Here is a 41,050-nt window from a genome sequence, read left to right as displayed (position 1 = left end):
GTTTATTGTTTATTTATTAACACTTTTTCAAATTGTTGTTTCATGGTTCTTGCCCTCCAGCCCCGTTCGCGGGGGCACACCGCGGGGGCCCCCCCCCTTCTGCCGGGGAGAGGCGTCAGCCGCTCGCCTTCTGGGTGAGGTCGTAGAAGGTGGCCGAACCGACCGTGACCTTCTTGAAGTTGGCCTCGACCCACGAGGTGATCTGGGAGGACGTACCGCTGCTGCTGCCGCCCATGCCGCCGCCGGAGCCACTGGAGATGAAGTAGTGGACCTTGCCGTCCGCCACGTACTTCTTGAACTGGGCCAGTGTCGGGGACGGGTCGGTGCCGTTGAAGCCGCCGATCGCCATCACCGGGTCGCCGGTGGAGAGCTGGTAGCTCGCCGCGTTCTGGGCGCCGATGGCCGCCGCGACCCAGGTGTACTTCGACGCGTCGGTCTCCAGCAGCTTCTTGGCCTCGGCGGTGACGCTCGCGCCGTTCAGCAGGCCGCCGACGCCACCGCCGCCCATGCCGCCACCGTCGCCCGTACGGCCGCCGGGGACGCCCCGTTGCCCCTGTTGGCCCTGGGTGCCGCCGTTGCCGTTCTGCTGGTTCTGGCCCTGCTGCCCGGGCATGCCCCCGCCGGGGAAGCCGCCCGTGCCGCCGCCCTGCGTGGTGCCGTTGCCGTTCTGCTGCTGGCCCTGCCGGCCCTGCTGGCCGGGCGTCCCGCCGCCGAAGCCGCCCCGGCCCCCGCGGCCGCCCGGACCGCCGCCCATCATGGACGCGCCCGCCGGGCCCGCCGTCACGATCGAACCGGTGTGGCCCTCCTGGAGGGTGCTGAGCGTGTACGCCGTCGGGCCGGCCAGCGAGGCCACCAGGCCCAGGGAGGCCGCCGCGAGGGCGAGTTGCCGTTTGACGCGGCCCGCGAAGATCAGACCGAGCGCGGCGACCAGACCGCCGATCAGGATCAGGTACTTCAGCCAGGGCAGGTAGTCGGAGGTGCGGTTGAGCAGGACGTAGCTCCAGGCCGCCGCCGCCACGACCGAGACCGCGAGGGTGATCGACGCCCACAGCTCGGCGCGCTTCTCCCACAGGATGCCCGCGCCCATGCCGATCACGGCCGCCATGTAGGGGGCCAGGGCCACCGTGTAGTACTGGTGGAAGATGCCCGCCATGTAGCTGAAGACGACCATGGTCATCAGCAGCGAGCCGCCCCAGACCAGGAACGCCCCACGCGTGACGCTGGTCCTGGTGAGCTTGCGGGTCGCCACCAGACCGGCGGCCAGGAGGATCAGCGCCGCCGGCAGCAGCCAGGAGATCTGGCCGCCGATCTCGGAGTTGAACATCCGGTCCCAGCCGGTCGCGCCCCACATGCCGGTGCCGCCACCGCCGCCGCCGCCGACCGAGCCGGTCTCGTCGCCGCTCAGGCGGCCGAAGCCGTTGTAGCCGAAGGTCAGCTCAAGGAAGGAGTTGTTCTGGGAGCCGCCGATGTAGGGGCGCGAGGAGGCGGGCCACAGCTCGACGATCGCGACCCACCAGCCGCCGGAGACGACCAACGCACCGGTGGCAGCGGCCAGTTGACCGAGCCGCTTCCTGACGGAGACCGGCGCGCAGACGGCGTAGACGATCGCCAGCGGCGGCAGGATCAGGAAGGCCTGGAGAGTTTTGGCGAGGAACGCGAAGCCGATCGCGACACCGGCCCACAGCAGCCACTTGGTGCGGCCGTCCTCCAGGGCGCGGACCACGGAGTAGCAGGCGAGCGCCATCAGCAGCGCCAGCATGGCGTCGGGGTTGTTGAACCGGAACATCAGCGCCGCGACGGGGGTGAGCGCGAGCACGGCGCCCGCGATCAGACCGGCCGCGGGGCTGAACCGGCGGCGCACGGAGGCGTACACGACGGCGACCGTGCCGACGCCCATGAGGACCTCGGGCGCGAGGATCGCCCAGGAGCTCAGGCCGAACAGGCGCACCGCCAGCGCCATCGGCCACAGCGAGGCCGGGGGCTTGTCGACGGTGATGGCGTTGCCCGCGTCCAGCGAGCCGAAGAAGAACGCCTTCCAGGACTGGCTGCCGGCCTGGACCGCCGCCGAGTAGAAGGAGTTGGCGTAGCCGGAGGCGCTCAGGTTGTACAGGTAGAGCAGGAGGGTCGCGGCCAGCAGGCTGAGGAAGGCCGGGCGGGCCCAGCGCGGGTCCTCGGGGCGGCCGCGCCACAGTCTGCGGACGAAAGGCTGCTGGGGTTCACCGGAGTCGGGGGCGGGGGGAGCGACCGGCACCTCGGGGGCCGTCGCCGCCGGACCCCACCCGGAACCCTGCCGGGCCGGACGGTCGGTCTGCGTGGTCATCAGGAGTTCCTCGGGTCGGTGTCGGTCGGGCGCACCGGCTGCAACCGCACGGTGGCGTCCTGCCAGGAGCGCTGCTCCGCGGCCTCACCGGCGCGGAACTCGGTCGTGTCGTACGGGGACGGCGGGGTGTACGGCGTCGTGGCGTGGGGCGTCGTGGCGTACTGGTGTGCCGTCGGGCGCTGGGGCAGCGGCCCGTACGACTGCTGCGGCTCGGCCGGGGTGGGGGTGGTGACGACGGTGGACATGGGCTGGTCGTCCTCACGGTCCGGGAAGACCCAGGCCCGGAAGAGCAGGAAGCGCAGCACGGTCGCCGCGAGGTTGGCGGCGATCAGCACCGCCAGCTCGGTGGAGTGCGCGGGGTCGCTGCTGGCCGCGTTGAGCGCGGCGAGGGAGCCGCTGGTCAGCGCGAGGCCGATGCCGAAGACGACCAGGCCCTGCGCCTGGTGCCGGACGGCGCCGCCCCGCCCGCGCACCCCGAAGGTCAGGCGCCTGTTGGCGGCGGTGTTGGCGACCGCGGAGACCAGCAGGGCCAGCGCGTTGGCGGTCTGGGAGCCGCCGAACTGGCGGAAGCCGCTGTAGAGCAGCAGGTAGAAGAGGGTCGACAGACCGCCGACGACACAGAACCCGACGAGCTGGCGGGCCAGCCCCTTCGGCACGTCCTGGATCTCGCGGTCGCGCGGGTCGTCACCGAACGGCCGGGTGATCCGGTCCAGCGGCAGCGATCCGCTCGCCAGGGCCTTGCCCACCCGCCACACCCCCTTGAGGTCCTCGGTCGCCGTCCTCACGATGTGGACGGTGGAGTCGGGGTCGTCGACCCAGTCGACGGGCACTTCGTGGATACGGAGTCCCGCGCGCTCGGCGATGACCAGCATCTCGGTGTCGAAGAACCAGCCGGTGTCCTCGACGAGCGGCAGCAGGACCTGCGCCACGTCACGCCGGATGGCCTTGAAGCCGCACTGCGCGTCGGAGAAACGGGCCTGGAGGGAGCCGCGCAGGATGAGGTTGTAGGCGCGGCTGATGAACTCGCGCTTGGGACCGCGCACCACCCGGGAGCTGCGGGCGAGCCGGGAGCCGATCGCCAGGTCGGAGTGGCCCGAGATCAGCGGTGCCACCAGCGGCAGCAGGGCGTTGAGGTCGGTGGACAGGTCCACGTCCATGTAGGCGAGGATCGGTGCGTCGGAGGCGGACCAGACGGTCCGAAGGGCCCGGCCGCGCCCCTTCTCCTCCAGCCGGAAGGCCTTGACCTCCGGGATCTCCGCCTCCAGCCGCCGCGACACCAGGGGAGTGGTGTCCGTCGACGCGTTGTCCGCGATGGTGATGCGGAACGCGTACGGAAACGTGCGCTCGAGGTGCTCGTGCAGTCTCCGCACACACGGCTGGAGGTCCTTCTCCTCGTTGTAGACGGGGATCACTACGTCCAGGACAGGCGTACCGGCGTCGCCGGCCGGGAGGTGCTCCCGCGCCGGCAGGGTGCCGGGAGAAGAGTCGGTTCGCATGGGAACGACTCTGGTCAAGCCCCCTGTCGCACCCATATGGCGGCGCTGTGCTGTGCCTGTGAGTGCGATTGCCAGTTGGTTTCGGGCGCCGGACGGGGGGCCACGGGCCCGACCGCGGGCAGGTGCACGGTGAACACGGTCCGCCCCGGAACGCTGTCCACGGTCACCGCGCCGCCGTGTGCGGTCGCGACGGCCTGCACGATGGCCAGGCCGAGGCCGGTGGATCCGGTGGCGCGGGAGCGCGCCGAGTCGCCGCGCGCGAACCGTTCGAAGACGTGCGGGAGCAGGTCGGACGGGATGCCCTGTCCGTTGTCCTCGACGTCCACGCACATCCACGGCCCGCGGCGCTGCACGCGCGCGGTGACCGTCGTACCCGGCGGGGTGTGTTTGCGCGCGTTGCCGAGCAGGTTGATGAGCACCTGCTGGAGGCGGGCCGCGTCGCCGGAGACGAGGGCGGGTTCGTCGGGCAGGTCCAGGCGCCAGTTGTGGTCCATGCCGGCCGCGCGGGCGTCACTGATGGTGTCCACGACGAGCGGGACGAGGTCGGTCTGCTCGAACTGGAGCGGCCGCCCCGCGTCCAGGCGCGCGAGCAGCAGCAGGTCCTCCACGAGCAGCGTCATCCGGCCCGCCTCGGACTCGATACGGCCCAGGGCGTGGCGGGTGTCGGGGCCGACCTCCTCCCTGCCGCGTCTGGTGAGCTCGGCGTACCCGCGGATGGAGGCGAGCGGTGTTCTGAGTTCATGGCTGGCATCGGCGACGAACTGCCGCACCCGCATCTCGCTCTGCTGGCGTGCGTGCAGGGCGCCGTGGACGTGGTCCAGCATCCTGTTCAGCGCGGCGCCGACCTGTCCGACCTCGGTGTGCGGATCGCACTCCGCCTCGGGAACCCGCTCGCTCAGATTGACCTCGCCGGTGTGCAGCGGCAGTTCGGAGACCCGGGTGGCGGTGTTGGCGACCCTGCGCAGGGGGCGGGTGGCGAGCCCGACGAGGACGTAACCGGCGATGACGGCCGCGCCGAGACCGGCGGCGGTGACGCTGATCTCTACGAGGATCAGGGTGTCGATGGTGGCGTCGACGTCCTTGGTGGGGATGGCGACGTAGTAGGCGGAGGTGGCGTTGGTGGCGTACCGGACGAGGTAGTCACCGATGCCGGGGAGCTCGACCTTGTGCTGCTCGTTGTCCTTGGGGACCGCGCTCAGCACCTTGATCTGCGCGGTCGTGAGGTTCTCGGCGGTCAGGTCGAAGTTCTGGTCGGAGTCGGACTTCACCCCGCGCTTGGCGTCGGTGATGGTGCCCTTGACCACCTTGGCCGCGATCGTGCCGTCCGGCCCCGGGCCGATGACGAAGTCAGCGGGGGTGTTCTGCCGCTTCCTCTGCCCACCAGGCGCGTCGCTCTTGTTCGTGTTCTTGTCGTCGTTGGTGCCACCGTTGTCGAGCCGCTCGGGCGGCAGAGCACGCGGCGCCGCCCGTGACGCGGCCTCGCGCAGCTTGCCGTCCAACTGGTCGTACAGATGGGACCGCAGCGCGAGTGTGGTCACCGTGCCGATCACCGAGCAGACCACGGCGATCAGCACCACCGACGCGACGACGAGCCGCGTCCGCAGCGTGCGCGGCTTGCCAGCTCGCCCTGCCCGCTTCTGCGCCCGCGGCCGTCGTCGCCCGCTCATGAGGCGGCGGGCTTGATCAGGTAGCCGGCGCCGCGCCGGGTGTGGATCATCGGTTCACGTCCCGCGTCGATCTTCCGGCGCAGGTAGGAGATGTAGAGCTCGACGACGTTGGCCTGGCCGCCGAAGTCGTACGACCACACCCGGTCCAGGATCTGCGCCTTGCTGAGCACACGCCGGGGATTGCGCATCAGGAACCGCAGGAGCTCGAACTCGGTCGCGGTGAGGTGGATGTTCTGACCGGCCCGCGAGACCTCGTGGCTGTCCTCGTCGAGGGTGAGGTCACCGACGACCAGCACGGAGTCCGAGCGGCGATCGGCCGCACCCGAGCGGCGGATGAGGCCGCGCAGCCGGGCCACGACCTCTTCGAGGCTGAACGGCTTGGTGACGTAGTCGTCACCCCCGGCGGTGAGCCCGGCGATACGGTCCTCGACGGCGTCCTTCGCGGTCAGGAACAGCACCGGCACGTCCGGCAGTTCACGCCGCAGCCGCCCGAGGACGGCCAGTCCGTCCATGTCGGGAAGCATCATGTCGAGAACGACGGCGTCGGGCCGGAACTCCCGCGCGGTCTGCACGGCACCCTGGCCGTCTCCCGCACTCCGGATCTGCCATCCCTCATAGCGCAGGGCCATGGAGAGCAGTTCGGTGATCGACAGCTCGTCGTCCACCACAAGCACTCGGACGGGGCTCCCGTCCGGCCTCAGCAGTTCGGTGCGCCCCTGGGGCGAGGTCGTGGTCATGGTGGACACCATGTCGGGGCCCCCTGAGAACACCCTTTCGGCAGTCTGTGATTTTGCTGAGAAACACACAGGCGCCTCTCAGGGAACACCTGGGGAATGCCTTGTTCGACCCGTCGGGCGGGGTGTCCGACGGGTGGGGCGAGATGTCCGACGGGTCGGACAAGGCATCGAGCCGCATCCCGGACAGCTACCGTTCTTCCCCGCTACGGTTCTTCCCCGCTACCGTTCTTCCCCGCTACCGGACCGGCCCCTGCTCGTCCACACCGACCGTCGGCGCCCCGAGGAACACCTCGGCGCCGACCGGGCCGTAGGCGATGTTGAAGGTGTCCAGCCAGTACGACCAGTCCCGGATCCCCACGGCGCTGCTGAAGCGGTAGTTGAGCCGCCACCGCACCCACTGCCCGGGCTGGAGCCGCACGGCCGGGCGCCGCCGCGGCCGGGGCGGCACCCCGAACATCGGCCTCACCCTGGGCAGGACCCGCAACAGCCCGTCCACCTCACGGAGTTGGACGTCGACCCCTCTGAGATTGTCGCCCTGCTGGTTGTGCGGTGCGAAGTCGTCCCGCTCGTCCATCCGGACCGCGTGGACGAACGGCTCCCCGTCCCGCCCCACCGCGGACGGCGGCAGAACGAAGCCGACCGGAGCCGCGTTCCTTCTGGTCGCGGCCTCACCGCCACGGGACTGCTTCGTCCACGACGTGCGTATCCACTGCACGGTGACGTCCATCCCTGGCCCTCCCCTCGTCAGAACAACCCGTCCTGCACCCCCGACGTCTCCTTGAACTCTCTCATCGGCACGGTGATTTCCGCCCCGTCGGCAGGGACCAGCCCCCATCCCGTCATCAGCCGGGTGTCCAGTACGACGACTGCCCCGCTCGCGGTCTCCAGGTGCAGGTCGGGTCCGGCGGCCGCGAGGAGCCGCCCATCCACCGACCCGCCCGCGACGAGCTCGCTCACCTCACCCACGGCGGCGGGCAGCCCGGCGAGGCCGAAGACCTCGACGTGGTCGACCGGTTCGTACGGCGCGCGGTCCAGGGACTCCGGCCAGCCGCCCAGCGCCACCGCCCGCGCGTGCAGTTCGGCGAGCTCCGCGGCCCGCTCGGCGGCCGACCCCGGCAGGACGGACCGTACGGCCCGCTTGGCCCCGTACGGGATGCGGTCGGGTACCGAGAGCGCCGCCCGCAGCAGTTCCTCGGTGCGCCGCGCGGCCATGAGCGGGCCGGTGCCGAGCCAGCTGAAGCAGACGGCACCCTGCTCCAACAGGCGCGCGGAGCCCCGCTGGTGAGCCGTGATGCCGACCTTGACCATGCCGGGCCCGAACCACGCCAGATATACCCGGTACGGGCGGGGGTCGTCCGCGAGGGTGTCGGCGGCCACGGAGTGCGCCCGGTCCAGCCGCGCACACTCCTCGCACCGCGCCCCCGTGCTCCGCCCCGACACCGCGGCCCGCGCCGGACACGCGTGCCCCCGCGCTCCCACACATGTCCGCCCACCCCCCTCCGCGACCCCGAAGGCCACCCGCTTCCCCCAGGTCAGCGCACTGCGCCGCCCGCCGTCCCACCGCAGCACGGGCCCGTCGGCCGACCACGACAACCCCGAGCACTTCCATCCCTGTGCCATCTCTCACGAGGGTAGGGGGCACCACTGACATTGCTCCTGGTACGCGGTCCCGGTGGTCGTGACCCTCCGGCCGACAGGAGTCGCGCATGTGAACTCGAGGCCAGGTCAGCCCACCGGCTCCACGGACACCGCTTCCGCCGTCGCCGCGGCCCTCGTCCCGACCACCCCGGGCCTCGCCCCGACCACTGCGGCCCGCGGGCCGCCCCGCCCTGCCATCCGGCACCCGACGCACCCTGGATGCCCCTCGCGCGCGCTCGTGTCCCGCACCCGCATCCCCCACTGCTCACGCGGCCGGCGCCCCGGCGGCTTGCCCCAGCCGGCCAGGTGCAGGGCCCAGGTCACGAGGGCGCTCGCCACGGTGACCACGAGTCCGACGGCGATCAGCGCGCCGGACACCACGCACACTCCCAGCCCCAGGACGGACGTCCCCAGGGCGGCGATGCCGACTCCGGTCCACCCCGCGACCGTGTGCCCCTCGTCATACTGATGTGCGCTCACAGATCCCCCTCTGCCATTTGTCTCACCTCCTAAGAAATTTACCGCAGATACCTCTCACGTACTAAGGGAATAAGGAATCCGATGCACGCCGAGTCCCGCCCCTCCGCCACTCCGGCCCAGGCACTGGAAGCGATGGACTTCTTCATCGCCACCGCCCACCTCGGCCAGCAGGAGATGGCCCAGCGGCTGGGCCTGAACGTCACCGACCTGCTGAGCTTCGCCTGCGTCCTGAAGGCCGGCGAGGACCTCCTCACCGCGGGCGACCTCGCCGAGCACGCCCACGTCACCACCGGCGCGGTGACCGGCATCCTCAACCGCCTGGAGCGCGCCGGCTACGTCACCCGCGTCCCCGACCCAGCCGACCGCCGCCGGGTCCGGGTCGCCGCGCTCCCCGACGCCGTGGCCAAGGTCGTCGCCCTCTACCAGCCGTACTACGACCGCCTCGACGCCGTCTTCGCGCAGTACTCGGCCGACGAGATCGCCGTACTCCACGACTGGTTCAGCCGTTCGACGAACCTCGCGCTCTCCTATATCGAGGAACTGCGGGCCAAGGACGCGAAGGGCGAGTAGTGGGGCCTCCCCACCCCGGGGGTGGAGCCAGCCCTACCTTCGGTCCGGGAGACCACTCCATCGTTTCGGCGAGCCCGCGACGGCATCGTTGACCGCAGCTGATCCACCCGGGATCAAGCGGACCGACAAGCCAGTGCCGAGCCGGAGGACACCCCATGGAGCCGCAGACGGCCGACCGGACCGGGTCCCCCACGACGGCCCCCGGTCCGCTCGCTTCCTTCGTGCGCTTCGTCGTCTGCGGCGGCGGGATCGGCGTGCTCTCCAGCTTCGCCGTACCGCTGGTGGCGCTGACGGTGCCGTGGGCGATGGCGAACGCGGTGATCACCTTGGCCTCCACGCTCCTGTGCACCGAACTGCACGCCCTGTTCACCTTCGGCACCGGCCGCCGCCCCGGCTGGCGCCGGCACCTGCAGTCCTCCGGCTCGGCGGCCGCCGCATACGCGGTCACCTGCGCCGCGATGTTCCTCCTGCACGCCGTCCAGTCCTCCCCGAGCATGCTCACGGAACAGGCCGCCTACCTGAGCGCCTCCGCCCTGGCCGGCATCGGCCGCTTCCTGGTCCTGCGCCTGTTCGTCTTCGGGAACCCCCGCAAGGACAACCGCCCGCCCCGGACGCTCGCCCTGCCCCGCCCGACCCTGCCGCGGGCCACGGTGAGCACCGCCTGCTGAACAGGCTGTCGGCGGGGTCCACCGGCTCGCTGCCGGGGTCCAGTCGCGCAGGAACCAGGAACCTGAAGCCAAGGCGCGGCGCCCCGAACACTTCCGCTCCTCGGCGAGTTCACGGACCACCGCGCCCTCGTACGACTCCAGGAACCGACGCGTGAGTGGTTCACCGGCAACTCTGAGTAGGGCGGGTTCGCGGCCGAACGAACTCGGGGCGAGCCGTCATCGCGGCGGTGTGTCTGGTCGGTCGGCGATCTGAGTGCTGTGGTCGGAAGCGGGCTTGACCCTGACGCTGGGTCAACCCTCCATCCTTCCGGGAGGAGCTTCCGCGCAGTCGCCTGGAACAGCTCCGCGAAGGAGGCAGCTGACTATGACAGCCCAATCGATCGCCGGTCCGGCGATTCGCGTGCAAGGTCTCAGGAAGTCGTACGGGAAGCTCGAAGTGCTGCGCGGTGTGGACTTCGACGTGGTGCCGGGCAGCATCTTCGCCCTGCTCGGTTCCAACGGGGCGGGCAAGACCACGACCGTGAGGATCCTCGCCACGCTCCTGAAGGCCGACGCGGGGGCGGCGAGCGTCAATGGCTTCGACGTCGCCACGCAAGCGGCGAACGTGCGGGAGTCCACCAGTCTCACCGGACAGTTCGCGGCCGTCGACGAGATCCTCAGCGGTCGGGAGAACCTCGCCCTGGTCGCCAGGCTGCGCCACATCAAGGACCCTGGCGCAACTGTGGACGTCCTGCTGAGGCGTTTCTCGCTGCGCGAGGCGGGCGCGCGGAGAGTGTCCACGTATTCGGGTGGGATGCGCCGCCGGCTGGACATCGCGATGAGCCTTATCGGGAATTCGCCGGTAATTTTCCTGGACGAGCCGACGGCCGGTCTCGATCCCGAGGCGCGCATCGAGGTGTGGGAGGCGGTCAAGGAGCTCGCCGGCCACGGAACTACGGTGCTGCTCACCACGCAGTATCTGGACGAGGCCGAGCAGCTGGCCGACCGGATCGCGATCCTCCACCAGGGGCGGATCATCGTGAACGGCACCCTCACCGAGCTCAAGCAGCTCTTCCCACAACCCAAGGTCGAGTACGTCGAGAAGCAGCCGACTCTTGAGGAAATCTTTCTCGCAGTCATCGGCGGCAGCGACAAGAGCGACGTCACTGGCACGACATCTGGGGGGCAAGGATGACCACGTACTTCTTCAACGACACTGCCGCGCTCACGGGGCGGACCCTGCGCCATGTCACACGCAGCATGGACACCATCATCACGACCGCCGTCACGCCGGTCGCCATGATGCTGATGTTCGTGTACGTGTTCGGTGGCGCAATCGATACCGGGTCGGTTCCGTACGTGAACTACATGCTGCCCGGCATCCTGCTCATGACCATCGCCTCCGGCATCTCCTACACCGCGTACCGGCTGTTCACCGATGTGAAGAGCGGGATCTTCGAACGCTTCCAGTCCATGCCGATCGCTCGGTCGGGTGTGCTGTGGGCCCACGTCGTCACCTCTCTGGTCGCGAACCTGATCGCCCTCGTGCTGGTCGTCGGCGTCGCTGTGCTCATGGGCTTCCGCTCCGGGGCAGGAGTGTCGGCATGGCTCGCGGTTGCCGTCATCCTGCTCCTGTTCACCCTGGCGCTGACCTGGCTCGCCGTGATCCCCGGGCTCTCTGCGTCGTCGGTCGAGGGAGCGGGCGCGTTCGCGTACCCGCTCATCTTCCTGCCGTTCGTCAGTTCGGCGTTCGTGCCCACAAAGACGATGCCCGGCCCGGTGCGCTGGTTCGCCGAACATCAGCCGGTGACGTCGATCGTCAACACGATCCGCAACCTGTTCGCCGAGCAGCCGGTCGGCGACGAGATCTGGACCGCCCTCGCGTGGTGCGTCGGCATCCTCGTCGTGGCGTACATCTTCGCGATGGCCGCCTATCGCCGGAAGATCGCCTGAGGCAGTCTGAGACCCATGCTCACCATCAGCCAGCTTGCGGCGTACGCCGGGGTGACGGTGCGGGCGGTACGCCACTACCACCGGATCGGGCTGCTGCCCGAGCCCGAGCGCGACCGGTCCGGATACCGGACCTACGGTGCTGCCGCGGTCGTGCGACTGATCCGGATCCGCACCCTCGCAGACGCCGGCGTGCCGCTGGCCCGGGTGCAGGAACTCCTCGACGCCGGCCCGGAGGAGTTCGCGGGTGGCGTCCAGGAGATCGACAAGGCCCTGCGTGCCGAGATCCGGCGGCTGCAGGACACCCGCAGCCGCCTCGCCAGGCTCGCCGCCGGAGAGCACCTGGCGCTTCCGCACAGCGTCGTGGACTACCTCGGCCGGCTGCGCGGTCTCGGGGTTGAGGAGCGGTACATCGAGATGGAGCGGGACGCCTGGATCATGATTGCCGCCCAGGTGCCGCACTCGATCGACGCCGTGATCGCCAAGAAACACGAGGAGTTGGACGACCCCGACATGGTGAAGCTCTACAGCCTTCTCAGCGGGGCACTCGACTGGCCGGCCAACGATCCGCGGATCGTCGAGGTCGCCGACATCATGGAGCGCTTGATGATTCGCGCCGTGGAGGCCGGCGAGGTGGGTGCCGATGACGGCATCGACGATCAGTTTGTGGACCTGCTGGACTCCACCATGGTCGAGTCCTCACCGCACACCGCGCGGCTGTTGGCGATCCTGGAGGAGCGGGGGTGGAGGGGCTGGACCCGCATCGAGCGAGTGCCTGCCGAGAGACTCGGTACTGAGCTGCCGCCGTCGTGAAGGCAGGTCCGGGTCCTGGAGTGACCCTAGGAGGAGGGCCAGCGCGGTGGGGGTGGGCAGCGTGGATGTACTTCATGGCCGTGGTGACCTTGTTGGTGTCAGCCGCTGATGTCAGACATCAACGGCTGCTTGGCACAGGGGCGAGGAGGAAGCACAGCTACGGTCCGTGGACCGCGCCGCGACTCCTCAACGTGAACTGCAGGCTGTACAGCGCTCCGGCCACGTCCGGACTTCATGTATGCCTACCCCGGTACCTCCCTGACAAGGTCCCAGGAGATCGAAGGCTTCGTGGTCGGTCAACCGGAGCTGATCGGGAACGGCATCGTTGAGCAGCCTCCGCAGCGGGGGCCACGCGCGGGCGCCGCGGCGCAGGGCGAGAAGGGTCTCGGTCTCGGCGCGTGGGCCGAGCAGCCGCTCCACTTCGGTCGGCTCGCTCCAGAGTCGTGCGGCCTCGATGACGAGCGCCGGATCCGCCGCGGTATGCAGTTGCAGGACGGCCCGGAACTGCCGTCGGCGTCCTTCGGGTACGTCGACGCGCAGGGAGACACTGACCTCGGCGGTGAGCGCCGCCTGGGTTTCCTCGGCCCATTCACGCAAGATGGGCACGGCGCGGGCCTCGCGCCAGGCGTACGGCAGCGCTCCCATGGCGAGCGGCGCGGCCGGCGTACGACCAGATCATCGGCGACCGCGTCGCAGAACTGGCGTACCAGCGCAGCCGGTTCGGCGATCCGTACCGGAGCAGGGCCAGGCTCGGGCAGGCAGTGGGCGTGTGGCGGGAAGGCGGCGGCCAGGGCGTCCAGCGTCTGGCGCTGGGCGGCGGTAAAGGGACCCACCTGCCAGGTGTCGTAACCGGCGGGGGTGAGGGCCGGGTAGAGGCGGCCGTCCGCGAGCAGCCGCAGCGCGAAGCGAGTGGCGGCCTGCCAGGCGAAGCCAGAGGGATGCGTCGGCTCCGCATTGGCCAGGGCGGAGACAGCGACGGCGACAGGCAGCGCGTAACCCTCGACCCTGCGCCGCCTGACCGAGCGGCCGTGCGGCAGGACCAGCTCCACCGCCCCGGTCTCAAGGCCGGTGGGCGCCATACTGTCTCCGGCTGCTGCCCCGGTCGGTTTCCACAGCAGCAGTCGCCCAAGGCGGGCGGGCTCACCGGGCCGGAACACCGCCGCCCAGCGGGCGCCGAGCAGCTCCCTCACGAAGGCGGATATTTCCTGCCGGGCCAGCGGCAGCGCGCTCCTCGCGCCCGTACTCGGCTCTCGTACGACGACTCGTGCCACTCTCTTCCGCCCTGTCGCTTGCCGGGTCCTCCCCTGGGCCGTTCACTACGGAACCCCACCAGGCAAGGTCACACGCTGGCAACCACGGGCCTTGCCTTGACTGCCGGCGACGGCGCCACGACGGATATGCCGCTGCTGAACACACCAGTCCTCAACCGTACGGTGCGGCGCTAGGGTGCGGCCATGAGCACCTTGGACCCAGCCGCGCTGGAGGCGTTGGTCGAAGAGGCCACCGTCGACGCCTACGGCGAGGATGAGCAGCTCACCGGCTTCTTCACGATGATCGAGGAGAGCCTTGCCGTGCCGTTCACCACGACTGTTCTCGGCGTCGAGGTGAGCGTGGTCGGTGTCGATCTGGCCGAGGACGGGCGCGTGGTCGCCCGCTGCGCCCGAGGGGCGGTCCGACAGGACATCGGAATTCTGGACCTGCCGCTGCCGGAACCCGCCCCCGAGGGCTCGCAATGGATCGAGGCATACCGCTATTGGGCCCGCTGAACTGGTGAGCCCCTGCTCGAACGGACAGTCGCCCCGACTGCCGCTGACGGGACCGGCTGCGAGGAACAGACAGCGTGTAGCGCGCATACCACAGTATGCTTACGGCTATGGCTGACACCACGCGCATCACCGTGACACTCCCCACCGAGCAGGTGGCGGAGCTGAAGAAGATCACGGACAACGTCTCCGGCTACGTGGCCGAAGCCGTCGCCAGACAGATCCGGCACCAGCTCCTGGGGGCCGACCTGCGCAGCCACACAGACGAGCACGGGGCCTTCAGTGAGGAAGAGCTGGCCGAGGCGCGGGCGCGGATCTTCGGCACGACGCAGGCCGCCGGCGGCGCGAGCGCCGCGTGAGTGGGCACATTGAGACCGTCGTCCTGGACAGCGAGGGGCTGTCGGCCTGGGTGGCGCAGGACCGGAAGGTTCTGGCGATGTTCCAGGTGTTCCACGACATGGGAGCGGACCTTGTCGTCAGCGCCAACACCATCGTGGAGGTGAGTCACGCCAGGGTGAACCTGGCCCGACTGCAATGGGCGCTCTCCCGGGTCAAGGTGGAGCCGGTCACGGAGGCAGCGGCCAAGGCGGCGGCGCAACTGCTCAAGGGCGCCGGTCTGCACGGACACAAGTACGCGATCGACGCCACCGTCGCGGAAGCGGCCTTGCGCCAGCCTGGCCCGGTCGCCATCCTCACGTCGGATGTCGATGACATGGCCCGGCTGTGCGGCAGCAAGGTCCGGACGATCGGGCTATGACCGCGGCATCGTCCCGGGGCCACGGACAGACCGAGTGGATCCGCGGAAACCAGAGCCGCCGCAGGTCGGCCCGCGATGGGTGAATGAGGCGCCGACGGATGCGGGGGCATGACTGCATTCGGCGTCAAAGCTCCTCAGGGCCTGCGCCGGTGGCCCTGTAGGACATGAGCGTGCGCCTTTCCCGCTCGAGGATGTGTCCTAAATGTCGCCTATAAATGTAACCGAAACTGCAACCAGGGCGTGCCGAAGAGCCGGACCGCAATGAGCGGTCCGGCTCTTCGTTTCGCCTGGTCAGGCGCCTGCGGAGGATACGAGATTCGAACTCGTGAGGGGTTGCCCCCAACACGCTTTCCAACTGTGGTGGTGGGCTCATGAACCGTGTACGGGGACGTTCACCTGCGTTCATCGACGGCTGACCGTCGGCGTGGTGACGGCTCGGGGTCTCGGCTGAACAGTCCTGAACGGGGCTGAATGAGACGGAAACTGAGACGGATGGGCATGCACGGCTGAGGCGCCCCACCTGCCAGATTGCTGGTCTGACGGCTTCCTCCATACGAGGATGCTGCCATGCGTTGCGCAGACGAAGAGAAAGAGCCGCTCAAGCTGATCCGCCGCTACGTCACGCCCGACCGGCGGTACCTCAAACTCGGCGGCAACCTTCTCGGGATGAGCGGACGCGACCGAACCAAGTTCCTCCGGAAGCTGGGCCAGGCTGCCGGTGAGATCAGTCCTCGTGAACTGGATACGTTGTTTGACCGAGGGTGGCGCGAGCGCAAGACGGCAGCATGGCTCGTCGCCGTGGCCGGCAAATCCGAGTTCCGGGATCGTCTCGGCGAACTCCAGCCCGCGCGCCCAGTTCCTCATACGCTGCATGCGCCCCAGCCTGGAGCAGAGCCTCGCCGCTGCGCGTCCGGAATGCGCTTTGTCCACTTGATTCGATATGTACAGAAAGGTCGGTGGAGCGGCTTTGGGCTGGAGCTGCTTTGGGGCGAGTGATCTTGGCCCCGTAAGCTGATGACGAGTCGGGCAGTCTGTGGATCTGCCCGTTGAAGCACGACGTTGGGGCCAAGATCTTAGAGGCTCGCCCCAAAGTGGCTCCTAAAGCCGTGGAGCCGACCGCCCCAGCCATAGAGGGTGTCTCCCACTTCATGGCCGCAGCCGCCGAGCGCGCCGCCGGGCGCGGCCAGCCGGGGCGAAGACAGGAGGCAGGCCGCGCCGCAGAGGCGGCGCGCGCCCGCGCCGTGCGCGGGCCTTGAACCAGTAGAGAAAGTTGTAACTCAGTCGGTTGGATGAGGCTGTGTCCTGTCTCGGTAGATGGTTGACGCTGTGGCCTCAGCTGATGCTTGACACTGCTTGCCTCGGCTTGGCTGTGTGCTACCTGAGAGCTGTTGCAATACAGGAGGCGGTTGATGCAGGGAGTGTCTTGAGCGCTGAGGCCAGCTACGGAACACAGCCTGACGTGATCGCGACGCTCCTTGCGGCCGTTGGAGATGCGGTGGCGGTGCTGTCTTATGACGAGGACCGGACGTTTGCCGCGCTGAGCTTGAGCAACTTCGGTTCTGTGGGGTCATCTCGACTGGACTGGAGCGGTGCTGAGGTACTCCGGAGCTCTCCAACCTTCGCAGGTGGGGAGCTCCAGGAGCTGTTGCGCGAACTGGGTCGACTGGATGAGTTGGCAGTTGTGTTCTGGGGGAATCTCGCGGTGCCCTCGCTCGCCCTGGAGGCCGGCCTGGTGGCGGCGCATGCCGACGCGATATTGGAGTGCTGCTCTGCGTGCTGGGTCTACCTCGTCGACAGCGGCATCTTGATCGAGTTCCAGGATGGCGAAGGGTTCACCGCCGGGCGGGTGTCACGCTGACCTCTTGGCGAAGGCCGATCAACTACCAGTGAGGGGCGTGAAGTGGTACGCGCAGGTGGGGAGTTCGACGCCCCGGCGGTGGGCTAGGGGCAGGAAGATCACGAGGCGGATCGTCCAGGTGATGCGTGTGGTGGCATGGGTGACGGTCACCGTGCAGGGCTCTGCCCGCAAGAGGGCTCGTCCCGTCTCGATGCGGCCGTCATAGAGCCACTCCCACGCTTTGTCCGATGCGTCGGGGTCGAGTGCTGGAGAGATGGTGTGCAGGGCCACCGCTACCCATCTGCTGGCTTGGGGTGCCGAGTACGCGTCGAACGAGCCTCGCAGCGTCGGCCCTGTTCCCTCGGTGAGGTCTTCGGTCCAGCACTCGCACCAGTAGCCGCGCTGTGGCTTGTCCATCAGCATGGGTGGCCTCCCGGGCGAGAGTTCCGCGGTGACCGTGTGGCCGCTGTCGCTGTCGTGGACCACAACCCGGTGGGCGATCGCGCTGACCATGCCCAGGCCCCGGCCGTGCTCCGCCTCCTGGCCTTGGTGCTCGACCTTCGGGGCTGTGCCGGCGCCGCCGTCATCCGTGACTGACAAGGCGCTGCTGGTCGCACTCAAGGTCCACCCGAAAGTGGCCCAGCGCATCCTTCGGCATTCACAGATCGCCATGACGATGGAGGTCTACGCCGAAGCGAGCGAGGAGGAAGTGCGCGCCGCGATCGGCCAGCTGTCCGACGCCATGGGCGGTACCGGTGGACGCGGTTGCTGTACTTCGCTGCTGTACATCCATGAAACGCCAAAGGCCCCGGAGTGATCCGGGGCCTTTGACCTGTGTGCACTCGGCAGGATTCGAACCTGCAACCTTCTGATCCGTAGTCAGATGCTCTATCCGTTAAGCTACGAGTGCTTGTTCTGTTTTCTTGCCGTTCCTTGCCCTTCCGGGCCGCTCGCGGCGACAGGAAGAACATTACATGACTGCCGCTCCCATGTGAAATCCGTTTGCCCTACCCCTTGTGAGCTGCGGAAACGTACATCTGAGCGAGATCGGGAACGGCCGGGAACGACGAAGCCCCGGTCGCTCGGACCGGGGCTTCGGTGATCTTGCGCGGAGGCGGAGGGATTTGAACCCTCGATGGGATGTAAGTCCCAAACCGCATTAGCAGTGCGGCGCCATAGACCGGACTAGGCGACGCCTCCAGCACAGCCGCCCGCGCGAGCGCGAGTGGTGCGTGCAGATGATGACACAGTCGAAGGTCGTGCCACCAATCGGTTCCCACGGTACTAGGCGCGCGGGGCGCAGGGCAAAGTGCCTCCGCGCAACGTACGGCCGCGTCCACCGTTAGTCAGGGCATGTCATACGTCACCCGGCTCCCCCGGCTCCCCCGACTCACCCGACTCCCCCGGCTCGGCCGGCTCGCTCGGTTGAGCCCGCTCCCCCTCTTCCTCGCCACCCTCGCGCAGCCCGCCCCCGCATCGGCGTACACCGGGACCGGCGACCACCTCACCGTCACCATCAGAGACACGGGCACCGGTGCCGACAAAACCTTCCAGACCTTCGAGCTCCACTGTCACCCCTCCCGCGGCACCCACCCCGACCCCTCCGGCGCCTGCGCCGCGCTGGAGCGGAACACGCGGTGGGGGAAGGACACCTTCGCGCCCGTCCCCGAGGGCAGCGTCTGCACGATGCTCTACGGCGGTCCCGCCACCGCCCATGTCACGGGGACCTGGGCCGGGCGCCCCGTGGACGCCCGGTTCGACCGGAGCAACGGGTGCGAGACCGCGCGCTGGGACCGGTTCGTGCCGCTCCTCCCCAGCATGGACACGTAGCCACCGGGATGCGGTCACACGTTCTACTTCACTTCGTCGTGCGACCTCCCTCTCATCCGGCACCCCCGCCCAACCGCTGCGCTTAGACTCCCTCGCGTGACACGTCGCGGGCCCCTTGGCAAGATGGCCCGAACGGTCGGCAAGGTGCGGTAACAGGGAGGAAGCGTCTCGTGAGCAGCAGGCCATCCCGAGGCGCTGCTCGCCTCGCAGCCATACTCGACGCGCTTCCCGACGCGTTGGTGCTGGTCAACGCCAATGGGACCGTCGTCAACGCCAACACCATCGCCCTGGAGGCGTTCGAGGCGCCGGGCACGGCTCTGGTGGGGCGCGGGCTGCTCGATCTGCTGCCGCAGTTCGACTCCCGGCTCATCCCGGGCTCCATGCGGCGGCCCGACCACATGGACCCGCGCGGGCGGACCAAGCCGGCCCGGATGGTGGCGCGGCGGACCGACGGCACCGAGTTCCCCGTCGAGGTCACCAGCGCCAACCTGGAGAACGGCCAGCAGGCCTACGACGGTTACGGCTACAGCGGCGACGAACTGCTCATGCTCGTCGTACGGGATCTCACCGGGACCGTCGACACCGAGGCCGAGCTGGCGCGGTCGCAGCGGCAGACCGAGATGATTCTGCGGGCCGCGTCCGAGGGTGTCGTGGGCACCGACACCGACGGGCGGATCGTGCTCGTCAACCCGGCCGCCGCCCAGATACTGGGTTACCGGGCCAGCGACCTCGGTGGCCGCGAGCTCCACGACCTCATCCTCCACTCGCGCACCGACGGCACCCCCTTCCTGTTCGAGGAGTCCCCGCTCGCCGACACCCTGCGTTCCGGGCGCAAACACCGGGTGCGCGGGCAGGTGCTGTGGTCGAAGAAGGGCGAGAAGGTCCCGGTCGACCTGACGACCGCGCCCGTGCGCGACGGTGACCAGCTCGTCGGCGCCGTGCTCACCTTCACCGACCGGCGGCCCTACGACGCCCTCGCCGACGAGAAGTCCGCCGCCGAGAAGGCCCACGCCGAGGAACTGGAGCGGCTCGAGGAGGACCACGCCTCCGAGCTGACCGCGCTGCGCCAGAAGCACATCGCCGAGCTGGAGGAGCTCCAGGAGCGGCACGACGAGGAACTCGCCGCCGACGAGGAGCGGTACGCCGCGCTCGGTGAGCGTGAGAAGGACCGCTACGAAGCCCTCGCCGGGCGCCACGACCAGCTCCTCACCCTGCTCGGACGCTCCCTGCGCGGGCCCCTCGACGAACTGCGCCGCGAACTGTCCGCGCTCGCCGCCGACGACGCCGGACAACTGTGGCCCGAGGCCAACCAGGTCCTGCACCACCTCTCGGCCGGCTACTCCCGCATCACCAACCTCATCGACAACGTCCTCGGCTACCAGCGCCTCGACGCGGGCGCCGACGACATCGTCCGTACGAACGTCATGCTCGACGCGGTCGTCGCCGCCGGTGTGGACGGGGCGGTCGAGCTCATCGGGCCGGGGCGCGTCCAGTTCGCCGTGCACGCGCCGCCCATCGAGGCCGAGGTCGACGCCCGGCGACTCGCGACCGCGCTCGCTCACCTCATCGCCGACGTGGCCGGGGTCGACGCGACCGGGAACTCTCCCGTGTCCGCGGGCGGTTACATGGACAACACGGTCGTGGTGGCGGCCGCACAGCGCGGCGAGGTCGTACGGATCGAGGTGCGCGGGCCGTACGCCGGGGGAGACCCGGTGCACGAGCCGATCGTGCGCGGGATCGTGCGCGCCCACGGCGGTGTGCTCCAGACGCACGAAGTGCCGGGCATGAGCGGCAGCGCGTACGTCCTCGAGGTGCCCATCGGCGGTGGCGCGGGAGCCGTTGCGGTGCCCGGCCCGGCCGCGCTGGAGGCCGCCCCGGTGGCGACGGCCCCGGCGGAGGCCTCACCCGTGGAAGCCGCTCCCGTGGAGACCACGCCTGCCGAGGGCGGCGGGCGGCGGCGGGCCCGGCGCTCCTCCACCGACTCCTTCCTGGACGTCGACGTCCCGGCCGGGACCGACGAGTCCGCGGTGCCCACCGGGCGGCGCAGGCGTCGGGCGGCGGCCGAGCAGGAACAGGCCGTGTCCGTACCGGCGCAGGCCTCCGGCGACGACGGGGACGGGGACGGCTCCGGCGGTACGGGGCGGCGTCGTGGACGGCCCGCCGAAGGTGCCGAGGCCGCCGAAGCCGGTGTGGCCGAGGGCGCCGTGGTGATGGCCGGCGAGCACGGCGGCGGGGCCGCCGCCGTGAACACCGGTCTCGGCGGGACCGTACCGCCGCAGGGCATGCCCGTACCGGCCGGACATCGGGCCCGGCGCGAGGACGGCGAACAGCACGCGCTGCCGGCGGCCTTGCCCGCGGGCGGCTCCGCCGGATCGGGCCGGCCGCAGGGGGAGCTCCAGGTCGCCGGGCAGGGCCCGGTCGGCGACGGGACACCGCAGCAGGACGGGCGTCGGCGGCGTGCTCTCGCGGCCGCGTCGGAGCGTGCCGCGGCGCAGGAGGCGGCCCCCCGTTCGGTGTTCGCCCTCCCGCCCGCCGAGGCGGACAGGCCGGACGACGGCACGGAGGCGACGGGACCGGGAGAAGTACAGGTACAGGCCCAGGGGCAGATTCCGGGCCAGGCTCAGGGGCAGGTCCCCGGTCAGGTCGCGGGCCTGGGGCAGGTCCCCGGTCAGGTCGCGGGCCTGGGGCAGGTCCCCGGTCAGGTTCCGGTGGCCGGTCCGGGCCAGGTGCCCGTTCAGGGACAGCTTCCCGGGCAGATTCAGCCACCGGCCCCCGTTCCGCCGGCTGCTCCCGGCCCCGTCCCCGCCAACGGTCACGGTGACGACGGCCGGCACGACGCCGTGCCGCACGACCAGGCCGACGACCACACCCCGCCCCAGCCGCACCCCACCAACGCACCGACGGGCCGCCGTCGACGGGCCGTGGCCCAGCCCGCGGAGGCGGTCCCCGCACAGGGCGGGCAGGGAGTCCAGGCGGCCGTTCCGGGCCGGCCCGTGCCCGTGGGAGTTCCTACGGCCCCTGTCCCGCAGGTCCCCGGCGCGGTGCCGGCGGCCCAGTTCCCGGGTGTGCCCGTGCAGAACGCGACCGGACAGGCCGGCCTTATCCCGCAGACCGCACCTGCCCCGGCCTCGCCCCTCCACGCGGCCCCGGTCCAGCCCGTACCGGCCCCCGGCGGGCCCCTCCCCGCCGAGATGCCCCAGCCGCAGACCCAGCCCCAGGCACAGGCACAGGCACCGGCACCGGCACCGGCACCATGGCCCGCCAGCCACGACACCACCCCCGTACCGGCGAACGGCGCCGCCACGGCCGTACCCCCGAGCCAGCCCGCGCAACCCGCTGCGCAACCGGCGTCCCAGCCCGCGCAGGCCCCCGCCGCCGGTCAGACCACTCCGCCGCCCGGCACGCCCCTGCCGGCGGAGGCGGTACAGGCGCAGGCGCAGGCCCGGGGCGCGCAGCCGTTGCCCGCCGAAGCCGCGGCGCCCACCGCGCCCACCGCGCCCGTCGACCCGGACTCCACCCAGGGCCGGGCGTTCAGCGTGCGGACCCTGGGGCAGGGGGTTCCGTTCACCCGGCAGGCGGCCCAGGTGCAGCAGCCGGGGACGGCCACGCCTCCCCCGCACCAGCCCGGTGGTTCGGGGCGGCGGCGCAAGCTCGGCACCCGGCCCGACCCCGCTGCCGCGGCGGCGCCGGAGCAGGGGGCGCGTCCGCATCCGGCGGCCGAGCAGGCGGTGTCCGCGGCGACGCCGACCGGGCAGTCGCGGCTCGCGCACGCCACCGAGGCGGCCGGGCGGTCGTACGCCATAGGGGCGCCGGACGTGAACGCCGCCGAGGGGCCCGAGCCGTTGGACGGTCCCGGTGGGGCCGTCGAGATCCCGGACACCCCGCGGCCGCAGCCGATGGACGACGAGCTGCCCCCGGAGCCGCTGGACAATCCGCGGCGGCTGCTGGTGTGGCCCGCGCCGGACGTGACGACCCAGCAGGCGCTCAGCGACCGTGGGTACCGGCCCGTCATCGTGCAGTCGCGCGAGGAGGTCGACGCGCAGATCGCGGCGTTCCCCGCCGCGCTGTTCGTGGACCCGCTCACCGGACCGATCACGCGGACCGCGCTGCAGTCGCTGCGACAGGCGGCGGTGGCGTCCGAGGTGCCGATCATGGTGACCGCGGGGCTCGGGCAGGCCTCGCGGGAGGCGGCGTACGGCGCCGATCCGGCCGTTCTGCTGAAGGCGCTGGCGCCGCGGGACAGCGAGCAGCACCCCCCGCGCGTGCTGCTGATCGAGGAGCACGCGGAGATCGCGCTGGCGCTGACCGCGACGCTGGAACGGCGGGGGATGCAGGTCGCCCGCGCGGCGAGTGACGCGGACGCGGTGACGTTGGCCGGGCAGCTCAGGCCCAACCTCGTCGTGATGGACCTCATGCAGGTGCACCGACGGCGGGCCGGGATCGTGGACTGGCTGCGGGCCAACGGGCAGCTGAACCGTACGCCGCTCGTCGTCTACACGGCCGCCGTCGACCAGGCCGATCTGCCTCGGCTGGCCTCCGGTGAGACGGTCCTCTTCCTCGCCGAGCGGTCGACGAGTGCGGAGGTCCAGTCACGGATCGTGGACCTGCTGGCCCGGATCGGGACGAACTAGGGGGCGGTCGGCGCCCCTGGAAGCACCGCGTCCTGAAAGCGTCGCGGCCCCGGAAACGGCGCGTCCTGAAACGGCGCGTCCTGAAACGCCGTCCCTACCTGGCCACGAGCCTGCGCGCCGCCTCCCGCACCGACGCCCGCAGCCGCTCCCGGTCCGCGGGCTCCCCGCCCACCAGGATCCGTTTCATCTGCGGGACCACCGCGGCCCAGTTGGCCACGGCGATCAGGAGGAACAGCAGGTCACGGGGTGGGATGGCGTCGGTGACCACACCGCGGGCCTGACCGTCCGCGAGGGTGGCGACCTTGTGGCGGTAGTGCTCCTGGCGTTCGGCCTCGTCGGGCAGTTCGGTGTCGGCGCCGTACTCCAGGCCCTCCCAGAAGAGCAGGCGCAGCACCTCGGGGTGGGCCTCGTGGTAGTCCATGAGGCGGTCGATCCAGTTCTCGATGTCGTCCGGGTCGACCGGGACGGCGACCGCGAGATCGAGCATGACCTTGCCCAGGACCTTCGTGAACAGCTCCGCCTTGTTGCCGAAGTAGGCGTAGATCAACTGTTTGTTGGCCTTGGCCTCGGTCGCGATGCGGTCGATGCGGGCACCCGCGATGCCATGGCGGGCGAACTCGGCCACCGCCGCCTCGAAGATCCGCGCACGGGTGGCCTCGGGGTCCCTTGCTGCTGCCATGGGGCCAGAGTAGGGGCGGCCGGGCCAAGTAACCAACTATTTGGTTGACAGGGAATCGCCGGAGCTCCCAGACTGTTGGGGCATTCGAGCAACCAACCAGTTGGTTATAAGACCTCAAGAGACCTGACCCGAAGGATCCCGGTCATGCCGACAGCACCCGTCACCACAGGACGGTCCACGGAGTCCCCCGCCCGGCGCGCGGGCTCGCTCCTCCTCGTCCTCATCGCCGTCTGCACCGCCGTCACGGCCGCCAACATCTACCTCGCGGCCCCGCTGCTCCCCCTCATCGCCCGCGACTACGGCTCGACACCCTCCGCGGTGGCCTGGGTCGCCTCCGTCGCGCAGTTCGGCTACGCCTTCGGTCTGCTCGTCTTCGCCCCGCTCGGCGACAGCGTGAACCGGCGGCGCCTGGTCGCCGTCCTCTCGCTCGTGACCACCGCGGCCCTGACCGCCGCGGCGCTCGCCACCGGCACCACCGCCCTCGCGGGCGCCGTCCTGGTCGCCTCCGCGGCCACCGTCGTCCCCCAGCTGCTGGTCCCGCTGGTCGCCCAGCGCGCCCCCGCCGACCGCCGGGCCCGCCATGTCGCGGCCGTCATCGCGGGCCTGTTCACCGGGATCGTCGCGGCCCGGGTGCTCGGCGGACTGATCGGACAGGCCTACGGCTGGCGGGTGGTGTTCGTGGGCGCGGCCGCCCTGACGGCCGTCCTCGGGCTCGCGACGGCGTACGCCCTGCCGGCGGAGCAGGTGCGCCGCTCCGGCCCGCTCTTCTCGGGCCTCACCGCCCTGCCGTCCGTCGTGCGCCGCTCGCCCGACCTGTGGCGCGCGTGCGTGCGGCAGGCGGGGATGTACGGCGCCTGGAGCGCGCTGTGGACCTCACTGGCGCTCCTGCTGACCGGCTCGTCCTACGGTCTGTCGACCGCGACCGCCGGGCTGTTCGGCCTCTTCGGACTGGCCGCGAGCGTCGTGGCGCCGCTGGCCGGCGGGTTCGTGGACCGCTTCGGCGCCGCCAAGGTCGTACGGTCGGCGTATCTGCTCGCCGCCGTGTCCGTGCCGCTGTTCTGGCTCGGCGGGCATCAGCTGTGGGCGCTGTTCGTCGCGGCGATCGCCGTGCACGCGGCCCTGGTCGCCTCGCACGTCGCCAACCAGACCCTCGCCCTGACGACGACCTCGACCCCGGCCACCGCGAACACGGCCTATGTGGTGGCCGGTTTCGCCGGCGGCGCGACGGCCTCCGCCCTCGCCGCTTCGGCCTTCGGATGGTGGGGCTGGGGCGGCGTGTGCGCCGTGGCGGGCGTGTGGCTGGGGTTGGGATGGGCTGCCACGTCGGTACGGCGGTGACGACTGCCGTACGACGACCAGGGCTCCGGATCCCGGCCCCGGGCGCCCTGTTCGCCGTATCCCTCGTGCGTCTCAGAGCTGGGTGACGTCCAGCTCGCCCTCCGCGTAGCGCTTGCGGATCACCTTCTTGTCGAACTTGCCGACGCTCGTTTTCGGGACCGCCTCGATGATCGACCAGCGCTCCGGGAGCTGCCACTTGGCGATCTTGCAGACGTCGCTCGCCAGGAACGCGCGCAGGGACTCGAAGTCGGCCGTGGAGCCCTCCTTGAGGACGACCGTGGCCAGCGGGCGCTCGCCCCATTTGTCGTCGGGGACGGCGACGACGGCGGCCTCGGTGACGTCCGGGTGGGACATCAGGGCGTTCTCCAGCTCGACCGAGGAGATCCACTCGCCGCCGGACTTGATGACGTCCTTGGCGCGGTCGGTGAGGGTGAGGAAGCCGTCGGCGGAGATGGTGCCGACGTCGCCCGTCTTCAGCCAGCCGTCCTCGCTGAACTTGTCGGCGGGGCGCAGGGGTTCGGCGTCCGGGCCGTTGTAGTAGGCGCCGGCGATCCAGGGGCCGCGGACCTCCAGCTCGCCAGCGGACTCGCCGTCCCAGGGCAGGCGCTCGCCGCCGGGGCCGGTGAGGCGGGCCTCGACGCCGCTCGGGAAGCGGCCCTGGGTGAGGCGGTACGCGAACTCCTCGGGTGTGCCGACCGCGTGGGCCGGCGGGCGCGCGACGGTGCCGAGCGGGGAGGTCTCCGTCATGCCCCAGGCGTGGCAGACCCGCATGCCCAGCTTGTCGAAGGCCTTCATCAGGGAGGGCGGACAGGCCGAGCCGCCGATGGTGACCTGGGTCAGGGAGGAGACGTCACGCGGCCTGGCGGTGAGCTCGCCGAGCAGGCCCTGCCAGATGGTGGGGACCGCGGCCGCGTGGGTCGGCCGCTCGCGCTCGATCATCTCGGCGAGGGGCGCGGGCTGCAGGAAGCGGTCCGGCATCAGCATGTTGACGCCGGTCATGAAGGTGGCGTGCGGCAGGCCCCAGGCGTTGACGTGGAACTGGGGGACCACCACGAGCGAGGTGTCCTGGTCCGTCAGGCCCATCGACTGGGCCATGTTGACCTGCATGGAGTGCAGATAGATCGAACGGTGGCTGTAGAGCACGCCCTTGGGGTCGCCCGTGGTGCCGGAGGTGTAGCACATGGACGCGGCCTGGCGCTCGTCCAGCTCGGGCCAGTCGTAGGTGGTGGGCTTGCCGGCGATCAGGTCCTCGTACTCGTGCACGCGCGCGTGGGAGCCCTCGAGGAGCGTGCGGTCGCCGGGGCCGGAGACCACCACGTGCTCGACCGTCTTGAGGTGCGGGAGCAGCGGGGCGAGCAGGGGCAGCAGCGAGCCGTTGGCGATCACGACCCGGTCGGCCGCGTGGCCCACGATGAAGGAGAGCTGGTCGGCCGGGAGGCGGAGGTTGAGGGTGTGGAGGACCGCGCCCATGGAGGGGATCGCGAAGTAGGCCTCGACGTGCTCGGCGTTGTTCCACATCAGTGTGCCCAAAACATCCGACTCTCGTACTCCGAGTTCGTCACGGAGTGCGTTCGCCAGCTGGGCGGCGCGGTCGCCGATCTCGGCAAAGCTACGGCGCTGGGGTTCTTCCTCGCCGGTCCACGTAATGACCTGCGATGAACCGTGGATCTGGCGGCCGTGCTCCAGAATTCGCGAGATCAGCAGCGGTACATCTTGCATCGTGCCGTACACCGGTGGGCCTCCCCATTGAGATACGCGGTACTGCCTGCTCGCGATTCTCGGGGCATACCACGCGGTATGTCACTACCTCGGGGGAATCTGTTCCCAGGTGTCGGGACGTGTCCACAGCTCAGCAGTGAGCCACAGACCAGCCGTAACGGTGCCGAACGGTCCTCGGCAGATACGGGCTGGCTCCCACGGGTCCGGCTCCCACAGGGGGTGAACCTGTACCTCGATGCCCTCGGCGCCGGGTATGGGCTCGCCGTTCTCGTCCTTGCGGCGCACAAGGGCGACACGGCGTACCAACTGCTTGAGCATGGCGTTCCGCTCGGTGGTGTTGAGCGTCGGCCACTCCTGGGCTACGCCGACGACCAGCCGGTCAAAGTCTGACCGCTTGGGCGTCTCCTCGACGTCGACCAGCTTTTCAAGCTGCTTCTTGATCTTCTCTTGCCGGTCGAGGTACGTGTCGCGCGCCCGCTCGAACGCCCCCGCCGGGTACTTCTCGGGGTTGTCGTTGGCGTCCATGATCAAGCGGGTGAGAGATGCCTCGATCGTGCTGTACTCCCCTTGCAGCTTGCTCCGTGCCTGCCTGGCGAGTGCCCGCTCGTCGACCTGCGGCTCGTTGCTGTCCTTGGTCGGCGGCGCGGTGTCGATGCCGGGGGCGGCCTCACGCTTGAGCCACGTCTCGACCTCGCTTTCCACCTCCGTGCGTGGAATCCACAGGCTGTCGCACGATGTGCTACCGGCTTGCGCGCGCAGTGTGCAGCGGTAGGCGTATCCGGGCTTGTTGTACGGCTTGCCCCCTGTGGTCTTCCATCGTGCGGTGGTCATGCTGGTACCGCCTCGACATGTTCCATGGCGAACCAGGCCGGTGAGTTGGTACAGGGTGTTACGGGCGCGGGGTGGGGTGTTCTGTACTTCCTTTCGTCTGGCGCGGTACGCCTGCCAGAGGTCCCAATCGATCAGTTCCTCGTGCGCGCCCTGAACAAGGAAGTAGTTCGGGCACGTTCCGTTGGTCTTCCTCCCGTTGCACTTGCATTCGTCGTCGTGGATGCGCAGCAGGCCGGCGGCAAAGCCGCTGTCCATGTAGCGGGTGAGCGTGGGCGTGCTCCACAGGGTTTTGCGCGTGGTGCGATAGCCGTGCTTGTTGAGCCACCCGCACAGGGCGCTGAAACCCTGGGGCTTGGTCTTGTCGGCGTATCGCCGGTACAACTCGGCGGCGATGGGGCCGAGTTCGGGATGTGGCTCGTACTTCTCCTCTTGCAGGGTCTCGGTTCGGGGGTTCCATCGGCGGTGCCAGATGTACCCGAACCGCGGGCGGCCTGTGGCCGGTAGTCCCTTCGCGCGGCGGTGCTGGTGCGTCTCCGCCCATGCCTCGCCGATGCGGTCGGACTCGAACGCGGCGAACTCAAGGATCATGCCGCGCTGGAACCGGCCGATGGCCGTTGTTGCGTCAACGGGTTCAGTGGCGCTGACCAGTTGTCCGCCGATGGTCTCGACGCGCGCGAGGTTGATTGCGTTTCCGGCGCGGTCGCGGCCGAAGCGGGAGTATCGCCATACGGCGATGCCCTTCTCGCGCCCCTTCTCGACGATCTCGATCGCCCGCATGATCTTGCGTTTGAAGTTGCGGCCGGTCGTGTCGAGGTCTTCGATCCACTCGGTGATTTCCGACCCGTTTCGCTTGGCCCAATCAAGAATGGCCTTGCGCTGGAGTTCGGGGCTGATCTTCTCCTCTTTCCAGGTGGATACCCGGATGTAGCCGACATACGGCGTGAGCTGTTTCGTTCTAAAAGTGGCTGGTAACTGCGCTGTTGTCACTGCGCCTTCCGTTCGCTTGGTCGAACATGGCTCGGGCGAAGCGTGATCACGTTGCCCGCGTCCTGCTCGGCGCGGTCCTCCCTGTGGCCCGGTTCGGGCGGGGTGGGTGCGTCGAGCAGACCGCGGGCAACGTGATCGAGGGCGCGGACGTATCCAGCGCGGTCGGCGTCGGCGAGCTGGTCGGCCGTGGCTTGCTGGGAGTTGTGGACGGTGCGGACGATGAGCAGCGGGACGGCGGTAAGGGTGATGAACAGCCCGGCCTGCCATAAGGCATCGTTGTCACCGAGCAGGCCGAGGACGCCCGCGGACTGCCCCGCCAGAAGCAGCAGTAGAGCGAATGCGGGCGTGAATCGGTGGGTCACTTGCGGTGCCTCCGTGCGTCAATTCTCGGCGGCGCGTCCGTTGCGAGTCTTGGCGCGGCGCCTGATCAGGAACTCGGTTGTGTTGACGAAATGCGCGACGTCCTCGGGGTCCTCGATGCCCATTTCCTCCGCGGCCTGCTCTGGCGTGAGTGGACCATCGGGCCGCGGGGCGGGGTTTTGGACGTCGGCTAGTTCTCGGCGACTGAGGACGCCGGCGGCGATCAGCACCTCAGCGAGCGGCAGATCAAGGGCGTGGGCGAGGGCTTCCAGAACCTTGATGTCCTGCGCGCCCTGCTTGTTGAGAATGCGGCTGATCGTGCCAACACTCAGGCCCGAATCTGCGACGAACCGGCTTTGTCCGCCACCCCTGGGTCGCATGTCGTAGCCGCGCCGTTCGAGCTGATCGCGGAGCCATCGCGCGAACTCGGCAGGGGTCGCCTTGTCGCTCCCCGGCTGGTTGTTCTGTTCCATGGATGGAACATACCGCGCATGGACGGGTCCGGCTACGGGCCGTCTTGAACCTGTCCTGGTCGCACACTTTTGACACGATTCACCCCCTGAACTGCGGCGGCGCACTCGAACAGGTGACCGATTGTTGTCGGGCATATGCCGAGTGTCAATGCACTTTGAAGCGGCAGGACTTCACAGTTTCCCCACACGTTCCATCATGCTACGTTCCATCCATGGAAGGAGTGAACCAACCAAGAAAGGACGATGCCCGTGTATGACCGCGAGGCCCTGGTCACCGCCGCCCGCAAAGCGGGTGATCACAAACCGTCAGACACCGCACGCCGGTTGAAGGTTGCGCGGAACACCGCATGGCGCCTGTGGCACGGGCACACCGCCCCGAGCGCGAACGTAGCCGCCGCCGTCGAGGAGCACTACGGCGTTTCGGCCGGCCAGCTGGTCAAGCGGTCCGCCGCGTGACCGGCCCCGTGATCTCCCGCGAGCAGGCGTTCGCGAACGCCCGCCGTGTCCTCGACGCCGCCCGCGACCGCCGAGACAGCGACCGCGCCGCCGGTCGCCTCGACTCCGCAACGGAACTGATCTTGCGCCGCCTCGAACGCGACCAGCGCCAGCAGGCGCCCGCCGTCGAGCACGGCGCCGCCGCCTGAAAACACGGCGGGCCGCCCGGATTGCCCCCGGACGGCCCGCCCGACCGAACCCCGAGAGGTACCGATCGTGAACACCCCTGAGCGTACCGCCGCCACACCGAGCGCGGACGCCGAGAAGCACACCATCCGCACGGCCGTGATCGCCCGGCAGCTGGACCAGATCGCCCCCGGCACCGTGCGCGTGCGGACCGCCCCTGTACGGACCGAACACGACGGCGAGCAGCGCCTCACGACGTGGGTCGTCCTCGGCGACGCCCTCGGCGGGCCGGTCAAGGCCGACCGCGACGCGCACCGCGCCGCCCGCGGCCTGCTGCTGCGGATGTTCCCCGCCGCCGACTGGACCCGCCCGCAGGTCTACGACGCGATCACGGGCGCCCTCGCCGTCGACACGCCGGTCATGCCCGAGGAGCTGCGCCGATGATCCGCCCGACGCTCACCGCCGACGGCCTCGCCGTCCGTCTGCCGATCGCCGACCGTGCCGAGCAGCTGCTCGACGCACTCGCCGTCGCGTACACCGCCGACCCCGACACGGTCGGCCACCTGCTCACGCACCACGGGACGCACGTCGTCCGCCTCGATCACGCCGTCGTGAGCGAGGACATGCCCGAGCACGAGCGCGCCATACGCGCCGCCGAGGCCGACGGGAGCCGCGAGGCCCTGCTCGCCGAGGCGCCGCCCGCCGACAACCTCGACGACCTGCTCGGCCCCGACGACGCGCTCACCCTCGCCCGCCGTATCACCCGCCTCGCCGTATACGTCGACCCCCGCGCCGGTCGCATCACCCGCCGCCTCGCTGCACGCATCCGCAACACGGCTTCCCTCGGCAGGGGTGAGGCCGCGTGAGTCTCACTCTCGTCACGGTCGGGAAGCTGCTCGCCGAGCGGGCCGTCGAGATGGTGCCGGGACAGCTCGCCATCGATGAGGGCGACGCGCTGCGGGTGGGGTCGCTGTGCTCCGGATACGGCGGCCTCGACATGGCCGTCTGCGACGTCCTCGGCGCGTCCGTGGCGTGGCACTGCCAGTACGAGCCCGGCGACAAACACCAGTACGCCGCGCGCATCCTCGCCCATCACTGGCCCGACGTCCCAAACCACGGCGATATCACGGCCGTTGACTGGTCGGAGGTCGAGCCGGTCGACGTCCTCACCTCCGGTTTCCCCTGCACCGACGTGAGCCTCGCCGGCAAGCGCGCGGGCCTGATCGGCGACACCGTCGTACCCGCCGGCGTCCTGCTGTGCGGAAACTGCCGTTGGGGCGACCACGACCTCACGACGTGCGAGGCCGCCGCGCCGTCCGGCGCCGTCCCCTCGCGCCTGTCCGGTGTGGTGGCCGCCGCCGCGGTCGCCGAACTCAACGCCCGCGACCTCGGCGACCCTTCGGGCCCGCCGCCCGAGCGCGTGATCAAGGGGACCCGGTCCGGCCTGTGGTTCCACGTCGCCCACGCCATATCCGTACTCCGACCCCGATTGGTGGTGATCGAAAATGTCCGCGGTCTTCTCTCGGCCAAGGCCGTTCGCGGTGTGGGAGCCGACGGAACGCCTGTGGATGCGGACTGCGGAGACGCCGACACTCTTCGAGCTATCGGCGCCGTACTCGGCGACTTGGCCGACCTCGGGTTCGATGCGGAATGGCACGTGCAGCGCGCATCCGACGTCGGGGCCCCGCACCAGCGTGAGCGCGTTTTCATCATCGCGTGGCCTGCTGCCGACGCCGACCACGAGCGAGTGGAACGGTCCGGGGGCCCCGGACGGGAACCGCAACGACACCTTGCGGGCACGCATCGCGCGGCTTCCGACGCCCCTCGCGAGGGACAGCCGGGGGAAGGGACACCCGGACGGCCTACCGGCGGTCGTGCAGCTGTTGAAGACGCCGACGGCCTCACTGGGGATGAGCGGCGGGTCGCAGCATCCGGAGAAGAGGAAACGGGGCGGGCACGGTCCGACGCTCGCCGACGAGGTCGAGCACCTACTACCGACGCCGAGGGCGAGCGACACCGGGACGCCGGGCCGCCGGTCGAGCGAGGGGTTCCGACCGCCCCTGTCCGAGGTCGTGATTCCGATGTTCCCGACCCCGAGGGCGAGCGACGGAACCAAGGCGAGTCCGCACCAGAAGTACGGGGACGGGACGCCGACTCTGGCGAACGCGGCAGCGTCGATTGGGGCGAGTACGCCCCCGCCGTCGAACGGTGGGAAGCGGTCACGGGCCGACCGGCACCCCGGCCAACTGACGATCGAGGCCGCCTGACCCCGGCGTTCGTCGAGTGGATGATGGGTCTTCCCCTCGCCCACGTCACGGGCGTACCGGGCCTGTCCCGCCCCGCCCAGCTCAAGGCACTCGGTAACGGCGTCGTGCCGCAACAGGCCGCGTACGCGCTGCGGTTCCTGCTGCACCGCGCCGGAATCGCCGCACGGTTCGGACTGGCCGCATGAGCGCCAGCACGCCCGTACGGGGCGTTTCCGTCGACCTCGCCCTCGCGTTCCTCAAGCGCACCCGCGAGACCGAGGGCGGACACCGCGAGTGGACCGGCACCCCCGCCAAGGGCGGGGGCCGGTTCCAGCACAAGGGCACGTCGTACACCGCGTTTCAGGCCGCGTTCATCCTGTGGCACGGGCGGGCCCCGGCCGGCAACGTCTCGCCGTCGTGCGACGTGCCGACCTGCTGCTCGCCCGCCCATGTCGACGACCAGGAGACACGGAAGCGCGAGCGCGCCGCCCTCGCCGACGTCAAGGGCATGCGGCACCGGCCGCCGAAGTGCAAGCACGACCAGGCCGTACACGGCCGCCACCGTGCCGACGGCCGCCGGTACTGCGCCGAGTGCAACCGCCTTTCCAGCACGCCGAGTTGTGGGCACGGAAACCCGACATGCCACGACTCCGAGGTACGGCCGTACCCGTGCGGGCCACGGTGCGAGGAGCACCAGCCGGCCCGGACCCGTCCGTACGTCACCGCCGCCGCCTGAACTGCCCCGGGGCGAGGACGAGCCGCCGCCCCTCGCCCCGGGCGCCCATCCGAGGAGCACAACCCCTGTGACCTGGTTCAAAGTCGACGACACGTTTTACGGGCACCCCAAGACGCTCAAGGCCGGTAACGCCGCCGTCGGCCTGTGGGTCAAGGCGGGCGCGTACGCCGCCCAGCACCTCACCGAGGGCATGGTTCCTGGCGTCGTCGCCCAGCTGTACGGCACCGCGCCGCAGGCCCGGAAGCTGGTCGCCGCCGGCCTATGGCACGAGCACGGCCACACGTGCCCGCACCCGAAGTGCCAGCAGCCGGCCCCTGGCGACTACTACATGCACGACTTCCTGATCTACAACCCCACCCGCGCGCGCGTCGAGGACGAACGGGCGAGGTCTGCCGAGCGGCAGCGGCGGGCCCGCGAGCGCGCCACCGAGCAGCGGACCCAGGAGCGTAATCCGTCCGATCCGTCGGCGAATGACGAGCGAATCGACGACGATGCGTCGCCCGGAAATCGCGAACCATCCGCGAATCAGATCGAGTTCCCGGACGACATCGCAGGTCAGGGAAGTACGTCACAGCGTGACGGTACGGACCCGTCACGGTCCCCCCGACCCGACCCGTCCCGTCCTGCTGTACCTCCTTCGGAGGTACAGCCAGCTAGCTACGGCTCGGCCCCCGCCGTCCCGCCGAACCTTCGGCCGTTGCGTGACGCGCTCACCGCCGCCGGCGTCGTCGTCGAGTGGTCGCTCGCCGAAGCTGATTGGTTCCGGCTTGAGGCGATCGTGAAGCGGACCGCCGTCCCCGCCCTGGTCGACCACGCCCGCGAGCAGTGGCGCCGCGCCCGTTCCCGCCCCCGCTCGGTCCGGTACTTCCTGCCCGGCTGGACCGCGCTCCCGCCCGTGCCCGCCGGGGGCCCGACGTCGCCGGGCGCCGACGTGATCCCGCTCGACGCCGCCCGCCCCGGCCGTGTCCAGCGTGCCGCCGACCTGTTCGCCGCCGTCCTCAACTCACCCGAGGAGCAAGCCAGATGACCCGCGAGGAAGTCGCGGCCCTGCTCGCCTACGCCGTGCGCCTCGACCCGCGCACCGCGCCCGCCGACCAGGCCGCCGCCGCCGAAACCCTCGACCAGTGGGCCGACCTGCTCGCCGACGTCCCTCCGACCGCGCCGCACCCCAACGGCCGCCACTGGGACGCCGCACAGGTCGTACGCCATCACATCGCGACCTCGCCGTACCCGGTCAGGCCGTCGGATGTGTCACGCCCGTGGCACAGCTTCCGCCGCGACGTAGTCGACCGCCACCACGACCCCGTTCCCGCCGCCGACCCGGACGACGCCGAGGCGTACCGCGCCGAACTGGTCGGCACTCGCAACGCCGTGGCGACCGGCGCCTCGACCGCCGCGACGTACCGCGAACTGACCGGCGGGCCCGCGCCCGAGGTCGCCGAACGCCTCGCCGCCCTCGGCGACTACGTCCCCCGAACCGTCGCCCAGGCCCTCGCCGAGTTCCGGCCGCGCCGGGCCGAGCGCGAACGCCGCGCCGTCGAGGGACTGCCCGACCCGCTCGACGTCGCGTGCCCGCATGTGCACTGCCTCGCCCGCGCCGGCGAGCCGTGCGTCAACCGCCGCCGCAACCCGCGCCGCACCGCCCACCCCTCGCGCCTCGACCTCGCCACCGCCCGCCGCTACGCACCGAAGGAGCCAGCTGCATGACCAGCCGCAGGAAGCACCCCGAGCGCGCCCCGCACCGCCGCCGCGCCAGCGCGACCGACCGCACAAAAAACAGCAGCGGGTACCGGATCACGGGATCATGGGACCAGCATCCGGACCGCCCGGCGATCGAGCCGACGCAGGACCGCAAGGCCGCCCGCCGCATCGCGCGCGAGATGGCCGAGCAGGGCCGGTTTCGCGGCGATCACTGTTCCTCTTGCTGGTGAAACTGCACACACGCTACGGCGATATCCGAGATGAGTTTAGTGTCAGGGTCAAATGGCCGCACAGTCATCGTGAAATTGCAGGACAGCGTTTGCCCGTTTGATAGTTTCACAATAATGTTTCCTGGCGCACCCTGCCCGGGGTCTCCCCCCGGGCGGAGACCCCAGAGAGCTTGCTCCTGCTCCTTTACTTCCGAGGGCGGTTCCGGAATGCGATACCCGGGAATTTCACTTCGGGTAGGAGCATCAGGAGGCCCCTCCAGTACGAAATTCGCTACTGACCCCCCTGCCACCACTCGAAGAATCTCTAGTGCCACCAGCACGCTCCTGAGCGTGTAGTAGATATCCCTGGGGCTGGCTTTTAGGGTGATTTTGAGAGGCGAGGAACGCTCAACGCTGATCACGCTGAACTGCATCTTCGACGGGTGCGTGAGATGCACGGGTGGTGGCGATTCTGGATAGTCCCTCACCAGCTCGTCGAGTCGCATGCACCAGCGGAACCAGAGTTCCACATCAACCAACGCCCGTCCCACGTAAGGAACAGACTCATCTGGAAGTATGAGGGTGATCTGAATTTCGGTGACGACATGATCACCGAATTCTTTCTCGACCACAGGAGCTAGGGTCGAAGTGAAGTGATTCCAGAAGGCATTAGGCAGTGTGGGTTCAACGGAAGCAGGAGCACCCGCCTGGACAAACGCCATCGCTTCCTCCTTATCAATCACCTCATCAACTCACACACTCCCCACCTGTGCCCTTTATGTACCCCCAAACGAGTAGCAGAAGGTCCGATGTCGGGATCGGGACAGGGCAAGGCGGGAGTGCGGAACTTCGTCGGCTAGTTCCACTGACGGAACGGCCGTGGCGGCGGCACACCCGGCACCGCTTCGCGGAGCCTGGGGGGCGCTCTGGTCCGCCCGGCAGTCCGACTGAGCCTCACTCAAGCTTCGATGGCGCAGGACCAGGGGGCGGAAATCCGAACGGACGACGACGCCCCCCGTGAATTATCTTCCATCCATGGATGGTTCATTCTGTCCACGGGAAGAACATTCGGAGCGACTTACACCCGCAAGGAGGTACGTCCGTGGACCGGCCCTCCGCGACCGAGCGGTTCGCCGACAAGGTGAACACCGCCGGCCCCTGGTCACTCCGCCGGGACTGCCCCGGCCCCTGCCACCTGTGGGGCGGCTCGCAGAACGAGAAGGGCTACGGCACCTTTTGGGCCCACGGCCGCACGGTCAAGGCCCACCGCTACGCGTACGAGCAGGCCAACGGCCCGATACCCGTCGGCCTTGAGGTCGACCACCGGTGCCGCCGCCGCGAATGCGTCGCCCCCGGCCACCTCGACGCCGTCACGCACCGCACGAACATCCTCCGCTCGACGAACCACGTCGCCGCCCGCGCCGCCGTCACGCACTGCCCGGCCGGCCACGCCTACGACCAGGCGAACACCATCCGCGCGAAGAACGGGACGCGGAAGTGCCGGAAGTGCAAGAACGCGTCCGCCCGAGCCAAACGCGCCGAGCAGCGCGAGGCCCGCCTCGCCACGATCCACCCCATCCGCCCCCGTACCTCCCGCGCCCTCGGACAGGCCGCCTGACCCGCGCCGCAGTCCCGTTCCGACCAGACCGCGCGTCCGGACGCGAGCCCGACCGCGCGCGCGAGCAGCGACTCGGCCGCAGCACCGACCGACGTAAGGAGAAGAATCCGTGACCACGCACCGCCGCCGGCACTCCCGGATCAAGCCGCGCGACCACGAGCGCGCCGACCGCCGCGCCGCCCTCGATGTCCTGCTCGCCCGCGCCGAGCGCGGCCGACTCAGCGCCGCCGAGGCCCGGCTGTTGAGCGAGTACGTCGCGCAGGAACGGCGCGGCGCCGACGAGTCCCGCAAGGCCAACGAGGGCACCACGCGCGCCCTCGCCCACCACCGCGCCGCCGCCGACGCCGTCGTACGCGAGCTTGAGGGCGACCTCGCCGAGGCCCGACAGCGCGCGGCGGACTCCGAGGAACAACTCACCGCGTACCGGGCCGTTTTCGAGCCCGACGCCCTCGCCGTCTACCGCGCCGCCGCGAAGCAGGTCGCCGCTGTTCGGGCCCTGCTGCCCACCGCGCCCCGGCCCCGCCTCGGACTGCCGAACGCCCTCGCGTACGCCCACGGCTTGCACGACGCGTACGACGCCGTCCGCGACACCCTCGCCCAGCACTGAGCACCAGGAGCAGCCATCCATGACGACCCCCCTCGACGCCCCGCCGGTCGGCCGCCGCGCCGCGGTCGACCTCGCCGCCGTTCGTGAGCAGTGGGGCGACCTGCTCGCCGCCATCGAGCGACCCCCGGCCGCCGAGTGGCCGCCGCGCGAGACCCGCGGCGGGTTCCTCGACCAGCTCGCCGCCGCCGACCGCACCGACGACCCCATGCCGACCGCGCCCGTCATAGGCCGGCTCCCGCTCACCATCCGCGAACATCCGGCCCCGCTCAACCTCGACGCCCTCGACGCCGCCCTCGACACCGAGCGCGACCTGTTCGACCTCGCCGACGCCGTCGCCGAGCAGGTACAGCGCCCCGTACGGCGGACGCCGGTCGCGCTGGGGTCGTACCCGCCGCGCACGGTCATGCGGGAAGACCTCGGCGATCGGCAGCACCCCGGCCGGTGGCGGTACCAGACGCCCGAGTCGGCCGGTTCGCGGGCGTACGGGTTGCACTGGGCCGCCGTGTGGCTGGAGGGGCGGGCCCTCGGCGAGGAGTACGGCGACCTGTTCACGCCGGTCCCCGCCCTGCTGCTCGACCACATCGCCGTGACGGCCGCCGGCGCTCGTCGCAGGGTCGAACGGGCCCTCGGCCGTGACGGCCGGTCGACCCCGCTCGACCGGCCGTGCCCATGGTGCGGGGGGAGTCTCACCGGCCGGACCCGTGCGGGCGGCGAGCCGGTCGTCGCCTGCTCGACCGGCGCACGCTGCACCGCGCCCGCCGAGGACGGCCGCCGGGGCGAATGGCGGGGGGCCGACCTGGTCGCCCTGTGGGCCGCCCTCACCGCCGAACGGCAGGGACCGGCCGCGTAACCGAGGCGGGCCCGGAGGCGAGGGCCGGGCCCACCGGCCCACGCGTCGAAGTCACCACCCCCCACAAGGATGATGAACTCAGTACATCAAAACTTGTGTACTGAGTTCATTCCGTCTACTGTGGGATCCACGCCGCCGGACTCCACCCGGCCAGACCAAGGGAGCGACCCCTGTGACCAGCACAAAGCGCACCCGCTACCACGTCGGAAGCCGCGAGATCGGCCTCGACGTCGAGTACCGCGTCGAGTGCATCGGCACCCTCGACGAGGCCCGCGAGTGGCTGCGTGCCGACATTGAGGCCGTCGCCGAGGACGTCGAGGACCCGAGCCCGTTCGACGCGTTCCTCGACCGCCTCGACGACGCCGAGATCGTCGGCGAGCACCACATCGACGCGTTCACCTTCTTCGTGCGGGCCGTCGAGGACTGCGGTTGCCCGTGCGACTGCGCCGAGACCGGTCATGTCTGCGACGGCGTGCACCGCCGCGAGGCCGCCCCCGAGCCCCAGCTCGCCGAGGCTGACGCCGAGGGCCGTTCCGTCTTCGAGTTCGACGGCGCCGAGTACGCCGTCTTCAACACGGCGAGCAAGCCGCTTGACGGGTACTGGGCCGTCGCCAAGATCCCCGCCGAGGGCGACATCTACCCGAGTCGCGACTACGTGTTCGCGGGCATGAAGACCCGCGAGCGCGCGTTCGCCCTCGCTGTCGAGAAGCTGCGTCCCACCCGCGTGATCACGTTCCTGCCCAAGCGCTTCAACGACGTCACGATCTCGCGCGAGGAGCGCGACAGCGACGAGTACCCGACCGTGACGGCCGAGGGTTGGGTCGTGGGCTGGTCGACCGAGGGGTACGCCGTCCTGTTCGAGGACGGCGCGGCACGCGCGCACATCTACCCGGGACGCCCCATCGAGGTGACCATCTTCCGCGCCGAGGGCGTCGGGTCCGACGACCTCGACGGCGAATGGCGGTTCGTCGAGACGGCCGCACTCGCCGCCCGCGCCCACATCCTCGACGCCCGCGCCTGACCGACCGCTGAGGGGGCGCCCCGCGCGGCGCCCCCTCCGAAGGGACACCCAATGAAGTGCCTTGAGTTCTTCCCTGTGGTCGTGACGGCGTTCCCCGCCGACGAGGACCACGCCCCGCTGCTGGTCGACCCCGCCGCCGCCCGGATCGTGCGGGCCGTCGAGGTCGGCGAGGGAGACACGATCCTCGCGTCGTTCCCCGACTACCGCCACGGCGGCGCCGTGTGGGCACGGCTCACCGCCTACCGGAATCTCGGCCGTCTGCCCCGCGCGGACTACTTCAACGACCAGTACCAAGCGCACCCGATGCCCTACGACCGCGCGTGCGGATGTGGATCGTGCGCCAACCTCGCGGACTGCACGGAAGCCGTCGTGAACCTCGGCGACGACAAACCCGTGGGAGGTCTGCGACCCGTGGCCCGCGACTGACCTCGCCCTGATCGTCCCCGCCTGACCACCGAGGGGGCCCGCCCTCCAACGGCGGGCCCCGCCGAGGAGCGAACTCGTGGAGACCTACGCAGTGCGCGGCGCCGCCCGCAAGACGACCGGCCACTACCGCCGCCCCGGAACCCGAGAGCTTTACTGCGGGCGCCGTGCGGGCGGCCGTAACTCGATCTTCGCCGCCGTACGCGGGTGGCACCTGTGCAAGCGGTGCGTACGGGCCGAGGCACGCGACCGTTATGAGGCCGAAGCCGTGGCCGAGGCATGGCGGAGCGAGGTCGTTGAGCCGGCCGGCATGCTGGTCATCGCCTCGTACACGCGACCGCGCGGCGCCGAACAGCTCGCCTTCGACGGCGTACCGCGCCCGCACGAGCAGTACGCCTTGTTCGCCGCCTGACCGCCCAGCCTCGCCCGAGGCTGTGCCCTACCGTGCCACCAGGAGCAGGAACCATGAGTAACGAGCAGCCCGACGAGACGCCCGGGGGAAGGCTGCGCACACGACTACTCGCCGCTTTCGACCAATTCGAGAAGGAGCGCGAGGCCGAGCGGCGCCAGTACGCGGCCGCCGAATCGTCCGGTCTCGCACGCCTCGCCGAGGAGTACGCCCGAGCGACCACGGCCACGGCGCGCGCCACCCTCGCCGAGCGGGTCGGTCCGTCCCTCTCCCTCACCGAGGCCGGGGTGATCCGCCGCACCGCGAAGGCCGTCGAGGGGGCCCTACCGAGCGTGATCGTCGGGGCGCGGGTCGATGGTTGGACGGCCGCCGAGATCGCCGCAGAACTGGGCGTGACCGCGTCGTATGTTCACAGGATCCTGCGTAACAACCCGTGGGACGCGGCATGGACCATGTACCGCGCGACCGGCGCCGACACGTGGGAACCGGTCGAGTCCGGAACTCTCTGCGCCACCGAGACCGCCGCCAGTGTCGCCGAACAGATCCTCGCTGAACGCCTCGACGTTTCCCTCGCCCGCAGCGGCGCCCGCGTGTGCGTGTGGCGAAGCGGGGAGGAAGGCGACCCGGACGACGCCCGATTCACCGCCGAGCGCGAGGGCGACACCATCCACGACCACTGAGCTAACGCGGGCCCGCACACGGCGACTCCACCGCCGGACGGGCCCGACTAATCACGATGGGAGCGACCCCCAACATGACCAACACACAGCCTACCGAGCGGCCAGCCAAGGCCCCGAACCTCCCGCCGCCCATAGGCCGGTCCCTGTCCGTGCGCATCCTCGACGAGGGGATGTATGACGACCTGCGCGTCATCATGAAGACCGGTTGCGACGCCTCGGCCGCCGTCCGACAAGCGTTACTGCTGCTCGCGAACCTGTACTACGAGGCATGGAACCGCGGGCACTACCCGACGGGCGTCGCGCCCGTCATCGAGACGGCGAACATCAAGCCATACAAACCCGTCCGACAGCCTGACCAACACGTATGACAGCCGCGCGCCCCGCTGCACGACACGGCGGGGCGCGC

45 protein-coding genes, 2 tRNA genes and 2 pseudogenes are annotated in these 41,050 nt (G+C 70.3%); 31 read left to right on the top strand and 18 right to left on the bottom strand.

Features of this window, described 5'->3' with window-relative positions:
• Positions 1 to 115 precede the first annotated feature (115 nt).
• The 7 genes from ACFVYN_RS31465 to ACFVYN_RS31435 all read right to left on the bottom strand — a co-directional run bounded on the left by ACFVYN_RS31465 (position 116) and on the right by ACFVYN_RS31435 (position 8,338).
• Positions 116 to 2,320, bottom strand: a complete 2,205-nt coding sequence (locus ACFVYN_RS31465; protein WP_390004683.1) for an ArnT family glycosyltransferase — start codon at positions 2,318 to 2,320, stop codon at positions 116 to 118.
• Positions 2,320 to 3,816 (bottom strand): glycosyltransferase, encoded by a 1,497-nt coding sequence (locus tag ACFVYN_RS31460; RefSeq protein ID WP_390004680.1) that lies wholly within the window; start codon positions 3,814 to 3,816, stop codon positions 2,320 to 2,322. The genes ACFVYN_RS31465 and ACFVYN_RS31460 overlap by 1 nt, the downstream gene beginning before the upstream one ends.
• 14 nt (positions 3,817 to 3,830) lie before the next feature.
• A complete protein-coding gene (locus ACFVYN_RS31455) occupies positions 3,831 to 5,483 on the bottom strand; it encodes an ATP-binding protein (protein ID WP_390004677.1) in 1,653 nt (550 codons plus the stop codon).
• The gene (locus ACFVYN_RS31450) at positions 5,480 to 6,220 is read right to left on the bottom strand and encodes a response regulator transcription factor (RefSeq protein WP_352391370.1); all 741 of its coding nucleotides are present in this window, start codon (positions 6,218 to 6,220) and stop codon (positions 5,480 to 5,482) included. The genes ACFVYN_RS31455 and ACFVYN_RS31450 overlap by 4 nt, the downstream gene beginning before the upstream one ends.
• Positions 6,221 to 6,455: 235 nt before the next feature.
• A complete protein-coding gene (locus ACFVYN_RS31445) occupies positions 6,456 to 6,947 on the bottom strand; it encodes a hypothetical protein (protein WP_390004674.1) in 492 nt (163 codons plus the stop codon).
• Between the two features lie 17 nt (positions 6,948 to 6,964).
• Positions 6,965 to 7,840, bottom strand: coding sequence for a DUF2797 domain-containing protein (locus ACFVYN_RS31440; RefSeq protein WP_390004672.1), 876 nt, complete (start codon positions 7,838 to 7,840; stop codon positions 6,965 to 6,967).
• A 105-nt stretch (positions 7,841 to 7,945) separates the two neighbouring features.
• Entirely contained in the window at positions 7,946 to 8,338 is a 393-nt protein-coding gene (locus tag ACFVYN_RS31435; protein ID WP_390004670.1) for an HGxxPAAW family protein, read from the bottom strand.
• A gap of 81 nt (positions 8,339 to 8,419) precedes the next feature.
• Here ACFVYN_RS31435 and ACFVYN_RS31430 point away from each other — a divergent pair, with 81 nt between their 5' ends.
• The 5 genes from ACFVYN_RS31430 to ACFVYN_RS31410 all read left to right on the top strand — a co-directional run bounded on the left by ACFVYN_RS31430 (position 8,420) and on the right by ACFVYN_RS31410 (position 12,318).
• Complete coding sequence (locus ACFVYN_RS31430; protein WP_390004667.1) at positions 8,420 to 8,908, top strand: MarR family winged helix-turn-helix transcriptional regulator; 489 nt, start codon at positions 8,420 to 8,422, stop codon at positions 8,906 to 8,908.
• Between the two features lie 155 nt (positions 8,909 to 9,063).
• Entirely contained in the window at positions 9,064 to 9,576 is a 513-nt protein-coding gene (locus tag ACFVYN_RS31425) for a GtrA family protein (protein ID WP_390004664.1), read from the top strand.
• 364 nt (positions 9,577 to 9,940) lie between these two features.
• Positions 9,941 to 10,750, top strand: a complete 810-nt coding sequence (locus tag ACFVYN_RS31420; RefSeq protein WP_390004662.1) for an ABC transporter ATP-binding protein — start codon at positions 9,941 to 9,943, stop codon at positions 10,748 to 10,750.
• On the top strand, positions 10,747 to 11,508 hold the full coding sequence (locus tag ACFVYN_RS31415; RefSeq protein ID WP_390004661.1) for an ABC transporter permease: 762 nt from the start codon (positions 10,747 to 10,749) through the stop codon (positions 11,506 to 11,508). Before ACFVYN_RS31420 ends, ACFVYN_RS31415 begins: the two co-directional genes overlap by 4 nt.
• 15 nt (positions 11,509 to 11,523) lie before the next feature.
• Positions 11,524 to 12,318, top strand: a complete 795-nt coding sequence (locus ACFVYN_RS31410) for a MerR family transcriptional regulator (RefSeq protein ID WP_390004658.1) — start codon at positions 11,524 to 11,526, stop codon at positions 12,316 to 12,318.
• Positions 12,319 to 12,504: 186 nt separating this feature from the next.
• On the opposite strand, the gene ACFVYN_RS31405 is transcribed toward ACFVYN_RS31410, so the two are convergent.
• On the bottom strand, positions 12,505 to 12,963 hold the full coding sequence (locus ACFVYN_RS31405; protein ID WP_390004655.1) for a hypothetical protein: 459 nt from the start codon (positions 12,961 to 12,963) through the stop codon (positions 12,505 to 12,507).
• An 809-nt stretch (positions 12,964 to 13,772) separates the two neighbouring features.
• On the opposite strand from ACFVYN_RS31405, the gene ACFVYN_RS31400 reads away from it, so the two are divergent.
• From ACFVYN_RS31400 to ACFVYN_RS31380, 5 genes are all read left to right on the top strand, one after another.
• Positions 13,773 to 14,084, top strand: coding sequence for a calcium-binding protein (locus tag ACFVYN_RS31400; protein WP_390004653.1), 312 nt, complete (start codon positions 13,773 to 13,775; stop codon positions 14,082 to 14,084).
• Positions 14,085 to 14,191: 107 nt separating this feature from the next.
• On the top strand, positions 14,192 to 14,440 hold the full coding sequence (locus ACFVYN_RS31395) for a hypothetical protein (RefSeq protein ID WP_019887678.1): 249 nt from the start codon (positions 14,192 to 14,194) through the stop codon (positions 14,438 to 14,440).
• A complete protein-coding gene (locus ACFVYN_RS31390) occupies positions 14,437 to 14,838 on the top strand; it encodes a PIN domain-containing protein (protein ID WP_390004650.1) in 402 nt (133 codons plus the stop codon). Before ACFVYN_RS31395 ends, ACFVYN_RS31390 begins: the two co-directional genes overlap by 4 nt.
• Before the next feature lie 567 nt (positions 14,839 to 15,405).
• Positions 15,406 to 15,834 carry a DUF6000 family protein gene (locus tag ACFVYN_RS31385; protein ID WP_390004648.1) on the top strand — a complete coding sequence of 143 codons (429 nt, stop codon included), beginning with the start codon at positions 15,406 to 15,408 and terminating at the stop codon, positions 15,832 to 15,834.
• A gap of 427 nt (positions 15,835 to 16,261) precedes the next feature.
• The gene (locus ACFVYN_RS31380; protein WP_390004646.1) at positions 16,262 to 16,696 is read left to right on the top strand and encodes a hypothetical protein; all 435 of its coding nucleotides are present in this window, start codon (positions 16,262 to 16,264) and stop codon (positions 16,694 to 16,696) included.
• 18 nt (positions 16,697 to 16,714) lie between these two features.
• Here the strand turns inward: ACFVYN_RS31380 and ACFVYN_RS31375 are convergent, their stop codons facing one another.
• Both ACFVYN_RS31375 and ACFVYN_RS31370 read right to left on the bottom strand, forming a co-directional pair.
• Positions 16,715 to 17,098, bottom strand: a complete 384-nt coding sequence (locus ACFVYN_RS31375) for a hypothetical protein (protein ID WP_390004644.1) — start codon at positions 17,096 to 17,098, stop codon at positions 16,715 to 16,717.
• A pseudogene (locus ACFVYN_RS31370) lies at positions 17,092 to 17,296 on the bottom strand (ATP-binding protein); the annotation flags it as partial. The pseudogene ACFVYN_RS31370 and the gene ACFVYN_RS31375, both read right to left, overlap by 7 nt.
• Between ACFVYN_RS31370 and ACFVYN_RS31365 the strand changes: the two are divergent.
• Positions 17,274 to 17,492 (top strand): annotated as a pseudogene (locus tag ACFVYN_RS31365) (hypothetical protein); the annotation flags it as partial. The pseudogenes ACFVYN_RS31370 and ACFVYN_RS31365 overlap by 23 nt on opposite strands.
• Before the next feature lie 20 nt (positions 17,493 to 17,512).
• On the opposite strand, the gene ACFVYN_RS31360 reads toward ACFVYN_RS31365, so the two are convergent.
• Both ACFVYN_RS31360 and ACFVYN_RS31355 read right to left on the bottom strand, forming a co-directional pair.
• Positions 17,513 to 17,585 (bottom strand) — tRNA-Arg (locus ACFVYN_RS31360).
• A 199-nt stretch (positions 17,586 to 17,784) separates the two neighbouring features.
• Positions 17,785 to 17,875, bottom strand: a tRNA-Ser gene (locus ACFVYN_RS31355).
• Between the two features lie 153 nt (positions 17,876 to 18,028).
• Between ACFVYN_RS31355 and ACFVYN_RS31350 the strand changes: the two genes are divergently transcribed.
• Both ACFVYN_RS31350 and ACFVYN_RS31345 read left to right on the top strand, forming a co-directional pair.
• Positions 18,029 to 18,505, top strand: coding sequence for an SSI family serine proteinase inhibitor (locus ACFVYN_RS31350; RefSeq protein ID WP_390004641.1), 477 nt, complete (start codon positions 18,029 to 18,031; stop codon positions 18,503 to 18,505).
• Positions 18,506 to 18,675: 170 nt separating this feature from the next.
• Entirely contained in the window at positions 18,676 to 23,136 is a 4,461-nt protein-coding gene (locus ACFVYN_RS31345) for a PAS domain-containing protein (RefSeq protein ID WP_390004639.1), read from the top strand.
• A gap of 94 nt (positions 23,137 to 23,230) precedes the next feature.
• On the opposite strand, the gene ACFVYN_RS31340 is transcribed toward ACFVYN_RS31345, so the two are convergent.
• The gene (locus ACFVYN_RS31340) at positions 23,231 to 23,815 is read right to left on the bottom strand and encodes a TetR family transcriptional regulator (protein WP_390004637.1); all 585 of its coding nucleotides are present in this window, start codon (positions 23,813 to 23,815) and stop codon (positions 23,231 to 23,233) included.
• A gap of 144 nt (positions 23,816 to 23,959) precedes the next feature.
• Here ACFVYN_RS31340 and ACFVYN_RS31335 point away from each other — a divergent pair, with 144 nt between their 5' ends.
• Positions 23,960 to 25,153, top strand: a complete 1,194-nt coding sequence (locus tag ACFVYN_RS31335) for an MFS transporter (protein WP_390004634.1) — start codon at positions 23,960 to 23,962, stop codon at positions 25,151 to 25,153.
• Positions 25,154 to 25,225: 72 nt separating this feature from the next.
• On the opposite strand, the gene ACFVYN_RS31330 is transcribed toward ACFVYN_RS31335, so the two are convergent.
• From ACFVYN_RS31330 to ACFVYN_RS31315, 4 genes are all read right to left on the bottom strand, one after another.
• A complete protein-coding gene (locus tag ACFVYN_RS31330; protein ID WP_390004631.1) occupies positions 25,226 to 26,884 on the bottom strand; it encodes a long-chain fatty acid--CoA ligase in 1,659 nt (552 codons plus the stop codon).
• Positions 26,885 to 26,956: 72 nt separating this feature from the next.
• On the bottom strand, positions 26,957 to 28,690 hold the full coding sequence (locus ACFVYN_RS31325) for a recombinase family protein (RefSeq protein ID WP_390004628.1): 1,734 nt from the start codon (positions 28,688 to 28,690) through the stop codon (positions 26,957 to 26,959).
• Positions 28,687 to 29,052 carry a hypothetical protein gene (locus ACFVYN_RS31320; RefSeq protein WP_185008178.1) on the bottom strand — a complete coding sequence of 122 codons (366 nt, stop codon included), beginning with the start codon at positions 29,050 to 29,052 and terminating at the stop codon, positions 28,687 to 28,689. Before ACFVYN_RS31320 ends, ACFVYN_RS31325 begins: the two co-directional genes overlap by 4 nt.
• Positions 29,053 to 29,070: 18 nt before the next feature.
• Positions 29,071 to 29,523, bottom strand: coding sequence for a helix-turn-helix transcriptional regulator (locus tag ACFVYN_RS31315; RefSeq protein ID WP_055514596.1), 453 nt, complete (start codon positions 29,521 to 29,523; stop codon positions 29,071 to 29,073).
• A gap of 243 nt (positions 29,524 to 29,766) precedes the next feature.
• Here ACFVYN_RS31315 and ACFVYN_RS31310 point away from each other — a divergent pair, with 243 nt between their 5' ends.
• The 9 genes from ACFVYN_RS31310 to ACFVYN_RS31270 all read left to right on the top strand — a co-directional run bounded on the left by ACFVYN_RS31310 (position 29,767) and on the right by ACFVYN_RS31270 (position 35,057).
• Positions 29,767 to 29,979 (top strand): hypothetical protein, encoded by a 213-nt coding sequence (locus ACFVYN_RS31310; protein WP_390004625.1) that lies wholly within the window; start codon positions 29,767 to 29,769, stop codon positions 29,977 to 29,979.
• Positions 29,976 to 30,167 (top strand): hypothetical protein, encoded by a 192-nt coding sequence (locus tag ACFVYN_RS31305; RefSeq protein WP_390004623.1) that lies wholly within the window; start codon positions 29,976 to 29,978, stop codon positions 30,165 to 30,167. Before ACFVYN_RS31310 ends, ACFVYN_RS31305 begins: the two co-directional genes overlap by 4 nt.
• A 67-nt stretch (positions 30,168 to 30,234) precedes the next feature.
• Positions 30,235 to 30,588 (top strand): hypothetical protein, encoded by a 354-nt coding sequence (locus tag ACFVYN_RS31300; protein ID WP_240508365.1) that lies wholly within the window; start codon positions 30,235 to 30,237, stop codon positions 30,586 to 30,588.
• On the top strand, positions 30,585 to 31,010 hold the full coding sequence (locus ACFVYN_RS31295) for a hypothetical protein (protein WP_390004620.1): 426 nt from the start codon (positions 30,585 to 30,587) through the stop codon (positions 31,008 to 31,010). Before ACFVYN_RS31300 ends, ACFVYN_RS31295 begins: the two co-directional genes overlap by 4 nt.
• 50 nt (positions 31,011 to 31,060) lie before the next feature.
• The gene (locus tag ACFVYN_RS31290; RefSeq protein ID WP_390004618.1) at positions 31,061 to 32,596 is read left to right on the top strand and encodes a DNA cytosine methyltransferase; all 1,536 of its coding nucleotides are present in this window, start codon (positions 31,061 to 31,063) and stop codon (positions 32,594 to 32,596) included.
• A complete protein-coding gene (locus tag ACFVYN_RS31285; protein WP_390004616.1) occupies positions 32,593 to 33,126 on the top strand; it encodes a hypothetical protein in 534 nt (177 codons plus the stop codon). The genes ACFVYN_RS31290 and ACFVYN_RS31285 overlap by 4 nt, the downstream gene beginning before the upstream one ends.
• Before the next feature lie 67 nt (positions 33,127 to 33,193).
• A complete protein-coding gene (locus ACFVYN_RS31280; protein WP_390004614.1) occupies positions 33,194 to 34,153 on the top strand; it encodes a mucin-2 in 960 nt (319 codons plus the stop codon).
• Complete coding sequence (locus ACFVYN_RS31275; protein WP_390004611.1) at positions 34,150 to 34,833, top strand: cell surface glycoprotein; 684 nt, start codon at positions 34,150 to 34,152, stop codon at positions 34,831 to 34,833. Before ACFVYN_RS31280 ends, ACFVYN_RS31275 begins: the two co-directional genes overlap by 4 nt.
• Complete coding sequence (locus ACFVYN_RS31270) at positions 34,830 to 35,057, top strand: hypothetical protein (RefSeq protein ID WP_390004608.1); 228 nt, start codon at positions 34,830 to 34,832, stop codon at positions 35,055 to 35,057. Before ACFVYN_RS31275 ends, ACFVYN_RS31270 begins: the two co-directional genes overlap by 4 nt.
• Here ACFVYN_RS31270 and ACFVYN_RS31265 read toward each other — a convergent pair.
• Complete coding sequence (locus ACFVYN_RS31265) at positions 35,036 to 35,779, bottom strand: hypothetical protein (protein WP_390004607.1); 744 nt, start codon at positions 35,777 to 35,779, stop codon at positions 35,036 to 35,038. The genes ACFVYN_RS31270 and ACFVYN_RS31265 overlap by 22 nt on opposite strands.
• 359 nt (positions 35,780 to 36,138) lie before the next feature.
• Between ACFVYN_RS31265 and ACFVYN_RS31260 the strand changes: the two genes are divergently transcribed.
• From ACFVYN_RS31260 to ACFVYN_RS31225, 8 genes are all read left to right on the top strand, one after another.
• The gene (locus tag ACFVYN_RS31260) at positions 36,139 to 36,654 is read left to right on the top strand and encodes an HNH endonuclease signature motif containing protein (protein ID WP_390004605.1); all 516 of its coding nucleotides are present in this window, start codon (positions 36,139 to 36,141) and stop codon (positions 36,652 to 36,654) included.
• Between the two features lie 109 nt (positions 36,655 to 36,763).
• Entirely contained in the window at positions 36,764 to 37,261 is a 498-nt protein-coding gene (locus ACFVYN_RS31255; protein ID WP_390004603.1) for a hypothetical protein, read from the top strand.
• 19 nt (positions 37,262 to 37,280) lie between these two features.
• Positions 37,281 to 38,111 (top strand): hypothetical protein, encoded by an 831-nt coding sequence (locus ACFVYN_RS31250; RefSeq protein ID WP_390004601.1) that lies wholly within the window; start codon positions 37,281 to 37,283, stop codon positions 38,109 to 38,111.
• Positions 38,112 to 38,283: 172 nt separating this feature from the next.
• Complete coding sequence (locus tag ACFVYN_RS31245; protein ID WP_390004599.1) at positions 38,284 to 39,132, top strand: hypothetical protein; 849 nt, start codon at positions 38,284 to 38,286, stop codon at positions 39,130 to 39,132.
• A gap of 81 nt (positions 39,133 to 39,213) precedes the next feature.
• Positions 39,214 to 39,558, top strand: a complete 345-nt coding sequence (locus ACFVYN_RS31240) for a hypothetical protein (protein WP_390004597.1) — start codon at positions 39,214 to 39,216, stop codon at positions 39,556 to 39,558.
• Positions 39,559 to 39,634: 76 nt separating this feature from the next.
• Positions 39,635 to 39,967, top strand: coding sequence for a hypothetical protein (locus tag ACFVYN_RS31235; RefSeq protein ID WP_390004594.1), 333 nt, complete (start codon positions 39,635 to 39,637; stop codon positions 39,965 to 39,967).
• A gap of 53 nt (positions 39,968 to 40,020) precedes the next feature.
• Positions 40,021 to 40,644 (top strand): hypothetical protein, encoded by a 624-nt coding sequence (locus ACFVYN_RS31230; RefSeq protein ID WP_390004592.1) that lies wholly within the window; start codon positions 40,021 to 40,023, stop codon positions 40,642 to 40,644.
• Positions 40,645 to 40,718: 74 nt separating this feature from the next.
• Positions 40,719 to 41,012 carry a hypothetical protein gene (locus tag ACFVYN_RS31225; protein WP_390004590.1) on the top strand — a complete coding sequence of 98 codons (294 nt, stop codon included), beginning with the start codon at positions 40,719 to 40,721 and terminating at the stop codon, positions 41,010 to 41,012.
• Positions 41,013 to 41,050: the final 38 nt, after the last annotated feature.

Origin of the sequence: Streptomyces sp. NPDC058307, assembly GCF_042880295.1 — a bacterium.
Classification (GTDB): Bacteria; Actinomycetota; Actinomycetes; order Streptomycetales; family Streptomycetaceae; genus Streptomyces.
Note: the sequence above shows the minus strand (reverse complement) of the source record. Positions and strands in the feature narration are given on the sequence as shown.

Coding starts and splice junctions, on each gene's coding strand:
- ACFVYN_RS31465 (WP_390004683.1), bottom strand. CDS start 2,320: ATGACCACGCAGACCGACCGTCCGGCCCGGCAGGGTTCCGGGTGGGGT.
- ACFVYN_RS31460 (WP_390004680.1), bottom strand. CDS start 3,816: ATGCGAACCGACTCTTCTCCCGGCACCCTGCCGGCGCGGGAGCACCTC.
- ACFVYN_RS31455 (WP_390004677.1), bottom strand. CDS start 5,483: ATGAGCGGGCGACGACGGCCGCGGGCGCAGAAGCGGGCAGGGCGAGCT.
- ACFVYN_RS31450 (WP_352391370.1), bottom strand. CDS start 6,220: ATGACCACGACCTCGCCCCAGGGGCGCACCGAACTGCTGAGGCCGGAC.
- ACFVYN_RS31445 (WP_390004674.1), bottom strand. CDS start 6,947: ATGGACGTCACCGTGCAGTGGATACGCACGTCGTGGACGAAGCAGTCC.
- ACFVYN_RS31440 (WP_390004672.1), bottom strand. CDS start 7,840: ATGGCACAGGGATGGAAGTGCTCGGGGTTGTCGTGGTCGGCCGACGGG.
- ACFVYN_RS31430 (WP_390004667.1), top strand. CDS start 8,420: ATGCACGCCGAGTCCCGCCCCTCCGCCACTCCGGCCCAGGCACTGGAA.
- ACFVYN_RS31425 (WP_390004664.1), top strand. CDS start 9,064: ATGGAGCCGCAGACGGCCGACCGGACCGGGTCCCCCACGACGGCCCCC.
- ACFVYN_RS31420 (WP_390004662.1), top strand. CDS start 9,941: ATGACAGCCCAATCGATCGCCGGTCCGGCGATTCGCGTGCAAGGTCTC.
- ACFVYN_RS31415 (WP_390004661.1), top strand. CDS start 10,747: ATGACCACGTACTTCTTCAACGACACTGCCGCGCTCACGGGGCGGACC.
- ACFVYN_RS31410 (WP_390004658.1), top strand. CDS start 11,524: ATGCTCACCATCAGCCAGCTTGCGGCGTACGCCGGGGTGACGGTGCGG.
- ACFVYN_RS31405 (WP_390004655.1), bottom strand. CDS start 12,963: ATGGGAGCGCTGCCGTACGCCTGGCGCGAGGCCCGCGCCGTGCCCATC.
- ACFVYN_RS31400 (WP_390004653.1), top strand. CDS start 13,773: ATGAGCACCTTGGACCCAGCCGCGCTGGAGGCGTTGGTCGAAGAGGCC.
- ACFVYN_RS31395 (WP_019887678.1), top strand. CDS start 14,192: ATGGCTGACACCACGCGCATCACCGTGACACTCCCCACCGAGCAGGTG.
- ACFVYN_RS31385 (WP_390004648.1), top strand. CDS start 15,406: ATGCGTTGCGCAGACGAAGAGAAAGAGCCGCTCAAGCTGATCCGCCGC.
- ACFVYN_RS31375 (WP_390004644.1), bottom strand. CDS start 17,098: ATGCTGATGGACAAGCCACAGCGCGGCTACTGGTGCGAGTGCTGGACC.
- ACFVYN_RS31350 (WP_390004641.1), top strand. CDS start 18,029: ATGTCATACGTCACCCGGCTCCCCCGGCTCCCCCGACTCACCCGACTC.
- ACFVYN_RS31340 (WP_390004637.1), bottom strand. CDS start 23,815: ATGGCAGCAGCAAGGGACCCCGAGGCCACCCGTGCGCGGATCTTCGAG.
- ACFVYN_RS31335 (WP_390004634.1), top strand. CDS start 23,960: ATGCCGACAGCACCCGTCACCACAGGACGGTCCACGGAGTCCCCCGCC.
- ACFVYN_RS31315 (WP_055514596.1), bottom strand. CDS start 29,523: ATGGAACAGAACAACCAGCCGGGGAGCGACAAGGCGACCCCTGCCGAG.
- ACFVYN_RS31310 (WP_390004625.1), top strand. CDS start 29,767: ATGCCCGTGTATGACCGCGAGGCCCTGGTCACCGCCGCCCGCAAAGCG.
- ACFVYN_RS31295 (WP_390004620.1), top strand. CDS start 30,585: ATGATCCGCCCGACGCTCACCGCCGACGGCCTCGCCGTCCGTCTGCCG.
- ACFVYN_RS31290 (WP_390004618.1), top strand. CDS start 31,061: ATGGTGCCGGGACAGCTCGCCATCGATGAGGGCGACGCGCTGCGGGTG.
- ACFVYN_RS31285 (WP_390004616.1), top strand. CDS start 32,593: ATGAGCGCCAGCACGCCCGTACGGGGCGTTTCCGTCGACCTCGCCCTC.
- ACFVYN_RS31275 (WP_390004611.1), top strand. CDS start 34,150: ATGACCCGCGAGGAAGTCGCGGCCCTGCTCGCCTACGCCGTGCGCCTC.
- ACFVYN_RS31270 (WP_390004608.1), top strand. CDS start 34,830: ATGACCAGCCGCAGGAAGCACCCCGAGCGCGCCCCGCACCGCCGCCGC.
- ACFVYN_RS31250 (WP_390004601.1), top strand. CDS start 37,281: ATGACGACCCCCCTCGACGCCCCGCCGGTCGGCCGCCGCGCCGCGGTC.
- ACFVYN_RS31230 (WP_390004592.1), top strand. CDS start 40,021: ATGAGTAACGAGCAGCCCGACGAGACGCCCGGGGGAAGGCTGCGCACA.
- ACFVYN_RS31225 (WP_390004590.1), top strand. CDS start 40,719: ATGACCAACACACAGCCTACCGAGCGGCCAGCCAAGGCCCCGAACCTC.